Origin of the sequence: Vibrio sp. 10N.261.55.C5 (assembly GCF_041470505.1) — a bacterium.
GTDB lineage: Bacteria > Pseudomonadota > Gammaproteobacteria > Enterobacterales > Vibrionaceae > Vibrio > Vibrio crassostreae_C.
In genome coordinates this window covers 30,818-88,488 of the sequence record NZ_JBFRMS010000050.1, presented here as the reverse complement: position 1 = coordinate 88,488, position 57,671 = coordinate 30,818, and the positions used below count along the sequence as shown (strand labels likewise).

The window sequence follows — 57,671 nt, the reverse complement described above, 5'->3', positions numbered from 1 at the left end:
CGGCATGCAAGATACACCCGTTCCTGAGATCAGCGATGCTGACTTACAAGTCGGTGGTAAAGCGGAAAGCTTCCCTCTCCCTGAAGAGCTGTTAAGCAAATACCCAATCGTTGACCGCAGTAAACTGGCCGGCCGTGGCTACCCTAAGATTGCAAACCCTGAACAAGAGCCATCGATAGCGCGTGGCGAAAAGGTTTACCAAACCAGCTGCCAAACCTGCCATGGTCAAAATGGTGAAGGCATTAAAGGGGCGGATGGACGCTCATACCTACCACCTCTTTGGGGCGAGAATTCGTTCAACTGGGGCGCAGGTATGCACCGTGTAAATACAGCAGCTTACTTCATCTACGAAAACATGCCGCTTGGAAAGAGCCAACAGCTTTCAATTCAGGATGCATGGGATGTAGCCGCATTTGTGAACAGTCATGAACGCCCACAAGACCCACGATACAAGGGTGATGTTGCAGGTAATGCTAAGCGTTACCACAACCACCAAGGTTATTATGGTAAAGAAGTCGACGGTGATGTGCTGGGTTCCAAAGCCTACCCAAGTGGTAAAGAAGTGATTCATGAGCATTGATAGGCATTAGTGCACAAGAGCCGTTCACGTCAGCTATAGCTAAGCTTTACATTGTAAATCAGTTATAGCTGGAAGAATAAAAAGGAGCCAGAGCGTTCGACGTTCTGGCTCCTTTTTTATGTTTGAACGATTAGAGATCCAGCTAACCTTGCTGCATCTTCTCCCAAATGGTTGGAGAGCCGATATAGTCTTGAACCGTGGTAATGAACTCTTTGACCAGTTTGGTCTGTTTACGGTGCGGATACACAGCGTAGATTGCGGTATCAATCGTAGAGATCGGATAATCCGGAAGCAAAGTAACCAAGCCAAGCTCTTTCATTGAGGCATACAGGTTTGATTGATCAAGGAAGCCATAACCTAGACCATCTTTCACACAAGACACCATAGTACGAACATCACTGACCTTGTAGTTGCCACGAATCGTTAGGCTCTGGAAGGTATTACCTCCCGGCTCTTCACTGATACGCAGGTGGTCGACCGTCATATCACCATTGGTATAAATCACGGCAGGTAGCGCGAGTAGATCTTGTGGCGTCTTAGGCTCACCATGCTCCTTAACAAAATCGTTTGACGCGACCAACATAAAGTTGCTGTCGGCAATCTTCTTCGCAATCAAATTCGATTCAACAAGCTTACTGAAGCGAAACGCGATATCAAACTGCCCAGCAATAATGTTGGCGATCTTATCGTCTAGTGAGAGTACGATCTGAACATCCGGGTACTTTCTCATGAACTGAGTGATGATAGGTTGCAGATATTGCTGCCCAAAATAGATCGGTGAAGTAATTCGCAGTACACCTTTGGGCTCTGACTGGTATGAATCTGCAATGCCTTGGATCTGATTGATGGTGTCTTTCAGCACATAGGTTTGCGCAAGAATATCTTCCCCTGCCGACGTCAACGAGAACGAACGCGTAGAGCGATTGAGTAGCTGAACACCTAAATCTTGCTCGAGCTTTTTGATCTGTTTAGAGAGTGATGAGTTGTCCATATCGTGCAAGGTTGCCGCTTTGGTAAACGACCCTTGTTGAACCACATCTAAGAACAATAACAACTGATTGGTATTTGGCACTGCGCCTCTCCTGAAATAAAACTCGACTAGCGTTCGTCTTTAGGGGTGTCCATCACAACCATAGTCGTAATAGATTGCACCTGAGCACATTCCCCAAGCACATCGGCATGAAACTTCTTATAGCCCGGTAGGTCTTTGGTTTCTACCCTTAGCAAGTACTCGTTGGCGCCAGTAATGTTGTGGCACTCCACCACCTCTTTTTCCATGCTGACATGCTGTTCAAACTCTAGTTGAGCCGCTTTGCTATGGCTTGATAACCCAATCGAAACGTAAGCAATAAAGCCAACGCCCATCAGGCCATTATCCAGAACTGCACGGTAACCTTGAATGATCCCTTTACGCTCGAGATCTTGTACTCGCCTTAAGGTCGCTGAAGCCGACAAACCAATTCGTTCAGAAAGCTCAATATTGGAGATTCTGCCGTCCAATTTAAGCTCTTGCAATATCCTTTCGTCAAATCTATCCATAAGTACTTATTATTGTGCATTAAGTGATAATTGAGGAAATAAAAGCACATAATTGCCTCACTTTCCACCTACTATGTTTCTCAACACGTGAAAGTCATGACCGGTCAGTCACTTCGTTCATTTTACTGCTGGAGAACCATAATGCCTTTAGAACAACTTAGCGCACTTGCCTTGTTTGCGTTTGTCTCGACCTTCACACCAGGTCCAAATAACATCATGCTCATGACATCAGGAGCAAATGTTGGCTTTGCCCGTACTATTCCACACATGCTTGGCATTGCTCTAGGGTTTGCAGCCATGTTGCTGCTGGTTGGCTTCGGTTTAATGGGCATTTTCAACGCGTACCCAGTTACTCACCAAATCTTGAAATACCTAAGCCTTGCTTACCTCGTGTACCTTGCAATTAAGATAGCATTGAGCGGCAAAGCCAAAAGCACCGAGGCTTATAAGCCAATGACCTTCATCGGCGCGGCAAGTTTTCAGTGGGTGAACCCGAAAGGTTGGTCGATGGCGCTGACGGCAATTTCAGTCTATAGCAGCGGCAGTTCATGGTGGGAGCTTGCGATCATCGCAGGTATCTTCACGCTCGCCAACTTGCCTTCTGTGACCTTCTGGACGGCAGCAGGCAGGCAACTACAACACTGGTTAACAACACCAGTCCGCATTAAAAGCTTCAACTACGGTATGGCTGGCTTGCTTCTAGCATCGACCATTCCGATGCTCTAGTCGAATAACTTCTGTATTTTAACGGTTGGTACTCCTGTGCTAACCGTTATTCTCTTTATAAATAACCCACAAGTTCACTAAGCCAACGACCAAATAACGCCTGCCCGCTCGGTGTTAACGTCCACACAAACGCTGCTACATTCATTGACACAGTCAGCCAATAAATCGCTCTGAACGGTTGTTTTTGCGTTTTATGACGCAGCTTATCTTGAGCGATTAACGCCCCTAGCCAACCACCAGCAACAGAAAAAATATGCAGAGTTTTCTCTGGCACACGCCAATTGCCATTGATCGCTGCTCGCTTGTCCTTCGCGTACACAAAAAACGTCACGAAACCGATAACCAAATACCACACCAACAGCGCTTTAGAACTTTCCGCAAACAACACAGACACCGCCACCAGAACCAAATAAGTGATAACGATTTGAATAGATGAAGACAACATGACTCCTTTTGAGCAACAGCTCACATACTGTAGCAATTACGCCCTGTAGATTTTGATAAGGATGAGTAAGGCATATTGTAATTCGGTTAGCCTGCAAAGAATAAACAAGCCCTTTCATCCCTACATAACATGATGGAAGTTAAAGGAATTATAAATATGTACAACCAAAAGTACGCCATCTACCAAGTTTTTACGCGTTTATTTGGCAATAAAAACACCCAACATGTTCCATGGGGCATAATCGAGCAAAATGGCGTCGGAAAGTTCAGTGATTTTACCGACAAAGCGCTGTCTGAAATCCGCAAACTCGGTATGACTCATATTTGGTATACCGGAGTGCCACATCATGCGCTCATCAATGACTACAAGCACCTTGGTATTTCAGACGATCACCCTAGCGTGGTAAAAGGCCGTGCGGGATCACCATATGCCGTCAAAGACTACTATTCCGTAAACCCAGATCTCGCAGACAACCCTGAATGCCGACTAGAGGAGTTCGAGGCACTAATCAAAAGAAGTCACGACAATGGTTTAAAAGTGATTATCGATATCGTACCGAATCACGTTGCGCGTCATTATAAAGGCTTAAACAACCCAGAAGGTGTCAGTGACTTCGGCGCTCAAGATGACACAACGCTGGAATACCACAAAGACAATAACTTCTACTATATTCCCAACAGCACCTTTGAATTGCCAGACATAGAGCCCGCCTTTACGCCGCTAGGTGGTGAACAGCACCCTAGCCTAAGCTCCCCGTTTATAGAGACGCCAGCCAAATGGACGGGCAATGGATCACGCTTAGCTAAACCTAATTTCGACGATTGGTATGAAACCGTAAAGATTAATTACGGTGTGCGCCCTGACGGTTCAAAAGATTTCCCTAAGCTACCCAAAGGCTATGTACAGCGTGACCACCTAGACCATTACCACTTCTGGGAAGGCGTGGATGTGCCAGACTCTTGGATTAAATTCCGAGACATCGCCTTGTTCTGGTTAGACAAAGGCATTGATGGATTCCGTTACGACATGGCTGAAATGGTGCCAGTTGAGTTTTGGAGCTACCTCAACTCATCAATAAAGATGAAAAACCACGATGCCTTTCTGATGGCAGAGGTGTATCAGCCGGACTTGTACCGTGAATACATTCACTTAGGCAAAATGGACTACCTCTATGACAAAGTAGATCTGTACGACGGTCTAAAAGACATCATGCTAGGCAATACTTCCACGGCTATCATCCCCAAAATCCAACATCAAATGATGGATATTGAACATCACATGCTGCACTTCTTGGATAACCATGATGAACAACGAATCGCCTCACCAGAGTTTGTAGGCAATCCACATATCGCAAAGCCTGCGATGCTAGTTAGCGCTCTATTGAGCAGCTCTCCAACCATGATCTACTTTGGGCAAGAAGTCGGAGAACCCGGTGCGGAGAATGCAGGCTTTGGACAGCCCTCACGAACTTCCATATTTGACTACATCGGAGTCCCACAACACCAAAAGTGGATGAACCACGGCGCATTCGATGGCGGGCTATTAGACGAAAACGAAAAGCAGCTGCGTCACTTCTATCAAAAGGTAATGAACTTTTCGCTAGAGCACTCATCGATAACAGGTGATTACCAAGACTTACACCAGTGCTGTAACTTAAGTGATTCAGTCTACGCATTTCTGCGCTCTGACCACCAAGAGCTAACCATTGTTGCAGCTAATTTCAGCCAACATACCACTGAAAATATTCACTTAAAGATTCCAAGTGATGTAATCCAAAAACTCAAATTAGTTGATGGTCGTTACATACTCAATGAATATATTGAAGGCATAGCGCAACAAGTGCTCGACATTGAGAACAGTGTTGGCAGTTTTAATATTGAATTGAAACCGCTGGCGTCTTTGGCTTGGGTACTAAAAACTGAATAAAAGAAGAAGGGAAACACCCGAAGTTAGCCAAAATCTATAATTGCTTCGGGTGTTAGGGGTCTATTGCTACTTTTTATTAACGGCTTTTACAAATACTTCTTGTGCGCCTTCAATATTAAGAGCTTTAGCTTCTTCTAACAAAGCTAATGCCTTCGGTATATCATTTTTAGCGACGGCTTGTTCAATCGAACTAAAATAGTAAGTTTTGGTATCACTATTTGCTTCAACTGGTTTTAGTTGACTTAGATTTTCTTCTTTGTTTTTTGAATTCAACCCGAAAAAAGAGCCTGATGTATACGGATGGATATCAACCAACAGCTCACCTGTTTTTACATGAGGCACGGGTATATCTTTTGCTTCTGGGAAATAATTCCCTCTAGCTTCTGCATCCAAGCGAGCTGGATGAATAATATCAGTTACTTTTTCTAGCTCGCTGTGGTCCGTATAAACCAATAGGTAAGCATTTTCTATATTACTTGGCGGGAAAAAAGAGAACTCTGAAATTAAGCGATTTCCTTGCCCTAAATGCGGCTTTTCATAGTTAAAGCTAGAAGCCGGAACTGTAAGTATTTCATGCCCTTCTCCATCAACAATCTTAGCTAGAGGAGAGAAAACACTCTCCTCAATATAGCTGGTCAATTCAACGCTCAGAGGTCCTTGATAAATTGGTAACTCAATTTTAATTGTTGGACTTTTTATATCATTCGTATCTAGGTTCTGAGTTGAATCAGAGATAATAATCTTTGTTGAACTAGGCAAGTTTAATTTTTGAGATTGCAGTTGTTCGATACTGCTAACAGTCATCATATCAGGCTGTGAAAAATCTACTACTTGGGTACTTTGACAGCCAGTTACCAATAAGCTGCATAGTAATGCGATACTATTAATCTTCATGAACACTCCAATCGAAATATGGAAAAGCCGACACTTACGCGTCGGCTATAAATTAATTTTCTAACTTAGGTTATACATTACCACCAAGCTTCGAATTGTGCGCCAATACTAACTTCAGAATCTTCACCAGAAAAAGCTGTACCTTCATGGTCTACGAAGTAAGAAGCAAACAAGCGAATCTCAGGACGAGCCCAGAAGCTTGAGCCAGCACCCCATGCTTGTGCAACTGTATATTTAGAAGCTGCATAGTCTACGTTATCTTTTTCTTCAGCGTAGTAACCAACTTCAAATATAGTTTTCATGTTGTTGTCCCATTTGTACTCAGGACGAACAACGATATTAGCTAAAGTGTGGTCAAACTTAGTTCCAGCCACTGTTGTTGTATCAACATATGCGCCAGTAGCAGAGTCGTAGTTATTCTTGAATGAGTCAGAAGTACCTACATCAGATGCTGATGCAAACATGATTTGGTGGCCAACTTCCCAGTTAGCCCCCATTCCAACTACACCCCAGTTGATAATACGGAAACCGTCTGCATCATTATTAGCACCAGAACGGTCGTAGTTATTACCACCACCTAAACCTGGCATTTGGGCTGCGTAAGAATTTGTACCATATTGGAATACAGTTTGGTTAAAGCCGTTATCTAAGCCTTGATGAACGATTGCAGAAAGTAATGCGCCATCGTCACCAACAGCATTTTGGTCTTTCTTCTCGTGAGCGAAGTTATACGCAGCTGCTAGTTCCAAACTCGCGTCACTCCAAAGATCGATCCCAGCATAGCGAACGTCTAAAATATATGCACTTACATCTTCAGATCCGTAGCCAGTTTGAGCCCAAACCTGACCAGGGTCTTGGTCTGGATTAACTTTGTCATTTCCAGCGACGTAACCATAAGTTGCCGCACCAGCTTGAGAGCCTTCATCAGTAATTAAAGCTGTCGATAGTTTACCACCACCTAAAGATAAATTTTCGACACCAACACCTGCACCACTTGAAGTATTCAAGTAGTAGAAATCCGTAATATGGACATCACGACGTTGGTAGTAGCGCTTACCAACCCACATAGTAGCGTCAGCATCAGACTTAATTAAGCCTTTTGCTTGAACATTGATCACACGAAGTGCAGAGTCACTTGCTTCCCAATCGTTATCACCATCGACTGCGTGTGCAATTAGAGAATCTAGATAAAAGCTCACACCATCTTCGTTGTATAGCTCTTGACCTAGGCCTACTTCGAAAAATGTATCATTCTCGTTACCCAAACGACCTAATTTACTTTTTTCGTAACCTAGGTTTTCCCCATCATTACCACTAAGACCAATACCAGAACGTACGTAGCCACTAAAATCAACAGCGAACGCAGAACCAGCAGCTAGCGAAGTTGCCACTGCTGCAGCAATCAAACTTACTTTTTTCATTCTTAACTCCATTAAGGACGATTTATTTTAGGTTTTTATATTTTTGCTCTCTTGCGGCAACCAAAGGCAGTAATGGTAGTCGTAAGATAGAGAGGTTTAGGGTTTCCCCTGATTCGTTTCAACGGGGTCAATATTAAGAGGGGATGACAAGTTTGACTTCCTCCGCCCCTAAGTTAATTAAGGGGGACTAGAGGGGAGTAGAAAATATACAGAATGGTGTTTTAAAGAGGTAGATCACTTAATATAGGAGGAGTAGACAGCACACAGATCTAATTATTCAACATAAGTGAGATCTAGCTCAAATATATAATTTGAACTTCATCGATGAATTATTTTTTTACCGTAATTAATCTGTGAAGTTGCTTGACCTTACTGTGACAAAGCCTTTTACTAATAGTTCACTGATGTTGATAAACGAACAAGAAATCAAGCAATGACTAGAACGCTCGCTCGCCCTTATCCGCTAGGCGCAACGCTAGGTAACACTGGCTGCAACTTCTCTATTTATTCTCCTGACTGTAAATCTCTTTCACTCGCTCTTTTTGACGAGAACGACGAATTCACCACTTATAAATTGGAAAATGAATACGCTGATATCAGATATGTCTTTATTGATGGTATTAAAGCGGGGCAAAAATACGGCTTCATTGCCGAAACGGACAATGGCCCTATCCTGCTTTCAGACCCGTATGCCAAAGCAATAAGCGAACTGCTCGATTACGTCACGCCATATACCAATGAAAAAAGCTTTGCTATGGCGAAATGTGTCGTTGTTGATGACACCTTCGATTGGCAAGATGTAGAAAAGCCACGCATTAGCCGCGAAGATACCGTTCTTTTTGAAACGCATGTAAAAGGTCTATCTCAACTGCACCCAGAAGTGGCTGCCAATACTAAAGGACGCTACTTAGGGTTAGTGAGCCCTGAAGTGCTTGCGTTCTACAAACAGCAAAATATCAACTCTCTACAGCTTTTGCCCATTGCCGCATGTATGCATGAGCCTCATCTCTTGGACATGGATAAAGTGAACTATTGGGGTTACAACCCATATTTGTTCATGGTGCCAGACCCTCGCTACGCAGAAAAAGACGCTGTTAATGAACTCAAAACTGCAATTCGTGAGCTGCATCGCAATGGCATCGAAGTCATTCTAGATGTGGTGTACAACCACACAGCAGAAGGTGGGGAAGGCGGAACCACCTTCAACCTAAAAGCACTCGATAGCCGCTACTACATTAAACATGGCTGCCATTATGCGAATTTCACGGGTTGTGGAAACACAGTAGATCTCACCCACCAGCCCGCACTCAACTTAGTGATGGATACGCTTCGTTACTGGGTGAGTGAATTCAAAGTCGACGGCTTCCGTTTTGATTTGGCCGCGACGCTGGGACGTGAAGGCGATAATTACAACCCTGAAGCTGCTTTTTTCAAAGCCGTTGCTCAAGATCCTGTGCTCAAAGAGGCCAAGTTGATTGCAGAACCGTGGGATATTGGCCCTAACGGTTATCAAGTAGGTAACTTTCCACTAGGCTGGAATGAATGTAACGACAAACTGCGTGATATCACACGTAGCTTCTGGCGCGGTGATCAAGGCTATCTAAAAGAGTTTGCGACGCGCTTAATGGGATCTCGCGATATCTACAGCGCAGCACACTGGCCATACAGACTAACCGTAAACTACATCACGTATCACGACGGCTTCACAATGCAAGATCTTGTCTCTTACAAACACAAGCACAATGAAGATAACGGCGAGAACAACCGAGATGGACACGGTGATAACCGCTCTGATAACTACGGTGTTGAAGGGGAAACCGAAAACCTATTGGTTGTTGCCACACGCGAAAAACAGAAACGTAACTTCATGGCGAGTCTGTTGTTTGCCTTTGGCATTCCACATATTCTGACAGCTGATGTGTTATCTCACACTCAAAAAGGCAACAACAACGCTTACTGTCAAGATAGTGTAACTAGCTGGATTAACTGGGAAGATTCTGAGCGAAAAACTTATTTCAAGACTTGGTTAGCTGAAATGATCTCTGCACGTCAACAATATATGGTGCCTTTTATTAAGGCGTTCAGCGGAGAAAAACGCAACTCGAACCGCATCTTCTGGAGCCGTGTCGATGGCACACTCATGGAGCATGATGATTGGAATCGTTTAAGCTCTGTTGCGCTGCACTTAGGTATTGGCAAAGACGGTGACGAATTGATTTATTTGATAAACCAAACCAACGCACCCGCTCGATTCTCGTTACCGACTGATCGCGACCAAAACTGGGTCACCATTTGTGATACCAACTTACGAAATGTAAAACCCGGTCATGCAGAAGGTGAAATGTTGTTGTCGCCAACTTCGATGGCAATTTTGCACTATTCGCCAGATCAGGCTGATTTGATTAAAGCAAAAGCTTAGTCAGCTTAATAAAACACCGAAAACCATAGAAGCCAGTTATATTTACAGCTGGCTTTTTTGTTAGCTGAATATCACAAAAATCATTCATCCATATGGAATCATTTGCATTGATGTGGTTAATGAAACTGTTTAGTATTGCCGTACTATAAAAATGAATCTATAACGTCTTTGGATATCATGGCTTTACCTAAAACATTAATTCGGCTTTTTAAACCATACATTATTTTATTAACTGGAGGGATGCTCTATCTTGCTATGACTCAGCTTGAAAAAGTAGAAACAGCAGCAACAGAACAATCATCATCAAACATTCGTATCGCAAGCTCTACCATTCGTTCCAACATCGAAGCCACATTCGGCAAACTCTATTTTTTAGAAACCAGTCTAGGCTTGCCTAAAACGGCTCCAATCGGTGATAAAAAATTCAGAGAATTGAGTGGTAATATTCTAAGAAGAACACCAAATTTCTCCGATATCGTTCGATACCAACCTAACTCCCAACATTATGTCTCCACTCGTGGCCTTCCTCTTTCCAATGAACAAATCGCCACAATACAATGGCATTCAATAGACGGTGTTGTAGAAGATTTTTACATCTCTTCCGTTTACCAAAAAGCCGATGGACGATGGGTTTTCGCCGTTAAACACACTGCAGAAAAGCTCAACGAAGAAATATGGATTGAGTTTGATTTAATGCATACCACGCAAGGTTTAAGAGATTTAAAAACGCTTAATAATGGCTATGTATTTGTTGTAGACAGAGCAACAGAGCGACTGGTATTCCACCCGGATCCACAACGTATCGGTTCTAAATCCATCAGCTTCCATGCAGGGATCAGCCACCAACTCTCACAAGGTGAAACCGTTGGTAAGCACGAATATTACTATCAAGATAACTTCAAAATATCGGTATTTGACGCAGACAACAGCTTAAATTGGGTGTTCATTGCGGGCACTGACCGCCATGACATCTTAACCAGCTCACATCAATTTACGTTGACGGGCTTAGTACTGGGCTCACTCCTGCTATTGTGGATTGGTGCCAACTATCTGGCTTATCGTTTGAACGTGTCCTTGTCGCAACTGAATAAAGTCGATGACCTTGTAAGCTTTAAGCGAGAGTTAAAATCCATACTGGATAGTTTCACCTACCAAAAAGGCATTCAATTCTGTCTCTATCAGCTTGAGAACCACGCATTCACTACCATCGACTATCACGGAAACAAATCCACGGTACATTGTGACAAAGCCCTTGCAGAGCGATTTACACCGGACACTATGGCTTACCGAAGTGGTAAGTACGCCGATCCACTGGCGTGTAAACTCAAAATACACCAACGTCATTACTGTATTCCTTTGCACTCTCGTCAGCAGTTGATCGCAGTGTTGTACGTAAACGTAAACTTACCGATCAGCCAGAGTATTCTACGAATGATCCGTGATTACACTGAAGTCTCTTTGTCTAACTTACTGCTTCAACATCAATTGAGCAGCAAAGATCTGATGACGCAGTTAGACAATAAGAGCAGTTTCAGCATCGCCATCGAAAACTACGTGAGCGAGCCCGATACCTATGTCGCTCTGCTTGATATCGATAACTTTGACCACGTAAACCGAGCCTACGGTGAAGCGGTGGGCGACAAGATGATCAAGCTGACTGCAGAATCGATACGCAGTTACTTCCCCAAGCCAAAGGGACTTTGCTTGGCTCGTGTTGGAGGAAAGGAGTTCGCAGTATTATTCAAAGCCAATGATGTGAAAGATGCCAAATTCCAGCTAGACCAGTGCAGAGTCGCAATCGCGGAGAAAACCATCGTCACTCCAGATATCACCTTATCGCTAGGGGTTAGCGTGGGATACTCGCAAATAGAGGGTGAAACAGACTCAGCTTTAGCGCTGGCGGAACAAGCGAAACTTATCGCGCAACAACTTGGTAAGAACCGAGTGGAAGGCCATATCAGAGCCGCTGCCAAAGCATCGTAAACCTATACTTACATTTCTGTAGCCACTACAAAGCACCTAGGATTCATACCCTAGGTGCTTTTGTTTTTATGGAAAGTCATTACAATGCGCGTTCAACACGACAATACCCCTTTTCTAACGACACGAGCCTTATGAAGCTAAGTAACCGACTGCAAACTCTCCATTCCCTTGTCAGCAATGACTACCAACATATTTGGGACTGTTGTTGTGATCACGGCTTCTTGGGTGTTCAACTGTTGTCGGATAACAAAGCACCTCAGCTTCACTTTGTCGATATTGTCCCGTCTCTTATGAGCGATTTGGAAAGCAAACTTACGCGTTACTTTCCGCAAGGTACAATAGCAGAACAGAAAGTGACTAGCCAATGGCAAGTCTACTGTATGGATGTCGCCGCTATCCCGCTTGAGAAACATACTGGCAAACACCTGGTGATTATTGCGGGCGTCGGTGGCGATCTTACTCAAAAGCTCGTCGATGATATTCATCGTCAACACCCAGACAAAGCGATCGATTTCTTGCTTTGTCCGGTGCATCAGCAATTCGAGTTGAGAAGCCATTTAAAGGCGATCCATTTTGGTCTTATTGATGAAGTGTTGATTGAAGAGAACCGTCGTTACTACGAGATTTTATTGGTGAGTAATAGTCGCGGTGATTCAGAAAAGAGCCAAACCGTTAGCGAGATATCAAACGTCGGTGACAAGATCTGGACACCAAGTTGTGATGAACAAGTGAAGGTATCACAGCAATACAAAGCCAAAACATTGCAGCACTACTTACGTATCCATCAAGGACAAGAGAAGCAAGGCAAACCTAGCCAAGTAAAGCATATTATTGATGCTTACCAGGCGGTTAAGCCATAGTAAGTACTAACTTAATGGTTTGAATATTAAGAAAGTCAAATTAATAAAAAAGCCGATAGTTCAATGAGCTATCGGCTTTATTAATGCTATCGATTCAGTTTTAGCTTACTGTTCTTGTTTCTTATAAGCCACATCAGGCTCGTCAACTGTCTCTACCTCAGAAGGCTTATCAACCCCATAAACCGTATCAAGGTAGACGTCTTTCTCTTTCCACGTGCTGTTCAACCAATTGTGGAAGCGACGTTTAAAAGCCTTATCTTCAAAGTAATTACCGTTCACGTTCTCATCCATTGGATGCAATTTAATACGCACAACGACCTTAGTCATTTTGCCCTTCAGCATATCTTCAAACGGAGAGGTTTGGTTTTCAGGGTAAGCTAAGGTCACATCCACGATGCCATCCAAAATTGGGCCCATTGCAGATAAAGCAAATGCCACGCCCCCAGTTTTCGGCTTCAATAAGTGGCGATAAGGGGTCTTTGCTGACGCCAGTTTCTCGTGGTTTGCACGAGTCCCTTCAACAAAATTAACCAATGTTGTCGGTGCTAATTTGAACTTAGTACACGCTTTATTGATTGCATTAAAATCATCATTACGGCGTTCTGGGTTGCGTAATAGGAACTCACGAGAGTGGCGTCTCATGAATGGCATATCTAAGCCCCAGCAGGCCAAGCCAACAAATGGTACGTACAACAATTCATGTTTCAAGAAGTACTTCGTCATCGGCATTTTGTCTTTTAGGATTGAAGACAAAATCACAATATCTGCCCAGCTTAGGTGGTTAGACATCATCAAATACCACTGCTTGGTCGAAATATCTTCCCCCCCTTCCACTTGCCATTCGATATCGTTATTGGCGTTCAACATCCATAAATTAAGAGAAGCCCAACACCAGAATGTGAAGTTAGCTAAGCGAGTGCATGATTTTTGAACGACAGAAATTGGCAAAATAAGTTTGATTAGGGCAAACAGGCTCACAGCCAATGCGGTGAATGCAGTATTAATGGTCACGAACAATACGTTCAAGGCCATACGAAGATTATCAAGCATAAAACACAGTTATATTGAGAACGAAAGCCGCCATTATACGCATCTATAAATTATTCTCTTCAGTAATTGATTGAATATCCTAGGGGTCAAACCACTCAACCTATGTTAACGATGTTCAACCAGCTAAAGTCTATTAAAACGAAACCAAAAACACATGTACGAGTCATTTGGACTCAAATAGTATATTGTCTTTTTGACAACATTCGACCCAATAATTAACCTTCAATCAGTATTGATAAGCATTCTCATTATTGGCGTGGTACATGCAACTCTAAAGTGTAAATAGTTGAGTATCCTTAATGAGATAACTTCTCTTCTTAAAGGTGGATGATATGACAGATATTCCTCATGGTTTAGTTACAGGCAAAGTCCTAAACAAAACAGAATGGACAGATCAATTGTTCTCACTCCAGGTTAGTGCACCTGTCTCTTCTTATCAGGCAGGTCAGTTTACTAAGCTTGGCTTGCTCAATAACGAAGGTGAGTTTGTGAGACGCGCTTATTCTATGGTGAATGCACCAGAGCATGAGCAAGGACATCAGCATCTAGAGTTTTTGATTATTAAGGATCAGAACGGTCAGCTCTCGCCTCAACTTCACGAATTGCAAGCTGGTGATGACATCTTTGTCGGGAAAGACCCAAGTGCCTTTATGACATTAGATGAGATCCCAGAGATCGCCGACGATCTATGGATGCTTTCAACCGGAACCGCGGTAGGCCCATTTATCTCAATACTTGAGAGCATGCAGATACAGCAAAATGAGTTGGCTTCAGACAAAGCCTCTTCATTCAAGAATCTGGTTCTAGTGCATGCTGTAAGAACAGAGCAAGACCTGACTTATCGAGATCGTATCACTCAACTCGTTAATCACTTTCAAGGGAGACTTAAATATGTGCCAATTATTTCTAGAGAATCAGTTACCGGAACTTTGCGCGGACGAATCCCAAATTTGTTACTTGGAGGCGACCTCGAGCAAGCCGCGTCTGTCGCTTTCAATCAAACCCGCAGTTTTTTCTACCTTTGCGGCAATCCGCAAATGGTTCGTGACACAAGCGAAGCGCTAACTAGCTTAGGTTTCGAAAAGCACTTACGCAGAAAACCCGGTCAATTCAGCAGTGAGAACTACTGGTAAATAACAACCGCCACTCGTTAGACAGAAGCACAACTTTCAAAGAACAGTTAGAGAAGAGGTTTTATATGAGTCATTTACGTATTCCGTCACACTGGAAAATTCAACGTTCCACACCTGAAAGTAAGATTCATTCAATATTGATGAACTTATAAGCAAGCAACCTCGTAATGTGATTTTTAATGTTCAATAAGTGAAGACAAAAGATCAAATAACCATAGCAATTACAATGACTAATGGTGATAGACAAGAGAAAAAAACTCTAGCACACTGAACAGAGTTGTAGGGCATGTTGACCTATCGAGCTGATTTTTGCAGCCGTTTGTGGGTTATTTATACAAGGCAGAGAATTCGACGTGTAGCTCGCCTACATGAGAATTCGATAACGCTGTAGAAAGGAACCACAAACACTGCCCGAAGGGTTCGGCTAAAATCGTTTTACTCTTTGTTGAGAGGGTTTTGCTTAGAATGACTAGGCGGCAAACCTCTCGTCGCGATTAAAACGATTTTATCTCGAACAAAACTTAACCGCGAAAGGTCAACATGCCCTTGTTTTAATCCCGTTTCAGAGAATGAATCAGTGGGTTATTTATATTTTAGGTAAGAGAGGAAGCCATGCTCAACATTGCTTTTTTTAGCTCAAAATCATACGACGAAAAATCATTCGAACTGGCAAAAGGCGAACTCAACGCTGAGTTTCATTTTCACGATTTTCGACTCACCACAACAACAGCAAAAATGGCGCACGACAACGAAGTGGTTTGTGCGTTTGTAAACGATGACCTATCGCGAGACGTGTTAGAGATTCTTGCTCAAGGCAGCACCAAGTTAATCGCGATGCGCTGTGCGGGCTTTGACAAGGTCGACCTAGACGCAGCAAAAGAGTTTGGTCTGCAAGTGGTTCGCGTTCCGGCTTACTCACCAGAATCGGTAGCAGAACACACGGTTGGCATGATGATGTGTTTGAACCGTAAACTACACAAGGCATACCAACGCACTCGTGATGCGAACTTCTCTCTTGAGGGGTTAGTTGGCTTTAACTTCCACGGTAAAACGGTCGGTATGATTGGCTCGGGTAAGATTGGCCTAGCGACGATGCGAATTCTGAAGGGTTTAGGCATGAATATCCTATGCTATGACCCATATCCAAACCCGTTAGCTGTTGAGTTAGGCGCTAAATACGTTGAACTCGACGAACTTTACCAAGAGTCTGATGTGATTTCTCTACACTGCCCAATGAGTAAAGAGAACTACCACCTATTAGATGCGACTGCGTTTGAGAAGATGAAAGACGGCGTGATGATTGTCAACACCAGCCGTGGTGAACTACTGGATTCCACAGCTGCTATCGAAGCGCTTAAACAGAGTAAGATTGGCGCGCTTGGTCTTGATGTGTATGACAACGAGAAAGAGCTGTTCTTCCAAGACAAATCAAATGACGTGATTGTCGATGATGTGTTCCGCCGTCTATCTGCTTGTCACAACGTGCTGTTCACAGGTCACCAAGCTTTCTTAACCAAAGATGCTCTGTTCAATATCGCGAACACAACACTCACCAGTGTTGATGCTTTCTTTGCTGGCAACACCAGCGGCAACGAACTCGTTTAATAACAGATTGAGTTAACAGCAGGCTGAGTTAAAAACAAACTAGGTCTACAGATACAAAGCCACGCTATTCTGAAGTGAACAGCGTGGCTTCGTCGTTTATTCAGTATTCTAAAACCGTTCCTAGACGCAGAAATGACAATCTTCAGTGTCTAAACCATAAACGCCTTTTCTAATAGCAAGGTGCTCTTCACCGGCTTTGACGCCCATCTCGTAACCTGTATTAAGAGTACTTTGATCCATAGTTAAACGCTTAACCGCGAAGGCTTCAGGTGGCGCTATCACTTTAATAGTCGCATCTTTGGGTGGGTTACGAATGAACTCCAGAGACTGGTTGTAGTTTTCAGCACGTACCGCCATCGACTCAGCAATATTCGGGAATTTCTTTAATAGTTTCTTCAGCATCCATTGGTGCTTTTGAGGCTTCATTCGGTAGCTCAATGGGTGAGACAGAATCACGGTAATATCGCGTGCGCCACGGCGATATGCTTCACGAACCGGAATCGAATCGGCTACACCGCCATCGGTATAACAGCCACCAGAGAAACACGGAGTTTCACGGTAAGCGATAGGTAAAGCCGTTGTTGCTTCAACAACATTAGAAAGGTTTTCTGGCTTAATATGGTAGTAGTCTGCACTGCCCGTATCGACATTTGTGACAGCAGCAATGAGTGGGATACTTGAAAACAACTCACCACAATCGAGCGGATAACGTTGATTGGATTCGTTCCATAACCATTTAACATCTACCAAGTTACCGCCTTTGGCAAAGCGAGCAGGATTAAAGAAAGTTTTATCCGTCGCCATCGTGGTGATCACATCATAACTGCGTTTTGGTGCATGAGATAAGTAGCCAACCAGATTCGACACACCTGCAGATACGCCGATGGCAAAATCATAAGGACGGAAATCGTCTTGCATGAAGGCGTCTAAAACTCCAGCAGCAAAAATACCTCTCATTGCTCCACCTTCAACGATTAATGCGCTCTTATTCATCTCAAACTCTTCTACTTTATAAACTGATAGTCGTAGAATAATCCCATCACTCTTACAAAGATAATGGGATAGATTTATCAATTCGATAGGTAAAAACTATCAATGTGGATTATTAAATTTTTCAATGATTTAGGGTTGCTTAATAAACAGCGAGATCAAAAAAGGCCGTTGAGTGATTCACTCAACGGCCTTTCAATTAACGAATCAAGATGATTGATTACGACTTAAATTCGCTCACGTCGATTTCAAGCAGTTTACCAATGCCTTCACCGTATGCAGGGTCAGCTTTGTAACAGTGTCTTAGGTGACGCAATTGAATCTCTTTTGGCACGCCGCCTAGGTTGCGAGCAGTGTTATCAAAAAGAATCGCTTGCTTCTCTGGTGTCATTAGGCGGAACAAGTCACCCGGTTGCGAGAAGTAATCTTCATCTTCGCGGTGATCCCAGTGTGCTGCTGCGCCATCTAGGTTCAGTGCTGGTTCAGCGAAATCTGGTTGCTCAGCCCATTGACCTTCGTTGTTTGGCTCATAACCTAATGTGCCACCGAAGTTACCATCGACACGCATCGCGCCATCACGGTGGTAGCTGTGTACTGGGCAACGAGGCGCATTCACTGGAATGTGCTGATGGTTTACACCCAAACGGTAACGTTGTGCATCACCGTAAGCAAACAGACGACCTTGCAGCATCTTGTCTGGCGAGAAGCTGATACCTGGAACTACGTTCGCTGGGTTGAATGCTGACTGCTCTACTTCTGCGAAGAAGTTTTGCGGGTTACGATTTAGCTCAAATTCGCCCACTTCGATCAACGGGTAATCTGCATGAGGCCAGATCTTAGTCAAATCGAACGGGTTGTATGGAACCTTCGCTGCATCCGCTTCTGGCATCACTTGTACTTTCAACGTCCATTTCGGGAAATCTTGGTTATCGATGCTGTCTAGCAAATCACGTTGGTGGCTTTCGCGATCATCACCGATCACTTGTGCCGCTTCTGCATCAGAAAGGTTCTTAATACCTTGCTGAGATTTGAAGTGGAATTTCACCCAGAAACGTTCGTTATCAGCGTTGATGAAGCTGAACGTGTGGCTACCAAAGCCGTGCATGTGACGGTAAGTCGCAGGGATACCACGGTCACTCATTACGATAGTAATTTGGTGCAGAGCTTCCGGCAAAGAAGTCCAGAAATCCCAGTTGTTTTTCGCGCTACGCATGTTGGTGCGTGGGTCACGTTTCACCGCGTGGTTTAAGTCAGGGAACTTAAGAGGATCACGAAGGAAGAATACTGGCGTGTTGTTACCCACCATATCCCAGTTGCCTTCTTCAGTATAAAACTTCAACGCGAAACCGCGAATATCACGCTCCGCGTCCGCTGCGCCACGTTCGCCCGCTACCGTTGTAAATCGTGCAAACAGATCCGTCTTTTTACCGATTTCAGAGAATAGTTTAGCTTTGGTGTATTGAGTAATATCGTGAGTCACAGTGAAAGTGCCGTAAGCCCCTGAACCTTTCGCGTGCATACGACGCTCTGGAATCACCTCACGATCAAAATGCGCCATTTTTTCTAAAAACCAAACATCTTGAAGAAGTTGAGGACCGCGTTTACCCGCAGTTTGGACATTCTGGTTATGAGCAACAGGACAACCCGCAGCTGTAGTTAATTTTTTACTCATCATCTATTCCTTATTACCTTTTAGATGCACCATCTTTGTTGCATCTTTACTTCTGAATGGTGGCTATTCATCACACAAAACCACGCAGTAATTAAGGATATAGAATACGCCTGGGCTAAAGTAAAATATAATCGTTTGTATTTATCGTTATCATGGATAAAACCTATCAAATTAATGATCTAAATCATAATCATTCAATATTGACAATAATATTTACAATATAATAATCATGAACTTACAACACGAAGAAAACCAAAGCTAGGCGCAGCCTACCTCGTAGAAGCCACTATTTTTGAGATATTTTGTGACCTAACCGTAAAGTCGCTGCGATATTTCTTGCCGTTCTTGTTAAGTTAAGCTCCGCCTCTTGTAATACTTTTTCTAAAGTTTGTGGCGATCTTACAGTTCCAAACAAGCTGCTCATTTCGCCGTAAAGCGCTTCTACTTCGGTGCCTAAAGATCCGGCAATTCCTATGGTTGGAATGCCCTGTAAGCTCGCACGTTTGGCAATGCCATAAGGTGTTTTTCCTTGCAGAGTTTGATTGTCCATCTGCCCTTCACCGGTAATCACAAGGTCGGCACCTTTCAACACATCATCGGCTTGCAAAACGTCCAGTACCATCTCGATACCGGGTTTAATTTGCATGTTGAATAGCAAACCAAGTCCCATCGGCGAGCCACCAGCCGCACCATAACCCATACGCTTTTGAACGGATTCACCGCCGTCTACACAACCTTGCGTTTCTGCGACTTGAGCAAAATTCGCAAGCGCCTTATCAAGCATTAAGACTTGTTCAGGTGTCGCTCCTTTTTGCGGACCAAATACATGGCTGGCACCGTTATCGCCACACAATGGATTATCAACATCGCATGCCACAATCAACTCGACATCTGCATAGCGCGAATCCAAACCTGTAAGATCTATTGATGCTAATTCTGCAAGTGCAGCACCACCTCGGCCAAGCTCTTGTCCAGTACTATCTTGCCCTTTGCCATCTTGCCCTTTACTAACTAACAAGCGTCCACCTAACGCTTGAACAATACCTGCACCACCATCGTTGGTCGCACTGCCACCCAATCCTAAAATAATGCTCTCAGCACCTTGTTCAATGGCTTCTAAGATCAATTGCCCTGTACCAAATGAAGAAGCTATTAACGGGTTACGCTGTTCTGATTTAAGTAAATCCAAACCAGAGGCAGCGGCGATCTCAATTAAAGCCGTTTTCTTAGGATTCTGATCCGACGGTTCTAGCATTGCCCATTCTGCATTGACTGGTTGCCCTAACGGCCCTTCGACTTGGCTATGTCGCTTTTCACCAAAAAGCCCTTGGAGCAATACATCCACAGTCCCTTCACCACCATCAGCCAAAGGCAATGTTACGTATTCAGCGTCTGGGAAGATTTCACGAAAGCCCTTTTCAATACACGCCGCCACAGATACAGCCGATAGAGATTCTTTAAACGAGTCTGGTGCAATAACAATTTTCATACTGAGAGATCCAAAAGATTAGTAATTTTGATGAGTGCCCGATCCAAAAATGCCCCTATTGAAGATCAGCAAGCTAATCACTTAATAGGGGCAGTATATAAAGTAAATACTAAGCACATAGCGTCACCCTCACATTGAGGTTATTGATACCCGCAATTTGTGAGTTAGATCTACTACTTACATATTGGAATCATAGATTGAGAGCATCGACCGAAATTTTAGGATAGGCAGAGTAGAGTTGCATAAATTGAAGATGGTATAGTCCACGAAAATCAAACATCTTGGACATCATCATGCATTCTAGCGACATCATCAAATTGGCAAATTTAGGCGTTAATATCGAAATTTCAAAAGACTCTTCATTGCATCCTTCTGATGCGTTGGAAGTGGTAAAGATTGTTGCTGAAATCGGTAGCCAAATCGTCATCAAAAAGAAGTACCACACAGACTACCTGATTCAGATGGCTGAAGTGGGCCGTGATCATGTGACTATTGCTGTTTAAGAACAGCCACTATTTCGAAATTGACATAACCTCAGCTTCAACAGTTTAGAGCGACATGTTGATATGAAAATGCAGCATATTGGGGGGCAATATGCTGCATTTTCTCTTTTCGTTAGGAGCACCGAGAACGCAAAGAGAAACCCGTTAATCATTCTAGGTAGAGTTAGTGGTCAAACAATCTCGGAATACCCGTTTGCACACAAACATCATTCAAACGTTTTTGTGCCGTCAGAATATTATCTTTCCAACGTTCATCTTGAGCCCACATCTCGATCACGAGTGGTACAACGCACTCAGTCTCTTTCAACGTTTCAAAAATGGCATTAAAGTCGACTTCACCATCACCAATCACTAAGTCTCGAAATTGACCTTTGTATTCGTCAGTCACTTTATAAGTGTCTTTGAGGTGGATCTGAGTGATATGAGGCTTGCTCAACTTTAGTTCCGTCACTATGTCGTAATTCCAACCGGAGATATTACCCACATCTGGATACGCCGTGAAATACGGTGAATTGACTTCACGACTCAGCACTTCAAACTTGCTCAAAGAGTTCAAGTAATCTGTATCCATGATTTCCACAGCGAGCATTACGCCCGACCTTTCAGCCAACTGTGCCGAAAGCTTCATTCCTTCAATGAACCTCTGGTGAGTCACTTTATCGGCTGGCTCGTAGTAAACGTCATACCCAGCCAATTGGATGGTACGAATACCCAATTTGTAAGCCAACGAGATCGCTTTCTCCATATGGATAACCGCTTGTTCTCGAATCTCAGGATCAGCAGATCCAAATGGGAACTTACGATGCGCGCTTAAACACATGGATTGCAGCGGTACGCCGTGCTTTTCACAAAGACGACGTAAGGCATAAACTTCTTCGTCATTCCAATCTAGTCGGCTGCGACGCTCGTCTGATTCGTCTACCGATATCTCAAGAAAATCAAAGCCGAGTTCTTTGGTTTGCTTAAGTTTATCTTCCCAGCTGAGTTCGTTAGGTAGAGCCTTCTCATAAAGCCCTACACGATGGCGTAACAGGTTTTGATACATAACGCCTCCTAGTTCCAGTAACGGTCGATCTGAGCTTTTAGCGCTTCTGCTGTCTCTTTACCTTTGTCACCCGCAAGTGCGCGGCCTGCGATAAAGGTTTTCGCTTTAATACCTTCAAATAGGTATAGGTCTTCAGGCACGATGCCACCTGTGATGGAAAGCTCGATGCCCATTTCAGACAAGGCGCGCATCTTCACTAGATCTTCTTCTGTCCAGCCCACACCAGCTAATTCAGCGTCACGAGAACGGTGATAGATAGCTTGAGAGATACCTAGGTCGACCCAAGATTGAGCATCGTCCATTGTCCAGTTACCGTAGATTTCGATTTGGATTTCACCGTTAAATTCATCAGCGACTTTCTTGCATGCACCAATGGTTGCGATGTGTGCAGCAGCAGAAACGGTAATCCAATCAGCACCCGCTTCAAAAGCCATGCGCGCTAGGATTGCGCCACCATCGGTGGTTTTCATATCGCATACAAGGATATGGTCTGGGTGGTTTTTACGAAGGGTAGAAACCGCTGTCATCCCTTCAGCAAAAGCCAAAATAGTGCCCACTTCAATCACATCAACAAAGCTTTCAACGTTGTTTGCCACTTCAATTGCGGCAGGAAGATTTGTTTGGTCTAGGGCGATCTGAATCATTGGTTTAGTCATGTTGTTATCCTTTAATTTGTTCACGTATTAGACGGGCTAAGCTATCATGGTTGTTATCTGTTGAGCACACGCGTTGAACGTGTGATTTGACGATGTCATCAGCATTGAGCATCGCTACACCGAATCCGGCGTACTTAATCATGGATATGTCGTTGTGGTTATCACCGACGGCAATGACGTCATCGGCGTGATAACCGAGTTCTGCGATGTATTCAGCAAGGCGTAGGCCCTTACTGTTACCTTTTGCAGCAAAGTCGATTCGGTTTGACCAAGAACGCTCACCGTTGAAGTTCTCTCCTATCCATGGGTGTTGCATCAAACGGTCGACGGAATCTTGGCTCCCCTCTACCACAAACTTCCAAACGTGTTCAGCTTGTTGAGCTGTTTCTATGAATGATTCCACTTGGTAAATTTGTGGGCGATGTTGCTCTGGTGCCGTTTCAGCCCAGCTTTCCAATGCCAACATGTAGGCAAATGGGTTGTACTGTGAGTACGTCATGGCATGAGTTATATACATCACCATCTTGAGCTGAAACTCGTCAGCCATGTTAATGAAAGTAAGTGCCTTATCTTTCTCTATGGCGTTTTGAGTCAATACCGTTTCAGTTTGATAGTCATAAACATAAGTGCCGTTACAGCAGATGATTGGAGTATCTAGCCCCAATTCGTAATAGTAAGGTCGTGCTGCTGTGTGGTGTCGGCCAGTAACAATCATGACGTGACAACTTTGTTTGGCTTCTTGAATCGCCTTTTTTACTTCTGGATGAATCGTGTGATCATCCTTTAACACGGTTCCATCGAGATCTAACGCCAGCACTTTATACATAGAGTCCTCTACTTATTCCCTGAAGTCGGGCCTAATCAATATTGAAGCTACTTAGAGCCGAAGCTCGTTAAACGGCTTACTTAAACGGCTTATTTAAACAAAAAGCCGATTTACTGTTGGCCGTAATAAGCATTTTCACCGTGCTTACGTAAGTAGTGTTTGTCGGATAGTTCTGGCTGAATTTTGATGCCGCTATTCAAGGTGCGCGTTGCCAACGCCATTGCCGACACTTCTTCTAATACCACCGCGTTATGAACGGCGTCGTTGGCATCTTTGCCCCAAGAGAACGGCGCATGTCCTGCAACAATCACACTTGGAACGGCCATTGGATCGATTCGACGTTGCTTGAACTCTTCAATAATCACCAAGCCAGTATTTTTCTCGTACTCTTCAGAAATTTCAGAGTGAGACAATCGACGTGTACATGGGATGTCACCGTAGAAATAATCAGCGTGAGTGGTGCCTAAGGCTGGGATGTCGATACCCGCTTGTGCCCAAATGGTGGCACTGCGTGAATGCGTGTGAACAATGCCACTCACTTCAGGGAAAGCTTTATAGAGCTCTAAGTGCGTTGCGGTATCGCTTGAAGGATTGAGTTTCCCTTCAACAACCTTGCCTTCGAGATCGACGACCACCATGTCTTCAGCCGTCATATCACTGTATTCGACACCTGATGGTTTAATCGCTATCACTCCGTTAACACGGTCAAACTCAGAGACATTACCCCAAGTAAATGTCACCAAACCGTATTTCGGAAGTTGCAAATTGGCTTCTAAAACACGTTGTTTCAATTGGCTATATTTAGACATCGTTGCCTCCTTACGCCGCTTCCGCTTGAAGCAATGCAGCATCAATTAAACGCGCCACTTCTTCTGGGCTTTTGCACGCGCGAAGTTTTGAGAAGTCTTCATCGAATTCAATCAAGTTCGCCACTTGCATGGTGCCTTCGATGTGCTCTTCTGAGTCCTTACCCGCTAGTGTTATCAGCACATCTACAGGCTCATCAACACCTTCAAACGTAATTGGCGTTTCAAGCACGGTTAGCGCAAACCCAGTACGAATAACACCGTCTTCAGGGCGGCAATGTGGCAGTGCGAACGCATCGTGAATACAGATATAAGGGCCTTCTTCACCAATCGCTTTGGTAATCGCGTCGTAGTAACGCTCTTCTGCAATACCCGCTTTCACCAATGCATCAGTCCCAAGCTTGATCGCCGCTTTCCAGTCAGCTGCTTTTGCGTTCAGTAGGATAGAGTTATTCTTGATAAGAGATTCTTTTAAGTTCATGTTATTGCTCACTTATATAATTGTTTTTATTGGCTCAGCAGTGCGACACCACTGAGCCGTTTTTAATTATTTATGGAAGTTGTTCTCGATGATGGAAACAAGTTCGTCGCCGAAAGTTTTCACCATAATCATGTTCTTAACCGCTAACTGTTGCTTACCTTCCGGCAGACCCGTGATCTTCGCTGCAAGAGCAACCGAAGTAACGATGATGTCGAATGAACCAAGGTGTGATTTGTAATCAGTGATGGCGCTGTTAAAGGTCGAGCTTGGGATGCCTTTCTTGTCCAAATACTCTTTGATTTTCTTAGAGCACATCATTGAAGAACCTTGTCCTGAGCCACAGCACACTAAGACACGAACCGGTTTCTGGTCAGCGGCTGGTGAGATTCGAGTTTCTGATGTTGTAGAAGCTGCCGTTGTTGAAACAGATGGTGCTTCAGCGGTTGCTGTCGATTGTTGTGGAACCGCGACTTCAACCTCAATACCTTCAGGCGTTACTGCGGTCATTGTTTCAGCAGCAGCTTCTGCGTCTTCTTCAGCTCGTAGTTGCTTAGAAGCGAAGTACATGTAGATGCCAGCCAAAGCCAAAATCACAAAGAAGAACATGCTAGAGCTTGAGATACCTTGCATGATTGGTGGGAATACCAGAGCCCAGTCAGCCATGCCCATCCAGCCATTAAACTCAGTACCTGATTGAGCGAAGATATGGATTGCCCACGCAGAGCCAACCACTTCGATGATGCCCATCACGAAACAGATCTTCATCACCGCTTTCCAGCCACCAAAGTGGTTAGCAAACACGCCGATAGTGGCGTTCGAGAAGAACATTGGGATAAAGCCAGGAATGATCATGATTGGTGCGTCAAACGCTAGCATTGCAAGAACAGCGGTGAATTGACCCACTGCGCCCCACATGAAACCAAATACCATTGCGTTAGGAGAGTAGGCGTAAATAGCAGCACAATCGATTGCTAAAACAGCGTTAGGAATAAGGCGTTGAGAAATACCGTTAAATGCCTCGGACAGTTCCGCAACGAACATGCGAACACCAGTAACGATGACTTGAATGGCAACAGCGAATTTCAAACCAGTTTCAAAAATGTAGATAAACCAGTGCGTTTTACCTGCCATGTCCTGAAGGTTATCAAGACCGAACGAAAGAAGAATAATGCCGAAGAAGCCAGTCATTACTAACGTTGTTGCAGCGATACTGTCGTGGAAAATGTGTAACCACTTAGGCAGTTTGATGTGGTCAACACTGTCGTTCTTGTCGCCAAGCTTCGGTGCAACCTTGGTGGCTACCCATGAAGCAAACTGTTGTTGGTGACCAATCGAGAAACCCGCACCACCAGTGACTTCTTGAGTCGGCTTGAACATGATGTTTGAGGAGATACCCCAGTACAACGCCATCAATATTGCTGAATAAATAATGGTTTCCCACATACCTGCACCAAGCACGAAGTAGAAAACAGCAATGAGGCCAGCTTGCTGGAACATGATATGCCCAGTCAGCATGATGGTTCTGATACCCGTAATACGTCGGAAGGCAACAAGTAGAATGTTTAGCCCAAGAGCCAGTAATACTGCATACCCAACCCAAGAGTAGTTGTCGCCCATGGTTTCCATGGTGGACATCATGGAGGTGTACGGGTCAATTACCGATCCCGTTAATCCATGTATTTCACTCATTTTTTCAATAACCGGTTTAAAACCCGCTACCAATGTTCCTGCACCTACCTGCACTATCATGAAACCAACGATGGTTTTAATAGAGCCGGAGATAACAGTTGTTGCGTCACGTTTTAGAAGGATGTAGCCGAGACAAGTAACAAGACCGAGTAGCAACGGTGCTTTGGTCATTACCTGACTGTAAAAAATATAGAAAATATCGTATAAGAATTCCATATCTTTACCCCTGATTGATTTTTAATTTTAATGATTTGTAGGATGTGATGATTCTAGTTTTGCTCACGAACTAGACTTTACCAATCAAAAGTAATCATTCAATGCTCACTTGTGATTACTTTGATTTATATCAATTAACCACACCCAGAATGTGCTTAATTGAGCTTTAGATCACACGTAAAAATTATAAATACAATAAAATCAACCACTTATAAGACATTGTGATTAATGTCTGGTTTTTATAGCGATGTGGTTTGACAATCATGATGGTGATTATTAGAATCAAAACAAATCAAAAGTAATCATTAAATTGTCACAACGACAAAAAGAGTGATAAATATGAATGAAGTACAAAGACATAACGGCATCTTGTCGCTGTTAGAAGATATGCAGACAATCAACGTCTCTCATATTATTGATAAATTTAGTGTTTCTCCTGCTACTGCTAGGCGCGATATCGCTAAGTTAGATGAAGTTGGCCGACTTAGAAAAATTCGAAATGGTGCGGAACGAGTAGAAACTCAGAAGAGAAAGTGGTCACCACTGAATATCAACAGCACTGAGTTCTATGAAGAGAAATCAGAGATTGCTCAAGCAGCTGCAGGGCTTTGTCAGGCTGGCGATACAGTCGTGATCAACTGTGGTTCGACGGCTTTCCTACTCGGTCAGCAATTATGTGGCGATGACGTTCAAATCGTAACGAATTACTTTCCACTCGCAAGCTACTTGATCAACGAAGATCATGACGATGTCATCATCATTGGTGGTCAATACAACAAAGCGCAGAACATCTTTCTAAACCCTGCCCCTAATTCATTAGGCGGCTATGCGGGAAACTGGATGTTCACCTCAGGTAAAGGCTTAACCGATGCCGGGCTGTACAAAGCCGACATGTTAACGGCCGTAGCCGAACAACAAATGCTCGAACAGGTCGATAAGCTTGTCGTCGTGGTCGATAGCTCAAAAGTTGGACAACGTACCGGAATGCTCTTTTGCAGCACCAAACAAATAGACATCGTCATCACCGGTAAAGACGCCAATCCCGAAGTCGTAAAACTGATTGAAGCTCAAGGGACGCAAGTCATCCTAGTTTAAATCGCAGGGCTAACTAGGCCACCAATAATAATAAATTTAGCTCAGTGCCTTAATCCAAATTAAGGCGCTCGGCTCCCTACATCCAAAATTAATCAAATTATTGAAATAAAAGGTATTATCATGAGCAATGTAAACGAAATCACTCGCGAGTCTTGGATCCTAAATACATTCCCTGAGTGGGGCACATGGTTAAATGAAGAGATTGAACAAACAGTTGTGCAACCGGGTACGTTTTCTATGTGGTGGCTAGGTTGTACAGGTATTTGGCTAAAATCAGAAGAAGGTGCAAACCTATCAATGGACTTCTGGTGTGGTACTGGTAAAAAAACACAAGCCGTTCAAAAAATGAAAAACCAGCACCAAATGATGCGTATGGGCGGTGTGGAAGCACTTCAACCAAACCTACGTACCGCGATCTTCCCATTGGACCCTTTCGCTATCAAAGAGATCGATGCAGTTATGGCATCTCATGACCACGGCGACCACATTGATATCAACGTTGCAGCGGCAGTTCTACAAAACTGCGGCGACCACGTTAAATTCATTGGCCCTAAAGCGTGTGTTGATTTATGGATGAAATGGGGTGTGCCAGAAGATCGTTGTGTTATTGCTAAAGTTGGCGACGAGATCAAAATCAAAGACGTGAACATCAAGGTTCTTGACGCATTCGACCGTACAGCTCTAGTGACACTTCCTGAAGGAACATCTTCCCTAGACAAAGAAATTCTAGACGGAATGGACGACCGTGCAGTGAACTACCTAGTAGAAACAACAGGCGGTTCAGTTTACCACTCTGGTGATTCTCACTACTCAAACTACTATGCTAAACACGGTAATGACCACAAGATCGACGTTGCACTGCTTTCTTACGGTGAGAACCCACGTGGCGTAACAGACAAAATGACATCTTCAGACATTCTTCGTGCTGCTGAGTCTTTGAACTGTGAAGTAGTTGTTCCGTTCCACCACGACATTTGGGCTAACTTCCAAAATGACCCGCGTGAAATCGAAATGCTGTGGAACATGAAGAAAGAACGTCTTCAATACGGCTTCGCACCTTTCTTCTGGCAAGTTGGTGGTAAATACACATACCCAACAGATAAAGGCCGCATGCACTACCAGCACTTCCGTGGCTTTGCAGACATCTTCACAAATGACCCAGAACTGCCATACCGCGCATTCTTGTAAACATTAAGAAAAGCACTAACTAGGGAGCAATGCGCTCCCTTTTTTTATCATCGAATAAGGATGTTGATATGGTATTACGTGAGTTCAAAAAGCATTTCAGTCATGGCGACCTGAAAGCAGCAATTGGTGTCGTATCACCCGGCGCCAATGGTTATTACTTAATGGTCAAAAGTCATAAGTGGGGAGTAAACAGCTTTCTTGAATCCGACAGAAAAATGCAACCCAGAGTATTCAAGACTCAACAAGCTTTGTTGAACGCCGCTAAAGCGATCGGCTTTCCTTACCACTCGATCGATATCCAACATCTCTAACCGCTCATATTCCGATTAAATTAAGATCGGAGAGAGCCGTTATTCCAGCGGAACAAGCAAACCATTCGCCTAGCGAATAAAAGAAAACAGAAAGCATTTATTAATCCACTCGATAAAAATAATTCTTACAATTAAGCGTGTTTATTCGTTAATAATATTGGCACTCAACGGCATAATAGTCATGAATCCATTCAAAGAGTTAGGTTATGTTCTACAAGCGTCTTTTGGTATTGGCTTTACCGCTTACTTTTGTGTTTTCCACCCATGCTGAAACATTTGGTGAGCGAATGGCGCGCATCGAACAAGAGAATGTACTGGCGAAAACCATGAGTGAAGAACAAGTTGAATTGATACAAAAAGTCGTACAGACCAATCACTGCGCTAAAGTGGCGTTAACCCATCACCAACGCATTTTGGGGCAATATAAGGTTGAGACATCTTCTTCTGAGTTATTCGTAAAATGGCGTCAACTCGGTAAGCAGTTAGACGCTCAATACGAGATGGATTACCCCGGCTACCCTAAGCACGCTTTTCAAGAATATCCTGCGGCTTCAGGCAAAGTCGATGGCTACCTTTTTGCTCTAATCGACAATGGTTTAAACGAGCAATCGTGGATCGCCAAAGAGTTTAAGCAGTGTAAAAAGAATAAGCTCATATCCCGAACCTAAGCTCTAGTCTGCTCTGGTTCGAGAGCACTCACTCGCATTGGTTCTCATAAAGTAAGAACAGCCCTTCATAACCGCCAATTTCGATTTCACTCACATAGTCACCAACGTTACCGTTAGCATCAACAGGTTTCATTGGGACATCCAGCGCAATGGTGAGTTTTGCCGCGTCATAAAAGCTCGGATTCTTACCGTGGAAATCCGTGCGATACAACACACGACCATTGCTGAACTCTCTCGCTAACACCATGTCCTCAGGACCACCAGCAACCACCTGATTTTCAGATTGATACATAAAGTACGTGAACGTCGGTAGAACGTGAGTCATGCCATTGGGCAGATCAGCATGCACCATTTCGTTCATCGAGGCATCGCCAACGATGGTGTAGTCAGCGGGCTGAGGTGTCGTTGTCGATAGCATCAAAGGAATCGGCACAAAGCCTTGTGGGATTTGATGACTCGGCTCTCCCAAATCAACAGCCAATAACGAACTTGGTTGGTAGGCGATGTTTTTAGGGACACCACTTTGCCAGAAAATCTCAGCCGTCGTATTGCCACTTCCATAGACGTAACCATTGTTCCACTGATTAAAGTAGCTATGTTGAGCGTGTCGATTGAGGTGGTAGATCGCTAGGGTCGAGTATTGGTCTTGCTTCCAATTCTCTTCACTATTTTCAAGGTACTGAACTCGCCCATAACGCGTTGTCGCCTGAAAAATAACACTTTGTCCATTATAGGCGAGCGCAGAATTATCCCAGAATTTAGAGATCCCCGAGTAACCACTAAACCCAGTAGACGGAAAAATGTAGTGCTCGCGTAAATACAGAGATCCCGCCTCGCTAAGATGAGACTGTCCATTTCGACCCAGTAAGTTCGCGGTTCCGATATTCAACCCAATCGACGCATCACTTTCTAAAGCAGATAGATTTTTCAGAAACGCTGAAAATTGTTGTTTATAGAGATCATCCGCTTGATTCGAACCCGCAACAGCTCCTAACTCTTGAACATGCCCGCCAGAATGAACATAGAACTGATTCGAACCAATAAGCTTATTTGTGTCGTCGTTGTACGCACCATTCAAACCTTGGCTTGCCCAGCTTTGCTTGTAGTAGCGATGAATAGCAGATAGATAATCCGCGTTTGCGACGTTCGTTAGCGACCAAGATGAGTTAGCGCTCCACATTCGACCAAATGGCACCACTCTTGATTCCCAACGAAAACGTGCTGTCGCGTTCTTATTGGTTCGATTTCGATACTCGCTTGGCGACAAGTAGTTATCACCATCTAGGTCTGCAGACACATCAAAACCACGGATTTTTCGCCATTGGCTGATAGCATTGCCGTCCGGGGTTGAAGTCGGAGCATCGGTTAACTTGACGGTTGGAAAACTGTTTTTGAGTTTTACTTCTTTTAAACGCGGCCTGTCGTCGGCATTCTCACTTTGCCAACGAACTCTCACAACGTATAAGCGCCCACCATCTCTCAAAAAGGTTGAACCAAAATACTGGCCGCCGCCATAACTCGCACCGCTCCCATCATGAGTTGTAGCTCTTAACCAGTTATCCGGAAGGTTCCAGATCACCGATTGGTTTTTGGTCATATTGAGCGTTTTGTCTTTCTTTACATCAAGCCTTTCCCATTGTGAAACCCTACCCTGAGAATCAATAGCAGTTGGGTATTCAATCCAAAATTCACCGCTGCCAGCAAACTGTGAGAACTTAAAGGTCAGCCGTTCGAACTGTTCAGCATGATAGACATACAAAGCCCCACCCTGTTCGAAATTCTCAAACACATCGGCATCCCACGGAGGCTCTTGATACAACCAAAAACCAGCATGGTCTTCACTGGCTGTATAACCCAAGATCATAGGTTTTCGGTTTAAAAGGGTCTTTTCGCCATGAGTTTTATCAACTTCGGCAATGACAGTATCTTCAGAAAAGTGCAGAAAATAGTCTTCGAAATTGAGGCCTTCTAACTCAGCTTGGTTACGGAGATCGTTCTCCAACCAACCCGAGTTCATCGCCATGACTTGGTTGTACATATAACCAATTGTCGTAGCCCGCTCATTGTCGGCTTTGTCGGCATAAGCTCCGAACACAATATCACTGTTGGAAATTTCCCAATCAATGACGGCATTCGTAGATAGTGGAGAGCCCGAAAGATCAACACCAACTTCATGTTGCCCTGGCAGCACAACCGCTGTACCAACAGCAAAAGCGTAACCAGCGATTAAACATGACGGTATGAGTGCGAGCAGCCCAGAAATGTAGGTTTTCATGATTCAAATTTCCTAATCGATACTGTCATGCCTTAAATCACAAAACGAAAAGTCAGCCAACTTACGTGTCAATTTAGGAATCAAAATACGAAAAAAGTATCGACTACATGGCTCTATTGTTCAAGTGCTCGTCTGTCTTGTTTCATCGGTGGCAAGTAAAACGAGCAAATGCCGATTCAAAATCAATGCATTAAGGAAAATATAAGTTTTTGTGATTTTAATTTTATTTGGAAACCAAGTATCTCCGGCTAACGAGAAATCAGCTCAGATTTTCTCAAAATGAGAATAATACGGTTTGGAAGATGAGAAGTTATCAGAGCCTAGAACTCAGAATAGGACTTGGATTTGCTGTATCGAATCTCAGTTTGAGCGCCACACTATTGAAACTCAATTTGGATAGCCCCAGAGGCACTCTGTTGACCTTCGCCACTTAAGAAGTTCGTTCTATCCTGATTGGTATCGAATACACAGACAATTTTCAAACTTTGCGGAAAAGAGGAAAAGTTGACCGAGTGAGTCACCCATAAAAAACCATCGAAGCCTTTCAGCGTGTCTTCACAAACGTCAGTTAACACGTCTCTGATTTGATTCTCGATTTTCTTATCTGATTTACGCATGCGGCAAAGGTCCTATTTAACACCTTAAAAAATAAGGTTTTTCGGTCAGTTTCGTACTACCTAATATTGGACACTGTGGCGGTTTCAAATGCAAAGTATTTATTGGGGAGAGTCGACTGGAAGATATAGAGGAAACGCCTCATGTTTGATAGCTTACGAGGCGATCAAACATGAGACGAGTATAGAATTTACTAAAACATTAGCTCGCCGCTTGTTCCCAATCAGTTAATAACTTCATGATTACGCGAGAGTCTTGGTGGGTTGCCATTGGCGCAGCAAGTTGTGTATCACCTTGCTCAACCGCTTGGCGGATATTGCGCACTTGATAATGGAAACCATCACCTTGCGCTTCGACTTTCACTTCACGTGTCGACGTTTCATAGATCTCTACCGTAAACGTGTTTTCTGCCGTCGGTAGCCATGGATTAGTATCTAGCGTGATACAGCCTTTGCTGCCTAGGATCGTAAAACCATGCTTTAAACCGTGGTCTTCAGCAGTGTGGATTTGTGCGGTAAAACGGTCGTTGAAATGCATCATCGCCGACGATTCACAGATATTGCCATCTTCGCCTCGTCGACCGATTGCTGAGATCTGCACGTCATCGAACACGCTCTCACCAAATTGCTGCTGCGCAACAGAGTGAATCAGCGACATTGGGTAACAGCCAAGGTTGTATAGCGCGCCTTTGCTCGCAGGATTCACGAACTGATCAATCGCCGCAACGTAGGAACCTTGAATTGAACGCACTTCGCCAATCTCACCAGTTGCCAGTTCTTGATGAAGCTTGGTGATAAGTGGATGGTTTAAATACATCAAACCTTCAGCAAAGAATACGCCCGCTTCTTTCACGGCTAGTAAAGCTTGCTCGGTTTTTTCCATATCAACCGATAACGATTTTTCACACAAGATCGCTTTGCCTTTTTGAGCCGCTTTAATCACATACTCATGATGAACATGGTTTGGCAGAGCAATATAGATAATGTCGACCGACTCATCTTCAATCAAGGCTTCATAGCTGTTGAAGGTTTGTGTTGGTTGGTATTGGGCAGCAAACTCGTTAAGTGTTTTTTCAGTGCGACCAGCAACGGCATACAGCTCGCTTTGAGCATCGCCTTTAATCGCATCCGCCATTACACCTGAGATAAAACTGGTTCCTAGAATTCCCCATTTCATGTCTTAGCTCTCCTGCTCTTGTGTTTTGATAGGTCCACGTTGTGTTTCAAATGCTTGCACTAATTCCGTTATATCACGCTCAATAAACGCTTGGGTATGAGGCATACCAAAGTGCTGATTGATCGCTTCACGGTTTGCGTATTGCTCAAGCAAGATCACACGATCGCTTTGGCTTTGATCATAGGTTGCAATTGCTTGGAGGCAGCCCGGTTCGCTTTGCATGTCTAAACAAAACTGTTCGATAGCTTCGAGCGCAGCTGCTCGTTCTATGTTGGTTTTGATCTTAAGTTCGGCAGTAACAAAGATAGTTTCATTCGTTTGAGGCATTGCACGCTCTTATTTTAGTTAATTATCGGTTTGCCATTAATATAATTAACCCCTAAGAATTGATAAACTCACGTTTTGTTTATTGTTTATCAACCAAAAGTGTTCAATGGATAAGTTAACCAGCATGAAAGTCTTCGTCTATGTGGTGGAACAAGGTAGCTTTCGCAGCGCCGCAAACCACTTCAACCTGTCGGCGACTATGATAAGCAAACATGTCCATTCCTTAGAAGCCAGTTTGAAGTCTCAGCTGATCCACCGCACCACGCGTAAGCAATCGTTAACCGATTCAGGACAACTTTACTATCGTGAGTGTAAGCGAATTCTCGAAGACATCAGCAATGCAGAGAACCTGATTCAAACCTTGGAAAATCAACCACAAGGCACGGTAAAAATAAACTGCCCTGTCACCTATGGAAACAAGGTACTCGCCCCTATCGTAGCTAAGTTTCTCGCGCATCACCCAACCATTAACGTTGAGCTGATGTTGAATAATGACCTTGTTGATCCTTATTCATCTGACATTGACCTGATTGTGCGAATTGGTGACCTATCCGATTCAAGCTTGGTCGCAAGGTATTTAGGGGATTATGAGATGTGTTACTGCGCGGCGCCCGCTTACCTAAACCAACATGCTGAAATCAGAGTATTGGAAGACTTGGCGCAGCACCCATCGCTTGGATTCAGTTACAGCAGCCAAGCTCCTCACGCCACACCGAATAAAGAACGTGTGCGCTTGATGTCGAATAATGGTGATGTGTTGCGGTATGCCGCCCTGCAGGGTGTGGGCGTGTTGTTGCAACCGACTATCTTAGTCGCAGAAGAGATTGATCGTGGAGCGCTGTTGGAAATCCTACCCGGCATGGCGCCGTTACCAAAGCCGATTCACTTGCTCTACAAAACCTAGCAACTGTCGTTGAAGAACAGAACCTTTGTCGAGTTCTTGTTAGCTGCGTTTGCTGAGTAACTAAGCGCTTTCTAAACAACAAAGACCGCTAGACTGTTTGCCATTGGCTCATCAAGCGCTTGCCAAGATCAGAGGGCGTGGTGTTATGGACGATCATCTCATCACATTGGTTGAACACCATGAAGTGTTTTAGTTCATCGCATAAAGCATGAACCAACAACTCATGGTTTTTAATTCGCTCTTCCACAACCAAGTTACGGATATTGAGCAAACCACTCTTCCTGTCGACCTTGCAATCCATTCGTGCCACCAGCTCACCTTGCCACAGAATCGGTAAGCTAAAATAACCAAACTGACGCTTGGCCTCTGGAACATAGCATTCTAGGAGGTAATCAAAGTTGAACAATGATTGCATTCGCTTTCGTTGAATCAGCAGGTTATCAAACGGAGACAGTATCTTAAGCTTGGTTCTGGAAAGAGGTTGATTCAGCAGTTCAAAAGCACCTGGCAGGACATAGTAATCAGAGCCTTGAATATCTACTTTCAGAACCTGCTTATCTTCAAGCATCTGTTGGAGTGCTCTCTGAATCAAAGGCTTTGTGTTCTTGAGTAGGTAGCTCATTTCCGACGCTATTCCAACTCCGTTAGCCTCTAAATAACGTGTTATCAGATGCTCGATGTACTCTTGTTCTGTCGGCTCAGAGGTATCAATTCCGCTCGGTAAAACTCGCTCGGTTAGGTCATACACCTTATGAAAGTTAACTCGGCTTGGCACCATTAAGTCGCCTTGCATGAACAATGTTTCTAATGCTTGCTTGGCCGGTTTACCGCCCCAACCGCCGGGGTTTGGCCTATCCCCTTCAAAATCTTTCGCCATCAACGGCCCTTCATTCTCAATACGTTTGAGAACATGAGCCATCAGTGCGTCATCCTTTTTATACCAATGCTTGAGCTTACCGCTCGCAAAACCATTCTTGCGGTGTAGGCTGAATCGGAAGTCACGCATGGGTAAATACGCGGCGGCATGCGACCAATACTCAAATACTTCTCGACGCTCTAACAGCTTATCAAGATGGTTCAGTTGGTAATCTTGATTGCGATTCCAAAGCGTGTGGTGGTGAGCTCGCTGAATCACAGAGATGGTATCAATTTGCACATAGCCAAGGTTTTCAATCGCAGACAACGTGTTCGCCAAAGCGCCCCCATTGCGTTGCTTTTTAGGTGGCAACTTCTTAGGCGGCAGCTTTTGCGAAAGCAATACCAGTTTTTGCGCTTGAGCGAGTGACAGTGATTCCATGAAATTCAGACTCTAATTGATAGCAATGATCCGTTTATGATTCAGCAATAAGCTCTTGAAGAATCTGCTTGTAGGTTTCTACCGTCTGCGCGCCCGTTACTGCACTCTTACGGTTGAACACCACAGTAGGAACCGCAGAGATCCCCATGCGTTGCCATTCAAACTCTTGCGCTTCAATTTGCTTCAAGTTGTCGGTGTTCTTTAGGCGCTTCAGTGCCTTCGTTGAGTCTAAGCCAACCGCTTCAAGCTCTTGTGCAATGACTTCAAGATCGGACAGGTCTTTTTGCTCTGTGAAGTGAGCAGCAAAGAAGCGTAGCTTTAACTCAGTCTGTTTGCCGTGCGCTAGTGCAAAATCGAGAAGTACATGTAGATGACGTGAATTGACCATTCTCATACTGTCATAGAAATTGAAATCGAAACCAACCGCTTGGCCGCGAGCCGAAAGCTGTTCTCGTGAACGTTGGCTCTCTTCTGCGCTAGAACCGTATTTTCTCATGATATGGACACGCAGGTTTTCGCCCTCTTGCGGCATGTCAGGGTTAAGCTCAAACGGCTGCCATTCAAGTTCAATCTGGTCTTCTAAACCAAGTTCCGCAACGGCTAGCTCTAAGTTTTTGTAACCGACTACGCACCACGGGCACATTACGTCAGAAATAATATCAAGTTGAAGTTTCTTGCTCATAATCATTCCAAATATCGTTACTAAGGCGTATCCAATTCAAAGTGAATACCCATCTTTCTGGTTAGACTACAACAAGCTGAACACTCGTTCAAATTTAACTCAATACAACAGCAGCCAACAAAAAAGCCAACTCATTTTCACGAGTTGGCTTTGATAAAAATCGAATCTAGCTTAAGAGCGTTACGCTAGCAACTTCTCAAGTACTTGGAACACACCCGCGTCAACGTTACTTGGCGCGCCAAAACGCGCGATCTCTTTTAACTTTGGATGCGCGTTTTCCATCGCGTAAGAGTGGTAGCTCTCTTTAAGCATTTCCAAGTCATTTAGGTAATCACCAAAGCTCATGGTCTGCTCGTAAGTGAAACCTAATGTGTTCTGTAGATGTTTAATCGCCGCACCTTTTGACGCTTCAGCGTTCATCACATCTAACCAAATTTTTGCGCTTACAACCACTTGGTAGTTCTCACCGAATTTGGCATCAATAGTTGGGTTCACTTTCTCTTGTGAACCGTCGAAGTGACAGATAGCCACCTTGATGAAATCGTCTTCTACCGCCAGTAAGTCTTCTACTTGCTCACGGCGATGGTAGTACTTAGAGATCTCCGCCAGAGCACGCTCATCTTTGGTTTCGATGTATGCCGATTTCTTACCGCATAGCACCACATGCGCGCCTTCAATAGCTCGAGCTTCTTTAATGATCTCTTTAATGGCATCGGTATCAAGCAAGCAGCTGTAAAGTTCTTGGCCTTTGTGCATCACTAATGTGCCGTTTTCAGCAATAAACATCATGCGATCTTTAAGCGGGGAAAATGTTTCTAGCAAGCTGTAATACTGGCGGCCAGACGCGGCAGCAAAAATAATATCTTGCGCTTCTAAGCGCTCATAAAGATTGAAAAACTCAGGGTCGAGCTTTCCATGCTCATCGAGTAAGGTGCCATCCATATCAGTCGCGATAAATTTGATGTTTTGTTGGGGCATGTCGGGCGTACCTATTATTGGATTATGATCATTCGTTATCTTGAGTAACGGTTCTGGGTTCGATTATATCGCTAGAGTCGCTGGTGAATACAATGCTTATTTTACCGCCTGTCAGTCACTGTTTCACATCTTTCCAAGGCAAACGCTAACAGAAGCGCATTCCAGTTTGAAGGGTTAAGTCCTACATACAAGATGTGCGTTAGATCACACTCCACTATATTCTTTCCCGTCTCTCCATCACTTTATTCCGACCACAGTCATTATGATTTTAGCTATTATTACGACCTTGCTTTGCATCGTTACCGTCAAGTTTCTAATCACACTTGCGAACTTAGAGCGCCATCGTATTCACATTGAACCTAAAATATCGTTCAAAAGAACTGAGTGGCCGACTGTTTCCGTCATTATTCCTGCGCGAAATGAAGAAGACAATATTGAAATCAGCCTTGGCTCTCTATTGAAGCAGAGCTACCCAAAAGACAAGTTTGAAGTCATTGTTGTTGATGACTTTTCTACTGACTCAACCCGTGCAAAAGTAGAAGCATTGATCAGTAAGTTCGACGTTAACGCGCGCTGTATTTCAGGTAGAACGTTACCGACCGGATGGCTTGGTAAGAGCAATGCATGTATGGCTGGCGCACTCAACGCGAGCGGTGAATATGTGTATTTCATTGATGCAGATACCGATTCAGCACCCGCGATGCTACAGAGCGTTATCGACTTTGCTATCCAACAAAAAACTGATCTCTTATCGTTTAATCCAAAACAAACTTTTGCGTCTGTGGCAGAAAAAGCGACCTTGCCGGGCATCTTTCTATCGATCGCATCTTATATGAACTTTAAAAACTCGAACGACATGACTAAGGAAGAAGCGATTGCTAACGGTCAGGCGATGTTGTTTACCCGAAAATCCTACGACGCAGTCGGTGGACACGCCGCAGTAGCAAACGCGATATCGGAAGACATCGCCTTTGCAAAAGTCATGAAGGTCAATGGATTTAAGATTTTCTGGGCATTTGCAGACAAACTAATGAGTACGCACATGTATTCAGACTTCAACTCAATCTGGGCTGGCTTTTCCAAAAACATGAATCTTATTGTGAATTGTCAATCGCAAGCACAAGCTTTAAAAGTCTTCATCAAAGCCAACATCATCGCATGGGCGGGACCGCTTTTGATGCTGGTATCGGCGAACGCCTTCATCAGTGACATGTCTGCCATTCATGCTTATTCGCTCATTGTCAGCTCTGTGATGCTCTTGGTGTCGATCGTCACCTACTTCATTTTGGTTAAGGAACTGTTTGTTCCCGCAAAATTTGCGTTAACCGTACCCTTCGGTATTTGTGTTCAAAGCCTACTCGTGCTGAACAGTTACCGCTTATCTAAAACCAATAAAATCAGCTGGAAAGGGCGCTCATTAACATGATGAATAAGATTATTACTTTGCTTCTTCTTGCTTGTTCAGTTTCGGTGTTTGCATCAGACACCGATGGCTGGTCACTGGCACGCGATAAAAAAGGCATCGAGGTTTATAACCGTAAAATTGAAGGCAGTCACTTTAAAGAATTTCGAGCAGAAGGCGACATCAACGCGTCCCTCACTTCTATTATCGCACTCTTTATCGATACCTCTGTTGGCACGCAATGGGTAGAAAACATCGATGACATGGAAGAAATAGAGCATTTTAGTGCGGCGCACACGATCACCAAAACCTATACCAAGGCACCTTGGCCAGTTGCCGATCGTGAAGCTATCGTAGAGAACGTCATCACTCAAGATCCAGAGACGATGGTTGTCACCATTGATCAGCATGGTAGGCCTGATTACCTGCCAAACAATAATAAAAAAATCATCAGAGTGGCTGAATTAGAGGCGAGTTGGATCCTGACACCAATCGACGAAAACACCACCCATATCTCTTATCGAGTATTGAGTGATCCAGGTGGCGATATTCCGTATTGGCTCATTAACATGGTGGCCGTTTCTCAGCCTTACAACACGCTTCGCGGGTTATCTAAGATGTTGGATTCTGGTGAGTACACCGATCGTCGCCTTGATTTCATCGAGAACTACACGTCACTTTAACAATGCAATGAATACTCTAGAGGTCTATATTGTGAAATTTCCATTCTCTCCAATCGCAGCGATATTGCTTGTAGCATCAAGTTCAGTATTTGCTAATCAAATTATTGTCGATACTAAAGGTGTTGATGAAACACAGTATCACGCCGATCTGTATGAATGTGAGCAATACGCTCAACAAGTGAAGCCTGAAGAGGTCGATTCTCTTGGCAGCGATATTGTCGGTTCAACCGCTAAGGGTGCAGCGCTGGGTGCGGTTGGTGGAGCCGTCTCTGGCGGGAGTGGTCATGATGGTGCAAAAATTGGTGCTGGCATCGGTATTATCAGCGGCGCTTTAAAGCACGGTGCTCAAAAAAGACAATCCGCCGAGCTATCTGAGCAGCAGAAGTTTCAAGTGAATCGTAACTGTATGATCAACCGAGGCTATACCGTTCTTAACTAGCGGATAACCGAGCAAAATGGCGTTTAATCGATGTTCACGCCATTTTGCGTAGCTGAGTCAAAGCAGAGTTCAACCATAGTCCCTGAATCGCCACCTTAAAGTTCGTTCAAATAGACAGTGAGCATTGACCCCTATTTAAAATAGGCTTATCATTAATCGTCTTTTAACGATTAATGAAAGTGAGACGTCAATATGAACTCAACTTGCTCGACATCTGGTGGCTGTTCTCTGCCCATCGAACACGGTGATGCTAAAGCAGAAAAGCAAATGGCCGCACTGGCGAAAGCACTCGCTCACCCAGCAAGAATACGTATATTGAGTATCCTTTCCACGTTAGAAAAATCGGGCGGCTGCTTGAACAGTGATCTGGTGAGTGAATTGGGTTTAGCTCAATCAACGGTATCAGAGCACTTAAGAATATTGAAAGCCTCAGGTTTTATTACGGCTGAGTCGATTCCGCCGAAGATGTGTTACCGCATCGACCGCGACAATATTCAACGCTTCGAATCGATATTTAACAGCATTTTAAAATAGAAGTTCACGCTTGAATGATCGGCTTTGATAGCCTTTACTTTTAAGCGTGTTTTTTTGCCACAACCAATCGTTTTTCGACGATTTACGATATCAACTAAGAGAGATTATCATGAAACCAAAGTTAGGTTTTCTAGATCGCTACTTAACACTGTGGATTTTTATTGCCATGGGCCTTGGTGTACTACTCGGCACCCTATTCCCACAGATCGAACAGTGGAACGATTCAATGTCTGTTGGCACCACTAACATTCCGCTTGCGGTTGGCCTTATCTTAATGATGTACCCACCTCTGGCTAAGGTTAACTACAACCTGCTAGGCACTGTGATAAAAGATAAGAAAGCCATTAAGCTCTCTTTGATCATGAACTGGATCGTTGGTCCAATTCTGATGTTTGTATTGGCACTAACTTTCTTGGGAGACCACCCAGGTTACATGGTTGGGGTGATTCTGATTGGTCTTGCTCGTTGTGTGGCGATGGTTCTGGTTTGGAACGACATCGGCGGCGGTAACAAAGAGTACGGCGCGGCATTGGTTGCTCTAAACAGTGCATTCCAAGTGGTGAGCTACAGCTTTATGGCGTGGTTGTTCATCAGCGTTCTTCCACCAGTATTTGGTTACGAAGGCATGTTGGTTGATATCTCGATGATCGACATTGCACATAGTGTACTTATCTACCTAGGTATCCCATTCCTAGCGGGCTTCCTAAGCCGTAAGATCCTTGTGTCGATGAAAGGCGAGCAGTGGTACAACGACGTATTTATTCCACGCATCTCTCCAATCACACTGATTGCACTACTGGCGACTATCGTTCTGATGTTCAGCCTGAAAGGTGAAATGATTGTTGAACTGCCAATGGACGTTCTATTAATTGCGGTTCCACTGACTATCTACTTCACTGCGATGTTCTTCATCAGTTTCTTCATCGGTAAAAAGATGGGCATCGAGTACGACAAGAACGCATCAATTGCATTCACAGCGACAGGTAACAACTTCGAGCTAGCGATTGCCGTTGCTATCTCAGTATTCGGTATCAACTCAGACCAAGCGTTTGCCGGTGTTATCGGTCCACTGATTGAAGTACCTGTGTTGATTTACCTAGTGAACGTGGCGCTTAAGATGAAAGGCAAGTACTACAACGGTCAGACGGTTAAACCTAGCGTATAGCATCTACGTCTACACCTAGAACTAGAACTAACAAAAAGCAGCATCACTTTGAACAGAAAGGCTCACACGTTAAACGGTGAGCCTTTTCTTTATTCAGTTTCGTCTAATAGGCCTTTCAATGCTTGTTCAAGCCAAAGTAATGCAGGACCTTTTGAGCGTGTTTTAGACAGAACAAGATCAACCGGAGGCGACCAAGTTTTATGGTCAAATGACACATTCACCTCTACCAAGCGCTGTTTAATAAGCTCTTCTTCAACAAGGTGTTTCGGTAAGTATGCCCAACCGATATCGCTACCAAGAATCATCTCTTTAATGACGATAAAGCTGTTTGACCACCATACCTTTCCGGCAATCAGCGGAAACTGATCCATCACCTTACCTTTGTCTCCCCTCAACATTAACTGACGATGCGGGAGTAAGTCAGAGAGTTTCGCCACACCTGTTTTTGCGAGCGCATGACTTGGATGACACACAGCAATAAACGGTAAGTGACCGATAAAGCAAGGCTCAGAACCGACATCAAAAGCCAAGTTAGTAAACATTAATCCAATGTCGGCCCTCTCTTCGATAATTAACGGATTGACCTCTGTCGTGGTACACGCAACCAGTTCCACTTCAGTCGCAGGGAATTGTTGACTGAACTGACTAAGGATCTTAGATAGATTCGGGACCAATAGTGAATCATCTAATGCAATTTTGATGAGCCCCTCTTCACCACTGCCCATCGCACTAACCGTCACATTCAGATCTTCAACCTGAAGCACGATCGCTTTCACCTGTTTAAATAACTGCTCGCCCGCTTTGGTTAGTGAAGGCTTTCGAGTCGAACGATCAAAAAGCTCAACATTAAAATCTATTTCAAGATTACTGATACCTTGGCTCACCGCCGACTGCACCTTCCCCAAATGACGAGCACTGGCAGAAAATGACCCTAATTCAACGGCATACACAAACATTTTCAGTTGTTCAATGTTGTACATTCGGTGTCTCCCAAAACTTACTATCACTATATGTGATGCTAACTATCTTTATATTATCACTTAAGTAGATATTATTTAGCCAAGTCATTAGCCCATCGGCGGCTATTTAATCGTAAAGAGAGTTAGAAAAATGTCACATAAAGAACGCATGTTGCACATGGTGCTATTTGAATTGGTTGCTTTGGTTTTGATGGCAGGGCTTGCAACCTATATTACAGGAAACGGCGCAGGTGAAATGGCAGGCTTAGCGCTCGCAATATCATTGATAGCGATGGCTTGGAACTACGTTTACAACTATGGCTACGACAAAATTTACGGAGCAGACCGAAGCAAAAGAACCACGAAAACACGTATCCTGCACGGATTAGGTTTTGAGCTTGGCTTAATGACAGTGACTCTACCTGTCTTGATGTGGGTTCTACAACTCGACTTCCTAACCGTACTGATCATGGACATCGGCCTAGTTATTTTCTTCGTACTTTACGCGATTGCGTTCAACTGGGCGTATGACTCGGTTCGATATCAATTGGTTGCGAAAGGAAAAGTGGCAGCTCTGGTTTAGAGCGGTAAGTTCGTCTCGTATAACAAGAACATACACCCAAATGAAAACTGCCAAACTACAACATAGTTGGCAGTTTATTCATTTATGCATATAAGCTCATTTGTTAACTCCCTTGTTACATAGCAAAAACGTCACACAGCCCTCCCTAATTAAGTCTAATAATCCGCCACTCACGAAGTGGTATCACAAATCCAAACATAAACTCCTCGTACCAGTTGCGCATTCATTTACATATAGGTAGTTTGAGCGGCTTCGCAACCTATCAATTCGAGCAATGACGTTCATGCGAGCATCTTTTTCGAGCAAAAGTGTTCGGATTAACATTTTAAGTGACTTTAATTAACAATTTTATGCTCAAACGCTCACTTTTGATGTTCGTTTATTTTCGAGTTCGCAAATATATGCACAATACACGTGCTAGATAAGCAAAACTAAAAAGGACTCGAACATGACAACAAACAAACACCCTTCTTTATTTGGGCAATGCTTGGCTGAATTTATCGGTACAGGATTACTCATATTCTTTGGCGTTGGCTGTGTGGCCGCTCTGGTATTAACTGGTGCGACATTCGGACAATGGGAAATCAGCATCATCTGGGGCTTCGGTGTTGCGATTGCAATTTACTGTACTGCCGGCGTTTCAGGCGCACACATCAACCCAGCCGTAACGATTGCACTGGCCATGTTCCATGGCTTCGATAAAGCGAAAGTGGTGCCTTACATCATTTCGCAACTGCTTGGCGCTTTCTGCTCTGCAGCATTGGTTTACAGCCTGTACAGCAACCTATTTACTGACTACGAAATCACACATAACTTCGTTCGTAGCAGCCAAGACGCACTATCAACTGCTGGTATCTTCTCGACTTACCCACATGCTTCACTTTCTTTCTTCGGCGCTTTTGCTGTGGAATTCGTGATTACTGCAGTGTTGATGTTTGCCATTTTAGCGTTAGGTGATGAGAACAACGGCGCATCTCGCGGTGCAATGAACCCTCTACTGATCGGTATTCTTATCGCGGTTATCGGTGGTTCTTTAGGTCCACTGACTGGCTTTGCAATGAACCCTGCTCGTGACTTCGGACCAAAACTGTTCGCTTACTTTGCAGGTTGGGATTTCGCATTAAGCGGTGCTCGTGATATTCCTTACTTCATCGTTCCAATTCTTGCTCCAATTGCTGGTGCGTGTTTTGGTGGTTGGTTGTACCCACGTGTTATCGGTGCTTACCTACCAGTAGAAGGCCAAGGCTGCACAATTCCAAACCAATGTGAAACAGAAGAAGAAGCTGAACAAGCTCAAGCTTAATTCCTAAGCGACCCTACATTTACTAAAATATAAATAACAAAAGAAAAAGGACTCTTACCATGACCGAGCAAAAATACATTGTTGCCCTAGACCAAGGAACAACAAGTTCACGCGCCGTAATTCTCGACCATGATGCAAATATCGTCAGTTCTTCTCAGCGAGAGTTTACCCAGATTTATCCTAAAGCTGGCTGGGTTGAGCATGATCCAATGGAAATTTGGGCGACTCAAAGCTCTACATTGGTTGAAGCTTTGGCTAAAGCAGGCATTCGCAGCGATGAGCTAGCCGGCATTGGTATCACCAACCAACGTGAAACTACTATTGTATGGAACAAAGAAACTGGCAAACCGGTTTACAACGCAATCGTATGGCAGTGTCGCCGGACTGCCGACATCTGTGAAGACCTTAAAGCGCGTGGCCTAGAAGACTACGTACGTGACAATACTGGCTTAGTCCTTGACCCGTATTTCTCAGGTACCAAAGTAAAATGGATTCTAGACAACGTTGAAGGCGCTCGCGAAGACGCTGAAGCTGGCAAACTACTGTTCGGTACGGTTGATACTTGGTTGGTTTGGAAGATGACTCAAGGACGTGTTCACGTTACGGATTACACTAACGCGTCACGTACTATGTTGTTCAACATCAACGACCTATGCTGGGATCAAAAGCTACTTGATGAAATGGGGATCCCGTCATCAATGATGCCTGAAGTGAAGCGCTCTTCTGAGGTTTACGGTCAAACGAACCTTGGTGGTAAAGGCGGTACTCGTATCCCAATCGCGGGTATTGCGGGTGACCAACAAGCTGCACTTTACGGTCAAATGTGTGTAGAAGCAGGCCAAGCTAAGAACACTTACGGCACAGGTTGTTTCCTTCTAATGAACACAGGCCAAGAGAAAGTAACATCAAAGAATGGCCTACTAACAACGCTAGCATGTGGTCCTAAAGGTGAGCCTGCATACGCACTTGAAGGTGCAGTATTCATGGGCGGCGCATCAATCCAATGGCTACGTGATGAAATGAAGCTACTGGCTGGCGCAGAAGACTCTGAGTACTTCGCAACCAAAGTAGATTCTTCAAACGGCGTTTACGTAGTCCCTGCGTTTACTGGTTTAGGCGCACCATACTGGGATGCTTACGCTCGCGGTACGATTGTTGGCCTGACTCGTGGTGTTAACTCTAATCACATCATCCGTGCAACGCTGGAAGGTATTGCTTACCAAACGCGTGACGTACTAGACGCAATGCAAGCTGACTCTGGCATCAAGCTAGCGAAACTACGTGTTGATGGCGGCGCAGTAGCGAATAACTTCCTAATGCAATTCCAATCAGACGTGCTGGATACTGAAGTTCACCGCCCTGAAGTAACGGAAGTAACCGCTCTGGGTGCCGCTTACCTTGCCGGCCTAGCGGTTGGTTTCTGGGACAGCATTGATGAGCTTCAAGACAAAGCCGTTCTTGACCGCACATTCATGCCGCACCACGACGAAGAGAAGCGTAACCGCCGTTACAAAGGTTGGAAACGTGCTATCAAGTGTGCACAGGTTTGGTCTGAACTGCACGATGACGACGAAGAGTAAAATCGAGCGTTCGAATAATCACTCTCTTATCGATTGAATTGTTCGTTCCTCAGTAAACGAAACTAAAAAGAGCACTATTTTGTGCTCTTTTTTGCGTTTGGAGCCAATTTTTCATGTTTTGATCAACGTTTTTGCGGTTTGGACATAATTCCTTACTATCATTACTTCTCTCTCCTCATCAATTCGAGCACAATAGCGCGAGTTAATATTTTCGATTGTGACGCGCTAGAGCCCATAGCGTGCAGGGAGTGGTAAGTTAAGTGAAGCAGATACCAAGACACCAGCAGATTGTAGATCTGGTAAAAACACAAGGATATGTGAGCACCGAAGAGCTCGTTGAAAAGTTCGATGTCAGCCCACAAACCATCAGACGAGACCTCAATGAACTTGCCGATAGAAACAAAATTCGTCGCTATCATGGTGGTGCAACCATTCCTTTAAGCTCGGAAAATACCTCTTATAACACGCGTAAAGCGCTTAACTTCAACGAAAAAGACGTGATCGCCGACGAACTGGTTAAGCACATCCCAGATGGTGCAACCCTGTTCGTTGATATCGGCACCACGCCAGAATCAGTGGCACGTGCACTCAATAAAAATCACAAACAGCTAAGAGTCGTCACCAACAACATTAACGTTGCCAGCATCCTTCTTCCGAACCCAGAGATCAAGGTTATCTTGGCGGGCGGTGAAGTACGTAACCGCGATGGCGGTATTGTTGGCGAAGCGACACTCGACTTTGTAAAGCAGTTCCGCCTCGATTTCGGCATCTTAGGCATCAGCGGCATCGACTTTGATGGCTCACTGCTCGATTTTGATTACCACGAAGTTCGTGTAAAACAAGCCATCATCGAAAACAGTCGCAGCATCTTCTTAGCCGTCGACCACACTAAGTTTGGTCGTAACGCGATGGTTAAGCTCGGCAATATCTCTCAGGCCCACATGGTGTTTACTAATAAGCAGCCACCGGAAGAGATTCTCAACATCCTTAAAGATTCGGCAATACCATTAGAAGTGATCGATACCGCGTCTCAACCACTAACGTCGGACGAATAAAAAAACGCTCAGAAATCATGTTCATTAAAAGAGCCCATTATTGATAGATCACTTTATCGATAATGGGCTTTTTTGTTACTTGGAAAGTCGCACTTGAACATGATTAATATCACTTCTATGCTCGAATGAGAGTTATTTTTAGCCTTCGCTGTCATAAGTGAAGGTTTTTTTATGCGCAAATCACATAAAACGCGCATAAACGAAAATAATAAATGACCGAAAACGAAAGTTAATATAGGATTCAATTAAGTTCTAAAATGCTCGTTCGCTCAGAAAGAGGTCAAAACCATGAGTGCTCAACAAACTAATTCAAACAATAGTACATCTTCAACTCTAGACTTAATCGTTATTGGCGGCGGCATCAATGGTGCGGGTATCGCGGCAGACGCTGCTGGTCGTGGTCTAAACGTTGGTTTATACGAAGCAAATGATTTCGCCTCTGCGACGTCTTCTGCAAGTTCAAAGCTAATCCACGGTGGTTTACGTTACCTTGAACATTATGAATTTCGTTTAGTTTCAGAAGCACTTGCAGAGCGTGAAGTGTTGCTGAGAAAAGCACCTCACGTTGCACAACCAATGCGTTTCCGTTTACCGCACCGACCATTTTTACGCCCGGCTTGGATGATCCGCTGTGGCCTATTCCTTTACGATAACTTAGGTAAACGTACGACTCTTCCTGGAAGTAAAACGGTGAACTTGGCTCAATCAGGTTTGCTTAAACCAGAAATGAAAACAGGTTTCGAATACTCAGACTGCTGGGTAGATGATGCGCGTATGGTATTGCTGAACGTGTTGGCGGCGAAAGAAAACAACGCAGAAGTACGCAACTACTGCCGAGTTGAAAAAGCACACCGCGAAGGCGACATTTGGCATGTAACGATTCTTGATGTGATGACAAACCAACGTTTTGAGCGCAAAGCAAAAGCATTGGTCAACGCTGCTGGCCCTTGGGTGAAACAGTTCTTTGATGATGGTTTAGAACAAACCTCACCACGTAATATTCGCCTAATCAAAGGCTCGCACATTGTTGTGCCACGCATTCACGACGAACCACAAGCGTACATTCTGCAAAACAAAGACAATCGTATTGTGTTCATGATCCCTTACCTAGATAAGTTCTCGATCATCGGCACTACCGACCTTGAATACAAAGGCGATCCTCGCGAAGTGGCTATCGACGATGTAGAAGTTGATTACTTGATTGATATCGTTAACCAGCATTTTGTTAAGCAACTAGAGCGTGACGATGTTGTGTGGACATACAGTGGCGTAAGACCGCTTTGTGATGATGAATCTGACTCGCCACAAGCGATCACTCGTGACTACACACTGGAGCTGGATGCAGAAATGGATCAAGCACCACTGCTATCTATCTTTGGTGGCAAGTTAACGACTTATCGTAAACTCGGCGAAGCGGCACTGAACAAGCTAGAACCTTACCTGAAACACATGGGCGCACCTTGGACAGCTAACGACACACTACCGGGTGGTAACTTCAGCTGCAGCAGAGAACAGCTCGCTAAGATGATCCACACCAAGTACCCTTGGATATCAGAAGCACTGTTACTACGTTATGTGACTCAATTTGGTACTTACACTTGGAAGCTGCTGGAAGGTGCAACGAGCGAAGCTGATCTTGGTACCCAATTCTCAAGCGAAGCTCACGGCGTTTATCAAGCTGAGATCGATTACTTGATCAACCAAGAGATGGCAATGACAGACGAAGACATCTTATGGCGCAGAACCAAGCTTGGCCTGTACTTAAGTGAAACAGAGCAGCATGCAGTTTCTAGCTACTTAAAAGAGAATCTTGAAAGCACTGTGGTGAACTTTTCTCAAGTCGGTTAGTTCTTCTAGCAAAACCATCCGCTCCTGAATATAAATAATGACAAAGCTTAGCGCTCCCCACGCTAAGCTTTTTTATTGTCTGCTATTCCGCTCAGCCTGAGACTTTATTCACACCTCTATTTTCAACAAAAACTAAATAGTGTTTTATTAATCCGGTTGATTATCAACTTCACAAAAGGTTGCTATTCTTTATCTCAACGAAACAACACATTTAAAAACGCTCACCATGTCAGCGCTTTAATAACGTTTGTCTCTATGTTTTCTCCCAATACGGCGGGTTACCGTAGTAGTCCGAGAAGTAATCAATAAACGCTCTTACTTTGGGAGCAAGCAGCCTAGTACTTGGATACACCGCCCAGATCGCAGGTTCTGAGGTGAGTGGGTAATCTTCCAACACTTGAATCAGCTGACCACTTTTCAGTTGCTCATATGCACACCAATTCGACGTCACTGTAATACCAAGCCCACCGACTGCAGCGTCACGCAGTGCTTCCCCGTTATCTGCCCTGAACGACCCAGATGCCTTAATCGTCTTAGGCCCGCTTTCAGTATTGAAGGTCCAGTTTTCTAAACCAATTAAGCTAATACATTGATGATCGTTAAGATCTCGAGGTTTGGCTGGCTTACCATATTTGATTAAGTAATCAGGCGATGCACACACAATACGCTTGTCTGTCGCAAGTTTTCGGGCAATCAGTGTCGAGTCTTTCAGCTCCGAGATACGAATCGCGATATCAAAGCCACCCTCAACAACATCCACCATCGAATCTGATAGCCTGAGATCGACTTTTAACCCAGAGTAGCGCTCTAAGAATCCAGGTAAGGCAGGAACAAGATGCAAACGTCCAAAAGACGCAGATGCGGTAACTCGCAACGTTCCGGTTGGAGAATCACAACCCACACCGACCGCCGATTTGGCAGCATCCACGCTCGATAACACTTCTTCAGCATGAGGTAAGAATGCTTCCCCCTCTTCGGTTAAAGAGACCTTACGAGTGGTTCGGTGGACCAAGCGAACGCCTAAATTGTCTTCCAGTTTACTGATGTGCGAGCTTGCAACAGCAGGAGACAAACCAAGCTCTTGCCCAGCCATGCTGATGTTATGTGTGGAAGCTAAACGAACAAACAATTTGAGGTGTTCAATATTCATGAGATTACCAATAAAATCTTAAAAATCGTGTACCAGTAACCCTCATTATGCGTCATTCACATAACAATACAACGTATTAACTCAGTTGAATTGTGAAGATGTTATTGTGCCAAAACGAAAAAAACTCCCGAAGGAGTTTTTTTGTCTAAGTCTGCAATTCGCCATTTAGCTAATCAGCAAAATTACTAGCTCACTAGCCAGTTAAACGTGCATGCAGTGCATCTTTCAGTACAGAACGATCATGTTTCAGTTGGTGCATCGAGCCGTCATCAATGGGTGAATCTTTCAGCTCAAGCTTACGAATCTCTTTATCAAGGTTGTCGTACGTCTTCATGTCTGCTGCAAAGCCATCGTCAGTTTTAACAAGCTCAGCAATTTTATCTTTCATTTCAGGAAATTCGTGAACAAGAGAATGATTTTCACCTAGCATAGAAACCTCTTAAGTTGAGTAAAGTGATTGGTATTACGCATTCATTATTAACCTTAGCAAGGGAGTCAAATAACAAATGAGATCCAGTACACAGCATAGAATATAGACAGTTCAGATTCACAAATTTACAACATCCACCAAGAAAATGGCTTTACTGATTTTGAATTGTCTCAGTAACGGAAGTAGGTTTATGGCGATTATCCCGCCTCGAAAACAATACTTCTTTCGATTTTTACTTAGCCTGCAAGTATCGTTTTTAACTAAACGCTACCAAGCAAACGTCTGAATAACACTGTCTTTAGCCATTGGGTTTGATGCTATCGCATGGTTCACCTTAGCCAAAAATTGCTCTCTTGAATCAAGCAGGAAACCTTTCTGAGTCACTATGTTATTACCATGGTCGCCCCAATAGAAAGTGTCGATGTTTAGATTCTCAAGCAGATACTTTTCTTCTTCTAAGATCTGAAGTTGCGTCGGCATAACGAACGTACCGTCATTAACTTGCTGCTCCAAAGCCGTTCCTGGTTATATTGCTAACGCCATTGGCGCTATCTGCTCAGGTTTCATGATATTCAGCAACCTTGTTGTCTCGACAATGTGCTCGCGGGAACGCTCACGACCGCCGAGTCCAAAAATAAACGACAGTAGAGTTTCGATACCTGCCTCTTTTGCCAGCGCCATGCCCTCAATCGCTTGCTCTGGTGTCATACGCTTTTTGATGTTTTCGAGTACAACCGCATCGCCTGACTCCAACCCCGCATAAGCCATAGTGAGACCGGCACTTTTAAGCTCTTTAAGTTCGCTCAAGCTTTTACGACGGAAATCGTTCAAACCACTATAGAGCGATACTTTTCTGCTTTCTGGAAAGGTATGACGAAGCTTATCCAAAATCTTAAGGAGATAATCCGTACGAGCTGCCATCACGTTGCCATCAATAAGAAAAATCGATTCAACGTAAGGGTAGATCAGGCGCGCTTCTTCAATATCTTTAAACACGTCTTCAATGTCGCGAACCTTGAATCGTTTATCGCTGAACATATTACAGAACGTGCACGTGTTGATACTGCAACCTAAAGTGGTTTGAATCAGAATGCTCTTCGCCTCTGTCCATGGACGATATACTTTTCCCTCGTAATTCATATTGGTTTCTCCGGTCTATAAGCACGAGAGCGTGCTTTAATAAAACAGAGTTTATCAACACCAGTATTCATTGATAATTCGCGATATAGTCGAATCAGTTTTTAGATTTTGTATAAAATAAAAGCCTTGTGACAACACAAGGCTTTGTAGGGGTAACTCTCTACCGGAGCAGCTGAAAATGTGTTTCCACAAAAGAAGATTAGCTGCTGCACCCTTGGGTATGAACTCGATTCATGTCGTCACCGACTTGTGCTTCTTGAGACCCCGTCGATTGGCATCCTGCCACGAATAACAGCGTTACAGATAAGATAAGCCATTTCATAATAAATCCTCTTTCGGTCATGACTAAAGCATAGTGCTTAAAAGCGCGGATACCTCAGTCATTAACTAAAACCTTACCTACCGATAAGGCCTTGGTTAATGAACAAAGCATCGCTTCTTTAACTAACGACCTGCTTTTGTACAAAAAACTTTCACTTCAACGAATGAAAATCGTACAAGAGCGAAAATAGGACAGCTATGGAACTAAGAATAAGAACTAGAAGTTAGTCACTCGTCGCCAAACGTACAGCCGCTTCTGCATGAATGGCTGTGGTATCAAACAAGGGAACATCAGTGTGTTGCTGCTGAATCAGGAGGGCGATTTCAGTACAGCCCAGAATAACGGCTTCTGCACCTTGTTGGCCTAGCTTCTCAATGATTTGACGGTATACATCTCGAGATTCTTCTTTTACTTGGCCTCGACACAGCTCTTGATAAATGATGTTGTGGACTTTCTCTCGGTCACTCTCATCAGGAATCACCACATCGATACCGAATTTGTTAGTCAGACGGCCTTTATAGAAATCTTGTTCCATGGTGAAAGCGGTACCGAGTAATCCAACTTTCTTTACACCCTGTTCAAGCAACTTCTGCGCTGTGGTATCAGCGATGTGCAAGATAGGAATCGTGACCTTCTCTTCGATCTCAGGAACGACCTTATGCATGGTATTGGTACAAATCAGAATGAAATCAGCCCCGCCCTTCTCTACCGATAAAGCCGCGTCCGATAAGATATCCGCCGTCTCAGCCCAGCGACCTTGATGTTGAAGCTTTTCTATCTCATCGAAGTTCACGCTGTACATACAAACCTTTGCAGAATTGAGCCCGCCGAGTGTGGCTTTAACGCCCTCGTTGATGGATTTGTAGTAGCTCACTGTCGACTCCCAACTCATACCGCCGAGCAAACCGATCGTTTTCATTTTTCTATTCCTTTAATTTCCGACTAACTCGATTAAACCGTCATGCATTGAAAATTTATAGTACGTTCTTGCTTAAAGCGAACCCATAACACCTTATTCCTTTCAAACGATTGCTTTCAAACCGTTCATTCCCAAAACCTCCGCTCACAAAAAAGGCTCGAATTTAAAATCCGAGCCTTTGAAGTTTTGACCAAGGGTATACTTGGCGTTAGTACACCTCACACCAATCGGATTTCATGTCGATCAGTGTCCAATCCTCTCTGGAATTCGCCTCATCTAGCGCTTTATCAAGCTTGCCAACGTGAGACTCACGATCGTACTGCCACTCGCGCTCGGCATCGGTGTGATGAACAATCATCGCCATTGAGTTGGGTTGACTGGTTGCCCACTGCATCATCGCTTGATCGCCGTCTGAGTTACCTACTGCTAGAATCGGCTTCTTACCGATAATATGCTGAATATTGCTGACCTTTCCGGCTTTGTCATCAATGGTCAAAATGGACGAATCTTTGGTAACGGTCGGATTACCGTCGTTGTAGCTGTAGTTGTATTTAAGTGCGCTACCGATGATCTGTTCTGACGGGATATTGTAAGCATCAGGAGCCCACACTCTCATGAAGTCAACACCGCCACCCGACACGATGTAAGTCTTGAAGTCATGCTCTTGAAGGTAAGTCAGCATCTCTTTCATTGGCTGGTAAGTCAGATCGGTATAGGCTTTGTTGAAGCGTTCGTCTTTCGCTGCAGCTAGCCATTGCTTAACATCTTTTTGGTATTGTTCGACTGTCATACCAGAGTGTGTCGCCATGATAATTTTCAATAAACCTTCTTCGCCGCTCCCTAGAACACTCTTGATGTCACCTTCAAGCACGAACTTAAACGGTGCTTCCGTTTTCCATTCAGGGTGTTCAAGCGCCATCTCTTTGATTCGATCTAACGCGAAAGCCAATTGGAAATAGTATGGCTTTTCAGACCAAAGCGTGCCGTCGTTATCAAATACAGCAATACGATCTTGGATCGCAACGAAGGTATCAGATTCAGCTTGGGTGGCTTGCCCAACAAAGTCGACGATAGCGGATTTGCTCTCACTATCCTTCCATGACGGCAGCAAATTGGGATCACAATCCTTAGCAAAAGATGAGAAAGAGAGGCTGGATAAGATCGCGACGGATAAAAGAGTTATTTTCTTCATAGCAGCTACCATGTTGTTGAATTAATTGTAGGGTTTAATTCAATTCATCCTAGTTGGTCTACTCTGATTTTCCACTTATGGACACTATAACCAATGCTCATGTTGGTATTAGATTAGTACCACAGCTAAGCTGGCTGAGGGTGCTCTACGATGTATTTATCGAGAACTTAAAAGGAGACAAACAAAAAAGCAGAACTTCAATTCCTCAAAGTTCTGCTTTAACAATCCATGACTGCTTACGCTCTGCGCTTTTTGAAAGCGTGCCAGCCGGCGCTGAAAATTGTTTTTACCACCACACCGAGTGCGCTTAGTTTTGGGTCGGCTTTCTTGCCAGAGGCAATGCGCCACATCTGATGTTCATACCAAACCAGCCCGACCATCGCCACCTTGTCTAATGCAGGTTTTCCTGTGGTTGGCACCGTTAGCGGCATGCCGTGGCTAGGGTTTTCAATTAACTTGTTTGGGAAATCAGGATCAACCGCCATTGTGCGCGCAATACCAATAAAATCGGTCGCCGAGGTGTTTAATGCTTCATTCATTGCTTGCGCGGTTCGAAAACCACCCGTGACCACCAGCGGTGTACTCACGAGTTTTCTCGCCTTAACCATGTAATCCATAAAATACGCTTCACGTTTTACTGTGCTGGACTTGATTGATTCAGCTTTGCTCTTTGAACCCATCATTGATGGGCTTTCATAGGTGCCGCCGGAGATCTCAATCAGGTCGATACCGTTATCACTCAGTGTTTGCACAACCTGCATCGACTCTTCTTCAGTGAAGCCACCTTTCATAAAGTCGGCGCTGTTGAGCTTAATTCCGACAGGGAAATCGTCACCGACCTCTTTTCGAATCGCGCGATAAACCTCAAGCACGAAACGAAGTCTGTTTTCGAGTGAGCCACCCCATTTGTCTCGGCGTTGATTGTGTCTCGAAGACAAAAACTGACTCACGAGATAACCATGAGCACCGTGAATCTGCACGCCAGTAAAGCCTGCTTGTTTTGCAAGCTTTGCACTCAGCGAAAATTTATCAATGATTGCGATTATTTCCGTCTCAGTCAGAGCTCGTGGCGTATTGAAACCTTTTTCTAATCCACGCTCTAAAGAGATAGCCGAAGGAGCAACCGGGCTATCACATAAGAATTTAGGGATTTGCTTTCCTGGGTGGTTCAATTGCATCCATATCTGCGAACCATTTTGTGTTCCAGCCTTCGCCCACTCACGAAATACGCTTAAGTCACTTTGCTCATCCAACACAACGTTTTTAGGTTCACCAAGCGCACCTCTATCGACCATCACGTTGCCCGTCATGGATAGACCAATTCCTCCTTGAGCCCAACGCTGGTAAAGCGTGACTAAACCTTGCTTAGGGTTATGATGTTTATCACCTAGCTGTTCACTCATTGCCGATTTGAACAGGCGATTTTTGATCACTTGGCCATTAGGAAGAGAAAAAGGGTCGTTGAGGCAGATCGGATTCATGCGCGTGGTTACTTTCTTTGGTTTATATATTCAGTCCAGTATGCCCTATTTTATCCGACAGTTCTGAGCATTTAACGCCTATTTCGAAGCAAGTTTCACTCAATAATAAAATGCCAGCGGCATAGCAGCTGGCATTAATCGATTATAAATAGAATCTCAAAAACTGGGCTGGCGCTGCTGAAATATGTCAACCAGAAAGGCTCAAACACTCTTTACGCTCATGGTAATTGTCGTTATTGTGATTCTCTACGCCATCATCACAAGGACTGTCTGAGAGTTATGAACAGCACGATTGAAACTATTCTGGGGCACCGCTCCATTCGTCAATATACAAATCAACCGATTGAAAAAGCACAACTTGATGTGATTATTCAGGCTGGTCTCGCGGCTTCATCATCGAGCTTACTGCAGGCTGTTTCTATCGTGAGAGTGACAGACACAGAGAAGCGCAAGTTGCTAGCTGAATACGCAGGCAATCAAGCTTACGTGGAGAACGCGGCTGAGTTTTTGGTGTTCTGTATCGACTATCAACGCCACGCTCAAATCAACCCTGAAGTGAAAACCGACTTTACTGAACTGACCCTGATTGGCGCGGTAGATTCTGGCATCATGGCGCAAAACTGCATGCTGGCTGCTGAGTCTCTAGGTTTGGGTGGCGTTTACATTGGCGGGCTGCGTAACAGCGCACAACAAGTCGATGAACTGCTAGAACTGCCACAACACACCGCCATATTGTTCGGGATGTGCTTAGGTCACCCGGCACAGCAACCAGAGGTTAAACCTCGCCTTCCTGCTCACGTAGTAATGCACGAAAACCAATACCAACCGCTGAGCCTAGATGAAATTGCCAGCTACGATGATTCGATGCAAAGCTACTACGCAAACCGTTCAAGCAACCAAAAGCAGAGCAGTTGGTCACAGCAGATCACACAGAAACTCTCTGGTGAATCTCGCCCACATATCCTGCCTTACTTAAACAGCAAGCAGCTGACCAAGCGTTAAGCCGTTAAGCCGTT

General features: G+C 44.2%; 54 protein-coding genes and 1 pseudogene (1 of these 55 cut by a window edge). 25 read left to right on the top strand and 30 right to left on the bottom strand.

Annotation, left to right across the window (positions count from 1 at the left end; all coding sequences use genetic code 11):
- On the top strand, positions 1-580 hold the 3' portion of the coding sequence (locus tag AB4263_RS17810) for a c-type cytochrome (protein WP_372098633.1). It extends 482 nt beyond the left edge of the window; the window shows 580 of its 1,062 coding nt (coding positions 483-1,062); its start codon lies beyond the left edge, outside the window; it ends in the stop codon at positions 578-580.
- 142 nt (positions 581-722) lie between these two features.
- Here AB4263_RS17810 and AB4263_RS17805 read toward each other — a convergent pair whose 3' ends face one another.
- Positions 723-1,652: a LysR family transcriptional regulator gene (locus tag AB4263_RS17805; RefSeq protein ID WP_065206692.1), complete on the bottom strand. Its 930-nt coding sequence runs from the start codon at positions 1,650-1,652 to the stop codon at positions 723-725.
- Positions 1,653-1,678: 26 nt separating this feature from the next.
- A complete protein-coding gene (locus tag AB4263_RS17800) occupies positions 1,679-2,119 on the bottom strand; it encodes an Lrp/AsnC family transcriptional regulator (protein WP_009845852.1) in 441 nt (146 codons plus the stop codon).
- Positions 2,120-2,260: 141 nt separating this feature from the next.
- On the opposite strand from AB4263_RS17800, the gene AB4263_RS17795 reads away from it, so the two are divergent.
- On the top strand, positions 2,261-2,845 hold the full coding sequence (locus AB4263_RS17795; RefSeq protein ID WP_372098632.1) for a LysE family translocator: 585 nt from the start codon (positions 2,261-2,263) through the stop codon (positions 2,843-2,845).
- Positions 2,846-2,900: 55 nt separating this feature from the next.
- Here the strand turns inward: AB4263_RS17795 and AB4263_RS17790 are convergent, their stop codons facing one another.
- Positions 2,901-3,290, bottom strand: a complete 390-nt coding sequence (locus AB4263_RS17790) for a DUF1294 domain-containing protein (RefSeq protein WP_372098631.1) — start codon at positions 3,288-3,290, stop codon at positions 2,901-2,903.
- Between the two features lie 156 nt (positions 3,291-3,446).
- Between AB4263_RS17790 and AB4263_RS17785 the strand changes: the two genes are divergently transcribed.
- On the top strand, positions 3,447-5,216 hold the full coding sequence (locus tag AB4263_RS17785) for an alpha-amylase family glycosyl hydrolase (RefSeq protein ID WP_372098630.1): 1,770 nt from the start codon (positions 3,447-3,449) through the stop codon (positions 5,214-5,216).
- 66 nt (positions 5,217-5,282) lie between these two features.
- Here the strand turns inward: AB4263_RS17785 and AB4263_RS17780 are convergent, their stop codons facing one another.
- Together AB4263_RS17780 and lamB are read right to left on the bottom strand one after the other, a co-directional pair.
- Positions 5,283-6,110 (bottom strand): MalM family protein, encoded by an 828-nt coding sequence (locus AB4263_RS17780; protein WP_069597277.1) that lies wholly within the window; start codon positions 6,108-6,110, stop codon positions 5,283-5,285.
- Positions 6,111-6,187: 77 nt separating this feature from the next.
- The gene (gene lamB / locus AB4263_RS17775; protein WP_372098629.1) at positions 6,188-7,531 is read right to left on the bottom strand and encodes a maltoporin LamB; all 1,344 of its coding nucleotides are present in this window, start codon (positions 7,529-7,531) and stop codon (positions 6,188-6,190) included.
- Positions 7,532-7,964: 433 nt separating this feature from the next.
- Here lamB and glgX point away from each other — a divergent pair, with 433 nt between their 5' ends.
- The 3 genes from glgX (at position 7,965) to AB4263_RS17760 (ending at position 12,793) form a co-directional block, all read left to right on the top strand.
- Positions 7,965-9,950, top strand: a complete 1,986-nt coding sequence (gene glgX / locus AB4263_RS17770; protein ID WP_372098628.1) for a glycogen debranching protein GlgX — start codon at positions 7,965-7,967, stop codon at positions 9,948-9,950.
- 240 nt (positions 9,951-10,190) lie between these two features.
- Positions 10,191-11,933, top strand: coding sequence for a diguanylate cyclase (locus tag AB4263_RS17765; RefSeq protein WP_372098627.1), 1,743 nt, complete (start codon positions 10,191-10,193; stop codon positions 11,931-11,933).
- A gap of 131 nt (positions 11,934-12,064) precedes the next feature.
- Positions 12,065-12,793 carry a tRNA (adenine(22)-N(1))-methyltransferase TrmK gene (locus AB4263_RS17760; RefSeq protein ID WP_372098626.1) on the top strand — a complete coding sequence of 243 codons (729 nt, stop codon included), beginning with the start codon at positions 12,065-12,067 and terminating at the stop codon, positions 12,791-12,793.
- A gap of 105 nt (positions 12,794-12,898) precedes the next feature.
- Here AB4263_RS17760 and AB4263_RS17755 read toward each other — a convergent pair whose 3' ends face one another.
- Positions 12,899-13,843, bottom strand: a complete 945-nt coding sequence (locus AB4263_RS17755) for an acyltransferase (protein WP_017063993.1) — start codon at positions 13,841-13,843, stop codon at positions 12,899-12,901.
- A 332-nt stretch (positions 13,844-14,175) separates the two neighbouring features.
- Here AB4263_RS17755 and AB4263_RS17750 point away from each other — a divergent pair, with 332 nt between their 5' ends.
- Together AB4263_RS17750 and AB4263_RS17745 are read left to right on the top strand one after the other, a co-directional pair.
- Positions 14,176-14,976, top strand: coding sequence for a ferredoxin--NADP reductase (locus tag AB4263_RS17750; RefSeq protein WP_372098625.1), 801 nt, complete (start codon positions 14,176-14,178; stop codon positions 14,974-14,976).
- Between the two features lie 612 nt (positions 14,977-15,588).
- Complete coding sequence (locus tag AB4263_RS17745; protein ID WP_372098624.1) at positions 15,589-16,581, top strand: 2-hydroxyacid dehydrogenase; 993 nt, start codon at positions 15,589-15,591, stop codon at positions 16,579-16,581.
- A gap of 120 nt (positions 16,582-16,701) precedes the next feature.
- Here AB4263_RS17745 and AB4263_RS17740 read toward each other — a convergent pair whose 3' ends face one another.
- The 3 genes from AB4263_RS17740 to AB4263_RS17730 form a co-directional block, all read right to left on the bottom strand.
- A complete protein-coding gene (locus AB4263_RS17740) occupies positions 16,702-17,574 on the bottom strand; it encodes a patatin family protein (protein WP_065583767.1) in 873 nt (290 codons plus the stop codon).
- A 217-nt stretch (positions 17,575-17,791) separates the two neighbouring features.
- Positions 17,792-19,243, bottom strand: coding sequence for a catalase (locus tag AB4263_RS17735; RefSeq protein ID WP_102398420.1), 1,452 nt, complete (start codon positions 19,241-19,243; stop codon positions 17,792-17,794).
- A gap of 286 nt (positions 19,244-19,529) precedes the next feature.
- On the bottom strand, positions 19,530-20,732 hold the full coding sequence (locus tag AB4263_RS17730) for a glycerate kinase (protein ID WP_102398421.1): 1,203 nt from the start codon (positions 20,730-20,732) through the stop codon (positions 19,530-19,532).
- Between the two features lie 293 nt (positions 20,733-21,025).
- Here AB4263_RS17730 and AB4263_RS17725 point away from each other — a divergent pair, with 293 nt between their 5' ends.
- A complete protein-coding gene (locus tag AB4263_RS17725) occupies positions 21,026-21,235 on the top strand; it encodes a hypothetical protein (protein WP_009845895.1) in 210 nt (69 codons plus the stop codon).
- 163 nt (positions 21,236-21,398) lie between these two features.
- On the opposite strand, the gene AB4263_RS17720 is transcribed toward AB4263_RS17725, so the two are convergent.
- From AB4263_RS17720 to AB4263_RS17695, 6 genes are all read right to left on the bottom strand, one after another.
- A complete protein-coding gene (locus AB4263_RS17720) occupies positions 21,399-22,280 on the bottom strand; it encodes an L-ribulose-5-phosphate 3-epimerase (protein WP_372098623.1) in 882 nt (293 codons plus the stop codon).
- Between the two features lie 8 nt (positions 22,281-22,288).
- Positions 22,289-22,936, bottom strand: a complete 648-nt coding sequence (locus AB4263_RS17715; protein ID WP_009845897.1) for a 3-keto-L-gulonate-6-phosphate decarboxylase UlaD — start codon at positions 22,934-22,936, stop codon at positions 22,289-22,291.
- Between the two features lie 4 nt (positions 22,937-22,940).
- Positions 22,941-23,762 (bottom strand): pyridoxal phosphatase, encoded by an 822-nt coding sequence (locus AB4263_RS17710; protein ID WP_372098622.1) that lies wholly within the window; start codon positions 23,760-23,762, stop codon positions 22,941-22,943.
- A 110-nt stretch (positions 23,763-23,872) separates the two neighbouring features.
- Positions 23,873-24,571 (bottom strand): L-ribulose-5-phosphate 4-epimerase, encoded by a 699-nt coding sequence (locus tag AB4263_RS17705; protein ID WP_017064003.1) that lies wholly within the window; start codon positions 24,569-24,571, stop codon positions 23,873-23,875.
- 10 nt (positions 24,572-24,581) lie between these two features.
- Positions 24,582-25,049: a PTS sugar transporter subunit IIA gene (locus tag AB4263_RS17700; protein WP_017064004.1), complete on the bottom strand. Its 468-nt coding sequence runs from the start codon at positions 25,047-25,049 to the stop codon at positions 24,582-24,584.
- A gap of 66 nt (positions 25,050-25,115) precedes the next feature.
- Entirely contained in the window at positions 25,116-26,954 is a 1,839-nt protein-coding gene (locus tag AB4263_RS17695; protein WP_017060920.1) for a PTS ascorbate-specific subunit IIBC, read from the bottom strand.
- A 339-nt stretch (positions 26,955-27,293) separates the two neighbouring features.
- Between AB4263_RS17695 and ulaR the strand changes: the two genes are divergently transcribed.
- The 4 genes from ulaR to AB4263_RS17675 all read left to right on the top strand — a co-directional run bounded on the left by ulaR (position 27,294) and on the right by AB4263_RS17675 (position 30,216).
- Positions 27,294-28,049 (top strand): HTH-type transcriptional regulator UlaR, encoded by a 756-nt coding sequence (gene ulaR / locus AB4263_RS17690; protein WP_017064005.1) that lies wholly within the window; start codon positions 27,294-27,296, stop codon positions 28,047-28,049.
- Between the two features lie 120 nt (positions 28,050-28,169).
- Positions 28,170-29,237, top strand: coding sequence for an L-ascorbate 6-phosphate lactonase (gene ulaG, locus AB4263_RS17685; protein ID WP_017060922.1), 1,068 nt, complete (start codon positions 28,170-28,172; stop codon positions 29,235-29,237).
- Between the two features lie 68 nt (positions 29,238-29,305).
- The gene (locus AB4263_RS17680) at positions 29,306-29,548 is read left to right on the top strand and encodes a hypothetical protein (RefSeq protein WP_017060923.1); all 243 of its coding nucleotides are present in this window, start codon (positions 29,306-29,308) and stop codon (positions 29,546-29,548) included.
- Between the two features lie 206 nt (positions 29,549-29,754).
- Positions 29,755-30,216: a hypothetical protein gene (locus AB4263_RS17675; protein ID WP_017069722.1), complete on the top strand. Its 462-nt coding sequence runs from the start codon at positions 29,755-29,757 to the stop codon at positions 30,214-30,216.
- A gap of 28 nt (positions 30,217-30,244) precedes the next feature.
- Here AB4263_RS17675 and AB4263_RS17670 read toward each other — a convergent pair whose 3' ends face one another.
- The 4 genes from AB4263_RS17670 to AB4263_RS17655 all read right to left on the bottom strand — a co-directional run bounded on the left by AB4263_RS17670 (position 30,245) and on the right by AB4263_RS17655 (position 34,609).
- Complete coding sequence (locus AB4263_RS17670) at positions 30,245-32,491, bottom strand: hypothetical protein (protein WP_372098621.1); 2,247 nt, start codon at positions 32,489-32,491, stop codon at positions 30,245-30,247.
- A gap of 377 nt (positions 32,492-32,868) precedes the next feature.
- On the bottom strand, positions 32,869-33,108 hold the full coding sequence (locus AB4263_RS17665) for a Fis family transcriptional regulator (protein ID WP_372098620.1): 240 nt from the start codon (positions 33,106-33,108) through the stop codon (positions 32,869-32,871).
- 199 nt (positions 33,109-33,307) lie between these two features.
- Positions 33,308-34,282, bottom strand: coding sequence for a Gfo/Idh/MocA family protein (locus AB4263_RS17660; protein WP_372051633.1), 975 nt, complete (start codon positions 34,280-34,282; stop codon positions 33,308-33,310).
- A gap of 3 nt (positions 34,283-34,285) precedes the next feature.
- Entirely contained in the window at positions 34,286-34,609 is a 324-nt protein-coding gene (locus AB4263_RS17655; protein ID WP_017069719.1) for a putative quinol monooxygenase, read from the bottom strand.
- 106 nt (positions 34,610-34,715) lie between these two features.
- Here AB4263_RS17655 and AB4263_RS17650 point away from each other — a divergent pair, with 106 nt between their 5' ends.
- Positions 34,716-35,513, top strand: a complete 798-nt coding sequence (locus AB4263_RS17650) for a LysR substrate-binding domain-containing protein (protein WP_372098619.1) — start codon at positions 34,716-34,718, stop codon at positions 35,511-35,513.
- 88 nt (positions 35,514-35,601) lie between these two features.
- Here the strand turns inward: AB4263_RS17650 and AB4263_RS17645 are convergent, their stop codons facing one another.
- From AB4263_RS17645 to AB4263_RS17635, 3 genes are all read right to left on the bottom strand, one after another.
- Complete coding sequence (locus tag AB4263_RS17645; protein ID WP_372098618.1) at positions 35,602-36,810, bottom strand: winged helix-turn-helix domain-containing protein; 1,209 nt, start codon at positions 36,808-36,810, stop codon at positions 35,602-35,604.
- 34 nt (positions 36,811-36,844) lie between these two features.
- Positions 36,845-37,492 carry a DsbA family oxidoreductase gene (locus AB4263_RS17640; RefSeq protein ID WP_372098617.1) on the bottom strand — a complete coding sequence of 216 codons (648 nt, stop codon included), beginning with the start codon at positions 37,490-37,492 and terminating at the stop codon, positions 36,845-36,847.
- A 180-nt stretch (positions 37,493-37,672) separates the two neighbouring features.
- Positions 37,673-38,470 carry a Cof-type HAD-IIB family hydrolase gene (locus AB4263_RS17635; protein WP_017069716.1) on the bottom strand — a complete coding sequence of 266 codons (798 nt, stop codon included), beginning with the start codon at positions 38,468-38,470 and terminating at the stop codon, positions 37,673-37,675.
- A gap of 262 nt (positions 38,471-38,732) precedes the next feature.
- On the opposite strand from AB4263_RS17635, the gene AB4263_RS17630 reads away from it, so the two are divergent.
- From AB4263_RS17630 to arsB, 5 genes are all read left to right on the top strand, one after another.
- Positions 38,733-39,896, top strand: a complete 1,164-nt coding sequence (locus AB4263_RS17630) for a glycosyltransferase family 2 protein (RefSeq protein ID WP_017064013.1) — start codon at positions 38,733-38,735, stop codon at positions 39,894-39,896.
- Positions 39,893-40,555, top strand: a complete 663-nt coding sequence (locus tag AB4263_RS17625; protein ID WP_065583761.1) for an START domain-containing protein — start codon at positions 39,893-39,895, stop codon at positions 40,553-40,555. The genes AB4263_RS17630 and AB4263_RS17625 overlap by 4 nt, the downstream gene beginning before the upstream one ends.
- A gap of 31 nt (positions 40,556-40,586) precedes the next feature.
- Positions 40,587-40,994 (top strand): glycine zipper family protein, encoded by a 408-nt coding sequence (locus AB4263_RS17620; RefSeq protein WP_029235181.1) that lies wholly within the window; start codon positions 40,587-40,589, stop codon positions 40,992-40,994.
- Positions 40,995-41,186: 192 nt separating this feature from the next.
- On the top strand, positions 41,187-41,528 hold the full coding sequence (locus AB4263_RS17615; RefSeq protein WP_017064015.1) for a helix-turn-helix transcriptional regulator: 342 nt from the start codon (positions 41,187-41,189) through the stop codon (positions 41,526-41,528).
- 109 nt (positions 41,529-41,637) lie between these two features.
- Positions 41,638-42,693, top strand: coding sequence for an ACR3 family arsenite efflux transporter (arsB, locus tag AB4263_RS17610; RefSeq protein WP_372098616.1), 1,056 nt, complete (start codon positions 41,638-41,640; stop codon positions 42,691-42,693).
- A gap of 89 nt (positions 42,694-42,782) precedes the next feature.
- Here arsB and AB4263_RS17605 read toward each other — a convergent pair whose 3' ends face one another.
- Positions 42,783-43,673, bottom strand: coding sequence for a LysR family transcriptional regulator (locus AB4263_RS17605; protein WP_017066099.1), 891 nt, complete (start codon positions 43,671-43,673; stop codon positions 42,783-42,785).
- 130 nt (positions 43,674-43,803) lie between these two features.
- On the opposite strand from AB4263_RS17605, the gene AB4263_RS17600 reads away from it, so the two are divergent.
- The 5 genes from AB4263_RS17600 (at position 43,804) to glpD (ending at position 50,021) form a co-directional block, all read left to right on the top strand.
- Positions 43,804-44,235: a PACE efflux transporter gene (locus AB4263_RS17600; RefSeq protein ID WP_017066100.1), complete on the top strand. Its 432-nt coding sequence runs from the start codon at positions 43,804-43,806 to the stop codon at positions 44,233-44,235.
- A gap of 448 nt (positions 44,236-44,683) precedes the next feature.
- Positions 44,684-45,538, top strand: coding sequence for an MIP/aquaporin family protein (locus tag AB4263_RS17595; protein ID WP_372098615.1), 855 nt, complete (start codon positions 44,684-44,686; stop codon positions 45,536-45,538).
- A 59-nt stretch (positions 45,539-45,597) separates the two neighbouring features.
- The gene (gene glpK / locus AB4263_RS17590) at positions 45,598-47,118 is read left to right on the top strand and encodes a glycerol kinase GlpK (RefSeq protein ID WP_123309569.1); all 1,521 of its coding nucleotides are present in this window, start codon (positions 45,598-45,600) and stop codon (positions 47,116-47,118) included.
- Between the two features lie 260 nt (positions 47,119-47,378).
- The gene (locus tag AB4263_RS17585) at positions 47,379-48,173 is read left to right on the top strand and encodes a DeoR/GlpR family transcriptional regulator (RefSeq protein WP_372098614.1); all 795 of its coding nucleotides are present in this window, start codon (positions 47,379-47,381) and stop codon (positions 48,171-48,173) included.
- Positions 48,174-48,461: 288 nt separating this feature from the next.
- The gene (gene glpD / locus AB4263_RS17580; RefSeq protein WP_372098613.1) at positions 48,462-50,021 is read left to right on the top strand and encodes a glycerol-3-phosphate dehydrogenase; all 1,560 of its coding nucleotides are present in this window, start codon (positions 48,462-48,464) and stop codon (positions 50,019-50,021) included.
- A gap of 253 nt (positions 50,022-50,274) precedes the next feature.
- Here glpD and AB4263_RS17575 read toward each other — a convergent pair whose 3' ends face one another.
- The 7 genes and pseudogenes from AB4263_RS17575 to AB4263_RS17545 form a co-directional block, all read right to left on the bottom strand.
- A complete protein-coding gene (locus AB4263_RS17575; RefSeq protein ID WP_372098612.1) occupies positions 50,275-51,171 on the bottom strand; it encodes a LysR family transcriptional regulator in 897 nt (298 codons plus the stop codon).
- Between the two features lie 193 nt (positions 51,172-51,364).
- Positions 51,365-51,601 carry a YdcH family protein gene (locus AB4263_RS17570; RefSeq protein WP_017067743.1) on the bottom strand — a complete coding sequence of 79 codons (237 nt, stop codon included), beginning with the start codon at positions 51,599-51,601 and terminating at the stop codon, positions 51,365-51,367.
- 267 nt (positions 51,602-51,868) lie between these two features.
- Positions 51,869-52,741, bottom strand: a pseudogene (locus AB4263_RS17565) (B12-binding domain-containing radical SAM protein).
- A 199-nt stretch (positions 52,742-52,940) separates the two neighbouring features.
- The gene (locus tag AB4263_RS17560; RefSeq protein ID WP_258182976.1) at positions 52,941-53,063 is read right to left on the bottom strand and encodes a hypothetical protein; all 123 of its coding nucleotides are present in this window, start codon (positions 53,061-53,063) and stop codon (positions 52,941-52,943) included.
- Between the two features lie 223 nt (positions 53,064-53,286).
- A complete protein-coding gene (locus AB4263_RS17555) occupies positions 53,287-53,982 on the bottom strand; it encodes an aspartate/glutamate racemase family protein (RefSeq protein ID WP_102428073.1) in 696 nt (231 codons plus the stop codon).
- 208 nt (positions 53,983-54,190) lie between these two features.
- The gene (locus tag AB4263_RS17550; RefSeq protein WP_372098611.1) at positions 54,191-55,174 is read right to left on the bottom strand and encodes an HAD family hydrolase; all 984 of its coding nucleotides are present in this window, start codon (positions 55,172-55,174) and stop codon (positions 54,191-54,193) included.
- A gap of 236 nt (positions 55,175-55,410) precedes the next feature.
- Positions 55,411-56,655 carry an NADH:flavin oxidoreductase/NADH oxidase family protein gene (locus AB4263_RS17545; protein WP_372098610.1) on the bottom strand — a complete coding sequence of 415 codons (1,245 nt, stop codon included), beginning with the start codon at positions 56,653-56,655 and terminating at the stop codon, positions 55,411-55,413.
- Positions 56,656-56,934: 279 nt separating this feature from the next.
- On the opposite strand from AB4263_RS17545, the gene nfsA reads away from it, so the two are divergent.
- Complete coding sequence (gene nfsA, locus AB4263_RS17540; protein ID WP_333008070.1) at positions 56,935-57,657, top strand: oxygen-insensitive NADPH nitroreductase; 723 nt, start codon at positions 56,935-56,937, stop codon at positions 57,655-57,657.
- Positions 57,658-57,671 lie beyond the last annotated feature (14 nt).

Coding starts and splice junctions, on each gene's coding strand:
- AB4263_RS17800 (WP_009845852.1), bottom strand. CDS start 2,119: ATGGATAGATTTGACGAAAGGATATTGCAAGAGCTTAAATTGGACGGC.
- AB4263_RS17795 (WP_372098632.1), top strand. CDS start 2,261: ATGCCTTTAGAACAACTTAGCGCACTTGCCTTGTTTGCGTTTGTCTCG.
- AB4263_RS17790 (WP_372098631.1), bottom strand. CDS start 3,290: ATGTTGTCTTCATCTATTCAAATCGTTATCACTTATTTGGTTCTGGTG.
- AB4263_RS17785 (WP_372098630.1), top strand. CDS start 3,447: ATGTACAACCAAAAGTACGCCATCTACCAAGTTTTTACGCGTTTATTT.
- AB4263_RS17780 (WP_069597277.1), bottom strand. CDS start 6,110: ATGAAGATTAATAGTATCGCATTACTATGCAGCTTATTGGTAACTGGC.
- lamB (WP_372098629.1), bottom strand. CDS start 7,531: ATGAAAAAAGTAAGTTTGATTGCTGCAGCAGTGGCAACTTCGCTAGCT.
- glgX (WP_372098628.1), top strand. CDS start 7,965: ATGACTAGAACGCTCGCTCGCCCTTATCCGCTAGGCGCAACGCTAGGT.
- AB4263_RS17765 (WP_372098627.1), top strand. CDS start 10,191: ATGCTCTATCTTGCTATGACTCAGCTTGAAAAAGTAGAAACAGCAGCA.
- AB4263_RS17760 (WP_372098626.1), top strand. CDS start 12,065: ATGAAGCTAAGTAACCGACTGCAAACTCTCCATTCCCTTGTCAGCAAT.
- AB4263_RS17755 (WP_017063993.1), bottom strand. CDS start 13,843: ATGCTTGATAATCTTCGTATGGCCTTGAACGTATTGTTCGTGACCATT.
- AB4263_RS17750 (WP_372098625.1), top strand. CDS start 14,176: ATGACAGATATTCCTCATGGTTTAGTTACAGGCAAAGTCCTAAACAAA.
- AB4263_RS17745 (WP_372098624.1), top strand. CDS start 15,589: ATGCTCAACATTGCTTTTTTTAGCTCAAAATCATACGACGAAAAATCA.
- AB4263_RS17740 (WP_065583767.1), bottom strand. CDS start 17,574: ATGAATAAGAGCGCATTAATCGTTGAAGGTGGAGCAATGAGAGGTATT.
- AB4263_RS17735 (WP_102398420.1), bottom strand. CDS start 19,243: ATGAGTAAAAAATTAACTACAGCTGCGGGTTGTCCTGTTGCTCATAAC.
- AB4263_RS17730 (WP_102398421.1), bottom strand. CDS start 20,732: ATGAAAATTGTTATTGCACCAGACTCGTTTAAAGAATCTCTATCGGCT.
- AB4263_RS17725 (WP_009845895.1), top strand. CDS start 21,026: ATGCATTCTAGCGACATCATCAAATTGGCAAATTTAGGCGTTAATATC.
- AB4263_RS17720 (WP_372098623.1), bottom strand. CDS start 22,280: ATGTATCAAAACCTGTTACGCCATCGTGTAGGGCTTTATGAGAAGGCT.
- AB4263_RS17715 (WP_009845897.1), bottom strand. CDS start 22,936: ATGACTAAACCAATGATTCAGATCGCCCTAGACCAAACAAATCTTCCT.
- AB4263_RS17710 (WP_372098622.1), bottom strand. CDS start 23,762: ATGTATAAAGTGCTGGCGTTAGATCTCGATGGAACCGTGTTAAAGGAT.
- AB4263_RS17705 (WP_017064003.1), bottom strand. CDS start 24,571: ATGTCTAAATATAGCCAATTGAAACAACGTGTTTTAGAAGCCAATTTG.
- AB4263_RS17700 (WP_017064004.1), bottom strand. CDS start 25,049: ATGAACTTAAAAGAATCTCTTATCAAGAATAACTCTATCCTACTGAAC.
- AB4263_RS17695 (WP_017060920.1), bottom strand. CDS start 26,954: ATGGAATTCTTATACGATATTTTCTATATTTTTTACAGTCAGGTAATG.
- ulaR (WP_017064005.1), top strand. CDS start 27,294: ATGAATGAAGTACAAAGACATAACGGCATCTTGTCGCTGTTAGAAGAT.
- ulaG (WP_017060922.1), top strand. CDS start 28,170: ATGAGCAATGTAAACGAAATCACTCGCGAGTCTTGGATCCTAAATACA.
- AB4263_RS17680 (WP_017060923.1), top strand. CDS start 29,306: ATGGTATTACGTGAGTTCAAAAAGCATTTCAGTCATGGCGACCTGAAA.
- AB4263_RS17675 (WP_017069722.1), top strand. CDS start 29,755: ATGTTCTACAAGCGTCTTTTGGTATTGGCTTTACCGCTTACTTTTGTG.
- AB4263_RS17670 (WP_372098621.1), bottom strand. CDS start 32,491: ATGAAAACCTACATTTCTGGGCTGCTCGCACTCATACCGTCATGTTTA.
- AB4263_RS17665 (WP_372098620.1), bottom strand. CDS start 33,108: ATGCGTAAATCAGATAAGAAAATCGAGAATCAAATCAGAGACGTGTTA.
- AB4263_RS17660 (WP_372051633.1), bottom strand. CDS start 34,282: ATGAAATGGGGAATTCTAGGAACCAGTTTTATCTCAGGTGTAATGGCG.
- AB4263_RS17655 (WP_017069719.1), bottom strand. CDS start 34,609: ATGCCTCAAACGAATGAAACTATCTTTGTTACTGCCGAACTTAAGATC.
- AB4263_RS17650 (WP_372098619.1), top strand. CDS start 34,716: ATGGATAAGTTAACCAGCATGAAAGTCTTCGTCTATGTGGTGGAACAA.
- AB4263_RS17645 (WP_372098618.1), bottom strand. CDS start 36,810: ATGGAATCACTGTCACTCGCTCAAGCGCAAAAACTGGTATTGCTTTCG.
- AB4263_RS17640 (WP_372098617.1), bottom strand. CDS start 37,492: ATGAGCAAGAAACTTCAACTTGATATTATTTCTGACGTAATGTGCCCG.
- AB4263_RS17635 (WP_017069716.1), bottom strand. CDS start 38,470: ATGCCCCAACAAAACATCAAATTTATCGCGACTGATATGGATGGCACC.
- AB4263_RS17630 (WP_017064013.1), top strand. CDS start 38,733: ATGATTTTAGCTATTATTACGACCTTGCTTTGCATCGTTACCGTCAAG.
- AB4263_RS17625 (WP_065583761.1), top strand. CDS start 39,893: ATGATGAATAAGATTATTACTTTGCTTCTTCTTGCTTGTTCAGTTTCG.
- AB4263_RS17615 (WP_017064015.1), top strand. CDS start 41,187: ATGAACTCAACTTGCTCGACATCTGGTGGCTGTTCTCTGCCCATCGAA.
- arsB (WP_372098616.1), top strand. CDS start 41,638: ATGAAACCAAAGTTAGGTTTTCTAGATCGCTACTTAACACTGTGGATT.
- AB4263_RS17605 (WP_017066099.1), bottom strand. CDS start 43,673: ATGTACAACATTGAACAACTGAAAATGTTTGTGTATGCCGTTGAATTA.
- AB4263_RS17600 (WP_017066100.1), top strand. CDS start 43,804: ATGTCACATAAAGAACGCATGTTGCACATGGTGCTATTTGAATTGGTT.
- AB4263_RS17595 (WP_372098615.1), top strand. CDS start 44,684: ATGACAACAAACAAACACCCTTCTTTATTTGGGCAATGCTTGGCTGAA.
- glpK (WP_123309569.1), top strand. CDS start 45,598: ATGACCGAGCAAAAATACATTGTTGCCCTAGACCAAGGAACAACAAGT.
- glpD (WP_372098613.1), top strand. CDS start 48,462: ATGAGTGCTCAACAAACTAATTCAAACAATAGTACATCTTCAACTCTA.
- AB4263_RS17575 (WP_372098612.1), bottom strand. CDS start 51,171: ATGAATATTGAACACCTCAAATTGTTTGTTCGTTTAGCTTCCACACAT.
- AB4263_RS17570 (WP_017067743.1), bottom strand. CDS start 51,601: ATGCTAGGTGAAAATCATTCTCTTGTTCACGAATTTCCTGAAATGAAA.
- AB4263_RS17560 (WP_258182976.1), bottom strand. CDS start 53,063: ATGAAATGGCTTATCTTATCTGTAACGCTGTTATTCGTGGCAGGATGC.
- AB4263_RS17555 (WP_102428073.1), bottom strand. CDS start 53,982: ATGAAAACGATCGGTTTGCTCGGCGGTATGAGTTGGGAGTCGACAGTG.
- AB4263_RS17550 (WP_372098611.1), bottom strand. CDS start 55,174: ATGAAGAAAATAACTCTTTTATCCGTCGCGATCTTATCCAGCCTCTCT.
- AB4263_RS17545 (WP_372098610.1), bottom strand. CDS start 56,655: ATGAATCCGATCTGCCTCAACGACCCTTTTTCTCTTCCTAATGGCCAA.
- nfsA (WP_333008070.1), top strand. CDS start 56,935: ATGAACAGCACGATTGAAACTATTCTGGGGCACCGCTCCATTCGTCAA.